At 75.1% G+C, this 56,786-nt stretch carries 51 protein-coding genes, 1 tRNA gene and 1 pseudogene (2 of these 53 running past the window's edge); 17 read left to right on the plus strand and 36 right to left on the minus strand.

Features of this window, described 5'->3' with window-relative positions; genetic code table 11:
* Positions 1–101: the 5' end (the start) of a dephospho-CoA kinase gene (gene coaE, locus CHC04_RS15850; RefSeq protein ID WP_089404906.1), read on the minus strand. The gene continues 505 nt to the left of window position 1, outside the view; the window shows 101 of its 606 coding nt (coding positions 1–101); the start codon lies at positions 99–101; its stop codon lies off the left edge, out of view.
* 158 nt (positions 102–259) lie between these two features.
* On the opposite strand from coaE, the gene CHC04_RS15855 reads away from it, so the two are divergent.
* The gene (locus CHC04_RS15855) at positions 260–523 is read left to right on the plus strand and encodes a hypothetical protein (protein ID WP_089404907.1); all 264 of its coding nucleotides are present in this window, start codon (positions 260–262) and stop codon (positions 521–523) included.
* A 146-nt stretch (positions 524–669) separates the two neighbouring features.
* Here the strand turns inward: CHC04_RS15855 and rpsA are convergent, their stop codons facing one another.
* The gene (gene rpsA, locus CHC04_RS15860; RefSeq protein ID WP_089404908.1) at positions 670–2,136 is read right to left on the minus strand and encodes a 30S ribosomal protein S1; all 1,467 of its coding nucleotides are present in this window, start codon (positions 2,134–2,136) and stop codon (positions 670–672) included.
* Positions 2,137–2,350: 214 nt separating this feature from the next.
* Between rpsA and CHC04_RS15865 the strand changes: the two genes are divergently transcribed.
* Entirely contained in the window at positions 2,351–3,190 is an 840-nt protein-coding gene (locus CHC04_RS15865) for a class I SAM-dependent methyltransferase (protein WP_089404909.1), read from the plus strand.
* On the opposite strand, the gene CHC04_RS15870 is transcribed toward CHC04_RS15865, so the two are convergent.
* Positions 3,165–3,656, minus strand: a complete 492-nt coding sequence (locus tag CHC04_RS15870; protein ID WP_089404910.1) for a winged helix-turn-helix transcriptional regulator — start codon at positions 3,654–3,656, stop codon at positions 3,165–3,167. The two genes, CHC04_RS15865 and CHC04_RS15870, sit on opposite strands and share 26 nt — an antisense overlap.
* 82 nt (positions 3,657–3,738) lie before the next feature.
* Between CHC04_RS15870 and CHC04_RS15875 the strand changes: the two genes are divergently transcribed.
* The 3 genes from CHC04_RS15875 to CHC04_RS15880 are packed head-to-tail and all read left to right on the plus strand — an operon-like array spanning position 3,739 to position 5,945.
* A complete protein-coding gene (locus CHC04_RS15875; RefSeq protein ID WP_089404911.1) occupies positions 3,739–4,233 on the plus strand; it encodes a GNAT family N-acetyltransferase in 495 nt (164 codons plus the stop codon).
* 17 nt (positions 4,234–4,250) lie between these two features.
* On the plus strand, positions 4,251–4,394 hold the full coding sequence (locus tag CHC04_RS24260; protein ID WP_176450036.1) for a hypothetical protein: 144 nt from the start codon (positions 4,251–4,253) through the stop codon (positions 4,392–4,394).
* Between the two features lie 15 nt (positions 4,395–4,409).
* Entirely contained in the window at positions 4,410–5,945 is a 1,536-nt protein-coding gene (locus CHC04_RS15880; RefSeq protein WP_089404912.1) for a SigE family RNA polymerase sigma factor, read from the plus strand.
* A gap of 117 nt (positions 5,946–6,062) precedes the next feature.
* On the opposite strand, the gene polA is transcribed toward CHC04_RS15880, so the two are convergent.
* Entirely contained in the window at positions 6,063–8,801 is a 2,739-nt protein-coding gene (polA, locus tag CHC04_RS15885; protein ID WP_089405036.1) for a DNA polymerase I, read from the minus strand.
* Between the two features lie 58 nt (positions 8,802–8,859).
* Between polA and CHC04_RS15890 the strand changes: the two genes are divergently transcribed.
* Positions 8,860–9,264, plus strand: coding sequence for a PaaI family thioesterase (locus tag CHC04_RS15890; RefSeq protein ID WP_089404913.1), 405 nt, complete (start codon positions 8,860–8,862; stop codon positions 9,262–9,264).
* A 17-nt stretch (positions 9,265–9,281) separates the two neighbouring features.
* Here CHC04_RS15890 and CHC04_RS15895 read toward each other — a convergent pair whose 3' ends face one another.
* Positions 9,282–9,911, minus strand: coding sequence for a GNAT family N-acetyltransferase (locus CHC04_RS15895; protein ID WP_176450037.1), 630 nt, complete (start codon positions 9,909–9,911; stop codon positions 9,282–9,284).
* Positions 9,912–10,243: 332 nt separating this feature from the next.
* Here CHC04_RS15895 and CHC04_RS15900 point away from each other — a divergent pair, with 332 nt between their 5' ends.
* Genes CHC04_RS15900 through CHC04_RS15915 form a run of 4 tightly spaced genes read left to right on the plus strand, consistent with a single transcriptional unit; the run spans position 10,244 to position 14,413 of the window.
* A complete protein-coding gene (locus CHC04_RS15900; RefSeq protein WP_089404915.1) occupies positions 10,244–11,494 on the plus strand; it encodes a branched-chain amino acid ABC transporter permease in 1,251 nt (416 codons plus the stop codon).
* 3 nt (positions 11,495–11,497) lie between these two features.
* Positions 11,498–12,496, plus strand: a complete 999-nt coding sequence (locus CHC04_RS15905) for a branched-chain amino acid ABC transporter permease (RefSeq protein ID WP_089404916.1) — start codon at positions 11,498–11,500, stop codon at positions 12,494–12,496.
* On the plus strand, positions 12,486–13,562 hold the full coding sequence (locus tag CHC04_RS15910) for an ABC transporter ATP-binding protein (protein WP_217897398.1): 1,077 nt from the start codon (positions 12,486–12,488) through the stop codon (positions 13,560–13,562). Before CHC04_RS15905 ends, CHC04_RS15910 begins: the two co-directional genes overlap by 11 nt.
* On the plus strand, positions 13,559–14,413 hold the full coding sequence (locus CHC04_RS15915) for an ABC transporter ATP-binding protein (protein WP_217897399.1): 855 nt from the start codon (positions 13,559–13,561) through the stop codon (positions 14,411–14,413). Before CHC04_RS15910 ends, CHC04_RS15915 begins: the two co-directional genes overlap by 4 nt.
* A 525-nt stretch (positions 14,414–14,938) precedes the next feature.
* Here the strand turns inward: CHC04_RS15915 and CHC04_RS15920 are convergent.
* Positions 14,939–16,282 (minus strand): ABC transporter substrate-binding protein, encoded by a 1,344-nt coding sequence (locus tag CHC04_RS15920; RefSeq protein WP_089404917.1) that lies wholly within the window; start codon positions 16,280–16,282, stop codon positions 14,939–14,941.
* 164 nt (positions 16,283–16,446) lie between these two features.
* Positions 16,447–17,049, minus strand: a complete 603-nt coding sequence (locus tag CHC04_RS15925; protein ID WP_089404918.1) for an ANTAR domain-containing response regulator — start codon at positions 17,047–17,049, stop codon at positions 16,447–16,449.
* Positions 17,050–17,129: 80 nt separating this feature from the next.
* Here CHC04_RS15925 and CHC04_RS15930 point away from each other — a divergent pair.
* Positions 17,130–17,206, plus strand: a tRNA-Leu gene (locus tag CHC04_RS15930).
* Positions 17,207–17,417: 211 nt separating this feature from the next.
* Positions 17,418–19,109 carry an aminotransferase class V-fold PLP-dependent enzyme gene (locus tag CHC04_RS15935; protein ID WP_245817300.1) on the plus strand — a complete coding sequence of 564 codons (1,692 nt, stop codon included), beginning with the start codon at positions 17,418–17,420 and terminating at the stop codon, positions 19,107–19,109.
* Here CHC04_RS15935 and CHC04_RS15940 read toward each other — a convergent pair.
* The 18 genes from CHC04_RS15940 to CHC04_RS16025 all read right to left on the minus strand — a co-directional run bounded on the left by CHC04_RS15940 (position 19,087) and on the right by CHC04_RS16025 (position 41,956).
* On the minus strand, positions 19,087–19,929 hold the full coding sequence (locus CHC04_RS15940; protein ID WP_089405039.1) for an acyl-CoA thioesterase: 843 nt from the start codon (positions 19,927–19,929) through the stop codon (positions 19,087–19,089). The two genes, CHC04_RS15935 and CHC04_RS15940, sit on opposite strands and share 23 nt — an antisense overlap.
* 29 nt (positions 19,930–19,958) lie before the next feature.
* Positions 19,959–21,374: a pyruvate kinase gene (pyk, locus tag CHC04_RS15945; RefSeq protein ID WP_089404919.1), complete on the minus strand. Its 1,416-nt coding sequence runs from the start codon at positions 21,372–21,374 to the stop codon at positions 19,959–19,961.
* A gap of 88 nt (positions 21,375–21,462) precedes the next feature.
* A complete protein-coding gene (locus CHC04_RS15950) occupies positions 21,463–22,950 on the minus strand; it encodes a glutamate synthase subunit beta (protein ID WP_089404920.1) in 1,488 nt (495 codons plus the stop codon).
* Positions 22,943–27,607, minus strand: a complete 4,665-nt coding sequence (gltB, locus tag CHC04_RS15955; RefSeq protein ID WP_245817302.1) for a glutamate synthase large subunit — start codon at positions 27,605–27,607, stop codon at positions 22,943–22,945. The genes CHC04_RS15950 and gltB overlap by 8 nt, the downstream gene beginning before the upstream one ends.
* Before the next feature lie 318 nt (positions 27,608–27,925).
* Positions 27,926–28,867, minus strand: a complete 942-nt coding sequence (gene lgt, locus CHC04_RS15960) for a prolipoprotein diacylglyceryl transferase (protein WP_089404921.1) — start codon at positions 28,865–28,867, stop codon at positions 27,926–27,928.
* Positions 28,864–29,667: a tryptophan synthase subunit alpha gene (trpA, locus tag CHC04_RS15965; RefSeq protein ID WP_089404922.1), complete on the minus strand. Its 804-nt coding sequence runs from the start codon at positions 29,665–29,667 to the stop codon at positions 28,864–28,866. The genes lgt and trpA overlap by 4 nt, the downstream gene beginning before the upstream one ends.
* Entirely contained in the window at positions 29,664–31,013 is a 1,350-nt protein-coding gene (trpB, locus tag CHC04_RS15970; RefSeq protein ID WP_089404923.1) for a tryptophan synthase subunit beta, read from the minus strand. Before trpB ends, trpA begins: the two co-directional genes overlap by 4 nt.
* Positions 31,014–31,068: 55 nt before the next feature.
* On the minus strand, positions 31,069–31,878 hold the full coding sequence (gene trpC, locus CHC04_RS15975; RefSeq protein ID WP_089404924.1) for an indole-3-glycerol phosphate synthase TrpC: 810 nt from the start codon (positions 31,876–31,878) through the stop codon (positions 31,069–31,071).
* Positions 31,879–31,938: 60 nt separating this feature from the next.
* On the minus strand, positions 31,939–32,571 hold the full coding sequence (locus tag CHC04_RS15980) for a Trp biosynthesis-associated membrane protein (RefSeq protein ID WP_089404925.1): 633 nt from the start codon (positions 32,569–32,571) through the stop codon (positions 31,939–31,941).
* The gene (locus CHC04_RS15985) at positions 32,568–34,079 is read right to left on the minus strand and encodes an anthranilate synthase component I (RefSeq protein WP_089404926.1); all 1,512 of its coding nucleotides are present in this window, start codon (positions 34,077–34,079) and stop codon (positions 32,568–32,570) included. The genes CHC04_RS15980 and CHC04_RS15985 overlap by 4 nt, the downstream gene beginning before the upstream one ends.
* Positions 34,066–34,431, minus strand: a complete 366-nt coding sequence (gene hisI / locus CHC04_RS15990; RefSeq protein WP_089404927.1) for a phosphoribosyl-AMP cyclohydrolase — start codon at positions 34,429–34,431, stop codon at positions 34,066–34,068. Before hisI ends, CHC04_RS15985 begins: the two co-directional genes overlap by 14 nt.
* A gap of 36 nt (positions 34,432–34,467) precedes the next feature.
* Positions 34,468–34,983, minus strand: coding sequence for a hypothetical protein (locus tag CHC04_RS15995; RefSeq protein ID WP_089404928.1), 516 nt, complete (start codon positions 34,981–34,983; stop codon positions 34,468–34,470).
* Positions 34,980–35,648: a DUF6264 family protein gene (locus CHC04_RS16000; RefSeq protein ID WP_089404929.1), complete on the minus strand. Its 669-nt coding sequence runs from the start codon at positions 35,646–35,648 to the stop codon at positions 34,980–34,982. The genes CHC04_RS15995 and CHC04_RS16000 overlap by 4 nt, the downstream gene beginning before the upstream one ends.
* On the minus strand, positions 35,645–37,297 hold the full coding sequence (locus CHC04_RS16005) for an FAD-binding dehydrogenase (RefSeq protein WP_089405042.1): 1,653 nt from the start codon (positions 37,295–37,297) through the stop codon (positions 35,645–35,647). The genes CHC04_RS16000 and CHC04_RS16005 overlap by 4 nt, the downstream gene beginning before the upstream one ends.
* Before the next feature lie 10 nt (positions 37,298–37,307).
* On the minus strand, positions 37,308–37,823 hold the full coding sequence (locus tag CHC04_RS16010) for a hypothetical protein (RefSeq protein ID WP_089404930.1): 516 nt from the start codon (positions 37,821–37,823) through the stop codon (positions 37,308–37,310).
* An 87-nt stretch (positions 37,824–37,910) separates the two neighbouring features.
* Entirely contained in the window at positions 37,911–38,330 is a 420-nt protein-coding gene (locus tag CHC04_RS16015; RefSeq protein ID WP_141233824.1) for a chromate transporter, read from the minus strand.
* A gap of 30 nt (positions 38,331–38,360) precedes the next feature.
* Positions 38,361–40,169 (minus strand): ABC transporter ATP-binding protein, encoded by a 1,809-nt coding sequence (locus CHC04_RS16020; protein ID WP_245817304.1) that lies wholly within the window; start codon positions 40,167–40,169, stop codon positions 38,361–38,363.
* Positions 40,166–41,956: an ABC transporter ATP-binding protein gene (locus CHC04_RS16025; protein ID WP_217897400.1), complete on the minus strand. Its 1,791-nt coding sequence runs from the start codon at positions 41,954–41,956 to the stop codon at positions 40,166–40,168. Before CHC04_RS16025 ends, CHC04_RS16020 begins: the two co-directional genes overlap by 4 nt.
* Before the next feature lie 116 nt (positions 41,957–42,072).
* Between CHC04_RS16025 and CHC04_RS16030 the strand changes: the two genes are divergently transcribed.
* Positions 42,073–42,714 carry a TIGR03085 family metal-binding protein gene (locus tag CHC04_RS16030; RefSeq protein ID WP_089404932.1) on the plus strand — a complete coding sequence of 214 codons (642 nt, stop codon included), beginning with the start codon at positions 42,073–42,075 and terminating at the stop codon, positions 42,712–42,714.
* Between the two features lie 109 nt (positions 42,715–42,823).
* Here the strand turns inward: CHC04_RS16030 and hisF are convergent, their stop codons facing one another.
* Genes hisF through priA form a run of 3 tightly spaced genes read right to left on the minus strand, consistent with a single transcriptional unit; the run spans position 42,824 to position 44,738 of the window.
* Positions 42,824–43,618, minus strand: coding sequence for an imidazole glycerol phosphate synthase subunit HisF (gene hisF / locus CHC04_RS16035; protein ID WP_089404933.1), 795 nt, complete (start codon positions 43,616–43,618; stop codon positions 42,824–42,826).
* Positions 43,615–44,007: a RidA family protein gene (locus CHC04_RS16040; RefSeq protein ID WP_089404934.1), complete on the minus strand. Its 393-nt coding sequence runs from the start codon at positions 44,005–44,007 to the stop codon at positions 43,615–43,617. Before CHC04_RS16040 ends, hisF begins: the two co-directional genes overlap by 4 nt.
* Positions 44,004–44,738: a bifunctional 1-(5-phosphoribosyl)-5-((5-phosphoribosylamino)methylideneamino)imidazole-4-carboxamide isomerase/phosphoribosylanthranilate isomerase PriA gene (gene priA / locus CHC04_RS16045; protein ID WP_089404935.1), complete on the minus strand. Its 735-nt coding sequence runs from the start codon at positions 44,736–44,738 to the stop codon at positions 44,004–44,006. Before priA ends, CHC04_RS16040 begins: the two co-directional genes overlap by 4 nt.
* A 59-nt stretch (positions 44,739–44,797) precedes the next feature.
* Here priA and CHC04_RS16050 point away from each other — a divergent pair, with 59 nt between their 5' ends.
* From CHC04_RS16050 to CHC04_RS16060, 3 genes are all read left to right on the plus strand, one after another.
* Positions 44,798–45,412, plus strand: coding sequence for a nitroreductase family protein (locus tag CHC04_RS16050; protein WP_089404936.1), 615 nt, complete (start codon positions 44,798–44,800; stop codon positions 45,410–45,412).
* Positions 45,409–46,164 (plus strand): SDR family NAD(P)-dependent oxidoreductase, encoded by a 756-nt coding sequence (locus CHC04_RS16055; protein ID WP_089404937.1) that lies wholly within the window; start codon positions 45,409–45,411, stop codon positions 46,162–46,164. The genes CHC04_RS16050 and CHC04_RS16055 overlap by 4 nt, the downstream gene beginning before the upstream one ends.
* An 89-nt stretch (positions 46,165–46,253) precedes the next feature.
* On the plus strand, positions 46,254–47,288 hold the full coding sequence (locus CHC04_RS16060; protein WP_089404938.1) for a molybdopterin-dependent oxidoreductase: 1,035 nt from the start codon (positions 46,254–46,256) through the stop codon (positions 47,286–47,288).
* 15 nt (positions 47,289–47,303) lie between these two features.
* On the opposite strand, the gene hisH is transcribed toward CHC04_RS16060, so the two are convergent.
* The 6 genes and pseudogenes from hisH to hisD all read right to left on the minus strand — a co-directional run bounded on the left by hisH (position 47,304) and on the right by hisD (position 51,716).
* The gene (gene hisH / locus CHC04_RS16065; protein ID WP_089404939.1) at positions 47,304–47,939 is read right to left on the minus strand and encodes an imidazole glycerol phosphate synthase subunit HisH; all 636 of its coding nucleotides are present in this window, start codon (positions 47,937–47,939) and stop codon (positions 47,304–47,306) included.
* A gap of 130 nt (positions 47,940–48,069) precedes the next feature.
* Positions 48,070–48,456: pseudogene (locus CHC04_RS25590) on the minus strand (nucleotidyltransferase family protein); the annotation flags it as partial.
* Between the two features lie 76 nt (positions 48,457–48,532).
* Entirely contained in the window at positions 48,533–48,709 is a 177-nt protein-coding gene (locus CHC04_RS24265) for a hypothetical protein (protein ID WP_176450038.1), read from the minus strand.
* Positions 48,710–49,306, minus strand: coding sequence for an imidazoleglycerol-phosphate dehydratase HisB (gene hisB / locus CHC04_RS16070; RefSeq protein ID WP_089404940.1), 597 nt, complete (start codon positions 49,304–49,306; stop codon positions 48,710–48,712). It lies immediately after the preceding gene.
* A gap of 5 nt (positions 49,307–49,311) precedes the next feature.
* A complete protein-coding gene (locus CHC04_RS16075; protein WP_089404941.1) occupies positions 49,312–50,415 on the minus strand; it encodes a histidinol-phosphate transaminase in 1,104 nt (367 codons plus the stop codon).
* The gene (gene hisD, locus CHC04_RS16080) at positions 50,412–51,716 is read right to left on the minus strand and encodes a histidinol dehydrogenase (protein ID WP_089404942.1); all 1,305 of its coding nucleotides are present in this window, start codon (positions 51,714–51,716) and stop codon (positions 50,412–50,414) included. The genes CHC04_RS16075 and hisD overlap by 4 nt, the downstream gene beginning before the upstream one ends.
* Before the next feature lie 108 nt (positions 51,717–51,824).
* Here hisD and CHC04_RS16085 point away from each other — a divergent pair, with 108 nt between their 5' ends.
* Positions 51,825–52,691, plus strand: a complete 867-nt coding sequence (locus tag CHC04_RS16085) for an LON peptidase substrate-binding domain-containing protein (RefSeq protein ID WP_089404943.1) — start codon at positions 51,825–51,827, stop codon at positions 52,689–52,691.
* A gap of 69 nt (positions 52,692–52,760) precedes the next feature.
* Here the strand turns inward: CHC04_RS16085 and CHC04_RS16090 are convergent, their stop codons facing one another.
* Both CHC04_RS16090 and dnaE read right to left on the minus strand, forming a co-directional pair.
* On the minus strand, positions 52,761–53,372 hold the full coding sequence (locus CHC04_RS16090) for a hypothetical protein (RefSeq protein WP_089404944.1): 612 nt from the start codon (positions 53,370–53,372) through the stop codon (positions 52,761–52,763).
* A 59-nt stretch (positions 53,373–53,431) separates the two neighbouring features.
* Positions 53,432–56,786, minus strand: the 3' portion of a protein-coding gene (dnaE, locus tag CHC04_RS16095; protein ID WP_245817307.1) for a DNA polymerase III subunit alpha. The gene runs 221 nt beyond the window's last position; the window shows 3,355 of its 3,576 coding nt (coding positions 222–3,576); its start codon lies beyond the right edge, outside the window; the stop codon is at positions 53,432–53,434.

Here is a 56,786-nt window from a genome sequence, read left to right on the forward strand (position 1 = left end):
ATCGCGTCGGAGTCGACCACCAGCGCTCCACGGGCGGCCAGCAGCGCCGCCACCGTGCTCTTCCCCGACCCGATCCCGCCGGTCAACCCGATGCGCAGCACGCACGGACCGTAACGAGCGCGCAGGACGCGGTCACGGACGGGTAACACCCGTCCGTCCTGCCCGGCGCGTCGCACCAGTCACACCCGTCACTCCTCATAACGTCCGCCCCGGCGGTTCCCCACGGAGGGGGACCCGGCCGAGAGAGGCAGGCACCACGATGTCGCTGACCCGCACCACTGCCGCGACCGCCGGCACCGGCTCCCGCACCCGCGGCCGGCACCGGGTGGAGCGCGCCGGCGGCATCCGGGTCGCGGACCTGCCCGCCGTGCGCGAGCGCCTCGCACGGGAGGTCGCGCCGGCACGCCGCAGTTTCTGGAGCTGGCTGCTCGACGCCGCCCCGGCCGGCCGGCACACCTGGCAGTCGCTGGCCGCCGCCGGTGGCCGGCCGCGCTCGGCGTTCGCCATCATCCTCAGCCTCTAGCCCGGGTCTGCCCGCCCGGACGGGGATGCCGGGCGGGCGCCCGCCCTCCGCAGGCCGGTCGCACGGCCCGCGGACGCGACAGAGGCCCAGGACCTGTGCGGGTCCTGGGCCTCTGTCGTCGATCAGACCGTCAGCCGGTCAGCGGGTCACTCCCCGCCGGCGAGCTTGGCCCGCAGCGCGGCGAGCGCCTCGTCGCTGGCCAGCGTGCCACCGGAGGTGTCGCCGGTGGTGGCGGTGTCACCGCCGGAGGAGTAGTTGCCCCCGGCAGCAGCCTCGGCGTCGGCCTCGCGGGCCGCGGCGATCTGCTTGCGGTGCGCCTCGAAGCGGGCCTGGGCCTCGGCGTACTGCCGCTCCCAGGTCTCGCGGGCCTCCTCGTAACCCTCGAGCCACTCGCCGGTCTCCGGGTCGAAGCCCTCGGGGTAGATGTAGTTGCCCTGCTCGTCGTAGGACGCGGCCATGCCGTAGGCGGCGGGGTCGAACTGCTCCTCGTCGCCGATGACGCCCTCGTTGGCCTGCTTGAGCGACAGCGAGATGCGGCGCCGGTCGAGGTCGATGTCGATGACCTTGACCAGGAGCTCGTCGCCGACCTGCACGACCTGCTCGGGGATCTCCACGTGGCGCTCGGCCAGCTCGGAGATGTGGACCAGACCCTCGATGCCCTCGTCGACCCGGACGAACGCGCCGAAGGGCACCAGCTTGGTGACCTTGCCCGGCACGACCTGGCCGATCTGGTGGGTGCGCGCGAACTGACGCCACGGGTCCTCCTGCGTCGCCTTCAGCGACAGGGAGACCCGCTCGCGGTCGAGGTCGACGTCGAGGACCTCGACGGTGACCTCCTGGCCGACCTCGACCACCTCGGAGGGGTGGTCGATGTGCTTCCAGGACAGCTCGGAGACGTGCACGAGGCCGTCCACGCCGCCGAGGTCGACGAACGCGCCGAAGTTGACGATCGAGGAGACGACGCCGGTGCGCACCTGGCCGCGGGCGAGCTTGTTGAGGAACTCGCTGCGGACCTCGGACTGCGTCTGCTCCAGCCACTGCCGGCGGGACAGCACGACGTTGTTGCGGTTCTTGTCGAGCTCGATGATCTTGGCCTCGAGCTCGCGGCCCACGTAGGGCTGCAGGTCGCGGACGCGGCGCATCTCGACCAGCGACGCGGGGAGGAACCCGCGCAGGCCGATGTCGAGGATGAGACCGCCCTTGACGACCTCGATGACGGTGCCGGTGACGACCTCGTCGGCTTCCTTCTTCGCCTCGATCGTGCCCCAGGCGCGCTCGTACTGGGCGCGCTTCTTGGACAGGATCAGGCGGCCTTCCTTGTCCTCCTTCTGGAGGACGAGGGCTTCCACCTCGTCGCCGACCTTGACGACCTCGTTGGGGTCGACGTCGTGCTTGATGGACAGCTCGCGCGAGGGGATGACGCCCTCGGTCTTGTAGCCGATGTCCAGCAGCACCTCGTCCCGGTCGACCTTGACGATGACGCCTTCGACGATGTCGCCGTCGTTGAAGTACTTGATCGTCTGGTCGATCGCGGCGAGGAAGTCCTCGGCGGTGCCGATGTCGTTCACCGCGATCTGGGGAGTGCTGTCAGGACGGACCTGGGTGGAGGTCATGTGGTCGAGTGCTCCGGACGGGGGATGCGTAGGGACGGGGGTACCGCGGCCGGGTGACCGCGGGAGCGGGGAGAGCCGGCGCGCGCCGATCCCTTGCGGGTACAGCACTGACAGACCTCTGGCGCATCCCCATGGTACGGACGCGAGCGCACGCGGGTCCACCTGGGTGGGCGACCTCTGCCCGGAGCCCGCGGCGTGTCACGATCGGCGTGTCATGAGCCTGCCGCCCGCGCTCCCCCTGGGCCCCGACGGCTACCCCGCGGCGGGCGGCGTCGAGCGCCGGCCGGCCGGCGCCGCCGAGTCGGCGCGGGCCAACCGCGGCTGGTGGGACGCCGCGGCCCCGGCCTACCTCGCCGAGCACGGCGCCGACCTCGGCGACGTGGACTTCCTCTGGTGCCCGGAGGGGCTGCGGGAGGCCGACGCGCACCTGCTCGGCGACGTCGCCGGGCGGCGGGTGCTCGAGATCGGCTGCGGCTCGGCGCCGTGCGCCCGGTGGCTGCGCCGCGCCGGTGCCGACGTCGTCGCGGTGGACCTGTCGGCGGGGATGCTGGCGCGGGCCGCGGAGCTCAACCGGTCCACCGGGGTCGCCGTGCCGCTGCTGCAGGCCGACGCCGGCGCGCTGCCGCTGGCGGAGGCGTCCTTCGACGTCGTCTGCTCGGCGTTCGGCGGCCTGCCGTTCGTGGCCGACGTCGAGGGGGCGCTGGCCGAGGCGGCCCGGGTGCTGCGGCCGGGCGGGCGGTTCGCCGCCTCGGTCAACCACCCCTTCCGCTGGCCGCTGCCGGACTCCCCCGACCCCGACGACCTGCGGGTCGTGTCGTCCTACTTCGACCGCCGGCCGTACGTGGAGACCGACGGCGGGGGGCGCGCCGTCTACGTCGAGCACCACCGCACGGTCGGTGACTGGGTGCGCGCGGTGGTCGGCGCCGGCCTGGTGCTCGACGACCTCGTCGAGCCGGAGTGGACGCCGGGGCGCACGCAGGAGTGGGGGCAGTGGTCACCCGCCCGGGGCGCGCTGGTCCCCGGGACGCTCATCGTGGTGGCGCACCGCCGCTGACCGCGGCGGCCGGGGGCTGCACCGCCGGGACGGGGCGGACGTCGCGGGCCCCGGACAGCTCGTGGCCGGCGTCGCAGACCAGGGCGAGGTGCACCCGCTCGCCGCAGTCGCGGTGCCGCAGCCCCAGCGGGGCCTCGCCGTCCTCGGACAGGTACCGGTCCCCCCAGGCCATGAGCGCGACCAGCGCCGGGTAGAGGTCGAGGCCCTTCTGCGTCAGCCGGTACTCGTGCCGCTGCCGCTCCCCCTCCGCCCGGTACGGGACCCGCCGCAGGAGGCCCTCCGCCACGAGGGTGTTGAGCCGGTCGGTGAGGACGGCGCGGGGTGCGCCGAGCACCCGCTGGAGGTCGGCGAACCGGCGCACGCCGAGGAACGCCTCGCGCAGCACCAGCAGGCTCCACTTCTCCCCGACGACGGCCAGCGTGCCCGCGACCGAGCAGCGCGACCGGTCCCATCCGGATTCGTCCACGAGTCCAGCATACCGCGCTGAGTTCGCTTGACGAACTCACTCGGGAGGAGCACAGTTCGCCCCACGAACCCAGGAGGTCGGGATGGACATCACCGTGGACACCAGGCCCGTCCGGCCGGACGACGCCCCGCTGTTCTGCCGGCTGTGGGACCGGCTCTCCCCCGAGACGGTCTACCGGCGCTTCCACGCCCCGCTGCGCCGGCCGCCGTTCGGCGCAGCCCGGCTCGTCCAGGTCGACCACGACCTGCGGGAGGCGCTGGTCGCCGTCGTCGGCGGCGAGGTGGTCGGGGTGGCGCGCTACGACCGCTCCCCCGAGGACCCGGCCACGGCCGACGTCGCCGTGGTGGTCGAGGACGCCTGGCAGGGCGTCGGCATCGGCCGCCAGCTGCTCGGCGAGCTCACCGGGCTGGCCGCCCGGCGCGGCGTGCACGCCCTCACCGCCGACGTCCAGGCCGACAACGACCGCATGGTCGGGCTGCTGCGCCGGCTGCTCCCGGACGCCGTCCTCACCCCCACCGCCGGCGTCTACGCCGTGCACGGCCCCCTGACCGGCGCACCGGTGCCGGCCGCCGCCTGACCCGAGAGGAGACCGTCGTGTCCCGTCTGCGCACCACCCTCGCCGAGCACCGCCTCGCCCGTGCCCGCCGGCGCGAGGACCGCGCCCTCGAGCGCCTGCTCACCCGGGCGCCGACCGTCGAGTCCGCCCACGAGCTGCGCGCCATCGCCGCCCGCCGCTGAGGGCACACTGGCCGGGTGACCGGGGACGACGAGGCGGCCTTCGGCCGCTTCGTCGCCGCCGAGCGCGACGCCCTCCTGGACGAGGCGCTGCGGCTGACGGGGGACCCGGTCCGGGCCGAGGACGCCGTCCAGTCCGCCCTCGCGTCGGCCCGACTGCGCTGGGGACGCCGGGGCGCGGACCCCGCGGTGACCGCGGCCGACGCCCTGGCCCGCACCGCCGCCCGCCGCGGCCTGCTCGGCGGCGGCGGACAGGTCCTCGAGTCGCTCGACGGCGCCGCGGCCGGCCCGCCGGCGCGCTGGCGGCTGGATGTCTCCGCCGCCGCGGCCGACGCGCTCGCCCGGGTCCGCCGGCGCCGCCGGCTGCGGGCCGGAGCCGCGGCCGCCGTCCTGGCCGCGGCGGCCGCCGTCGCCCCGCAGGTGCTCCCGCCGCGGCACGCGCCGGCGGCTCCCGGGGCCGACGACGGCGGCGTGCTGACGGGACCGGCCCGCGGCCCGCTCGCCGCCGATCCCGCGTTCGTCGCGGCCGTGCGGTCGGCGGCACCGGGCGGGGAGGGCCGCGTCGTCCTCGCCACCGACACCCCGCACGGCCGGGTGGTGCTGCTGGCGGGGAGCGCCGGCGGGGTCTGGCTGACCGGTCCGGTGGGCGCGGCACCCGGGGCCCTGACCCCCGCCGCCACCGCGTCCCCGGAGCCGGACCGGCCGGCGTCCCTGCTGCTCGGCGGTCCCGGACCGGCGACCCTGGTCGTGGTGGCCGCCCCCGGCGACGAGGTCGAGGTGTCCCGGCGGCTGGAGGTCGACCGGCGGGGCGCGACCGGCCGCACGTGGGAGCCGGTGCCGGTCGACGACGGCGTCGCGGTCACCGTCGTCCCGACGACGCCGCTCGGCGCGGGCACCGCCGTCCGCGTGCTGCGCGACGGGCGGCCGGTCCACCGTGGCGCACCGGCCACCTCCGGTCCCCCGGCCGGGGCGGCCGTCGTCCCGCCGCTGGAGCCGGTGCGGCCGGCGGCCGTGCGCCCGGCCCCCCGGCTGGTCGCCGAGGCGCTCACCGAGGTCGCCGTCCCGCTGGCCGCCGACCCGGCAGAGCTCGAGCCGCGACTGCTGTGGTCGGGGACCCTGCCGCTGGCCGACGTGCCGGGCACCGTGGCCGTCGTCGTGGCGCGCAGCCCGCAGGGCGGCCTGGTGGTCACCACCCGGGCCGGCCAGCTGGGCCGCAGCGGCGCCGGGCGGACCGTGGGGTGCGGGCTGGAGACGGCGCCGGGGTCGACCGACGTGGCCGGGCTGACCGTGGCCGGGGTCTGCGACCTGTCCTCCCCGGAGACCGAGCCCTCCGACCAGGGCCGCTGGCTGGTGGTCACCGCGCCGGCCGCGGCGATCGCCGCCGACGTCCTCGACGCGCGCGGCAGCGTGCTGACCACCGTCGCGCTGGCCGACGGCGGGGGAAGCGCGCTGCTGCCGGCCGGCGCGCGGGAGATGCGCACGATCGACGGCGCCGGGCGGACCCTCGCCGAGGTCCCGATCGGCGCCGCGACCCCCGTCCCGTTCGGCCGGTGACGTGCGGGAACGGCCCTCCTGCAGGGTCCCGCCGCGAGCCGGTGAGGTGCGGGAACGGTCCTCCTGCAGGGTCCCGCCGCGAGCCTGCGAGCGGTGGGGGGCAGGAGGGTCCTTCGCCTAGTGGGCGGCGGCGTCCCAGCTGCGGCCGATGCCGACCGAGACCTCCAGCGGCACCGACAGCTGCGCCGCGCCCGCCATCTCCCGGCGGACGATGGCCTCCAGCGCCTCCCGCTCCCCCGGCGCCACCTCGAGGACGAGCTCGTCGTGCACCTGCAGGAGCATCCGCGAGGCCAGGCCCTCGGCCTCGATGGCCCGCTCCACGCCGAGCATCGCGACCTTGATGACGTCGGCCGCCGAGCCCTGGATGGGCGCGTTGAGCGCCATCCGCTCGGCCATCTGCCGCCGCTGCCCGTTGTCGCTGGTCAGGTCCGGCAGGTAGCGCCGGCGGCCCAGGGTGGTCTCGGTGTAGCCGCTGAGCCGGGCCTCCTCGACGACGCCGTCGAGGTAGTCGCGGATCCCGCCGAAGCGCTCGAAGTAGGCGTGCATCTGCCCGCGCGCCTCCTCCGGGGTGATGCGCAGCTGCTGGGCCAGCCCGTAGGCGCTCAGTCCGTAGGCCAGGCCGTAGCTCATCGCCTTGATCCGGCGGCGCATCTCCGGGTCGACCTGCTCGATCGGGATGTCGTAGGCCCGCGAGGCGACGAAGGAGTGCAGGTCCTCCCCGGACGCGAACGCCTCGATGAGTCCCTCGTCGCCGGACAGGTGGGCCATGATCCGCATCTCGATCTGGCTGTAGTCCGCCGTCATCAGCGACTCGTGGCCGGCCCCGACCACGAACGCCTGCCGGATGCGGCGGCCCTCGGCGCTGCGGATCGGGATGTTCTGCAGGTTCGGGTCGATGGAGGACAGCCGGCCGGTGGCGGCCACGGTCTGCTGGAACGTGGTGTGGATGCGCCCGGCGTCGTCGACCATCGGGATCAGGCCGTCGATGACCGTGCGCAGCCGGGTGACGTCGCGGTGGCGCAGCAGGTGCTCGAGGAAGGGGTGCCCGGTCTGCGCCAGCAGCCAGGTGAGGGCGTCGGCGTCGGTGGTGTACCCGGACTTGATCTTCTTCGTCTTGGGCAGGCCCAGCTCGTCGAAGAGCACCGCCTGCAGCTGCTTGGGGGAGCCGAGGTTGATCTCGTGGCCGATCACCGCGTACGCCTCGGCGGCCGCCGCGGCCACGCCGTCGGCGAACTCCCGCTGCAGCTCGGCGAGCAGGTCGGTGTCGACGGCGATGCCCCGCTGCTCCATCCGCGCCAGCACCCGGGTCAGCGGCAGCTCGAGCTCGTCGAGCAGGTGGTCGCCGCCCTTCTGGCCGAGCACCTGCTCTAGGGCGTCGGAGAGGTCGTTGACCGCGACGGCCTTGAGGACGTCGGCGTGCGCGGCCTCGGCGGCGAGGTCTTCCTCGCTCGGGCCCATGCCGTCGAGGGTCAGCTGCGCCTCGGGGGCCGCGTCGTCCTTGAGCTCGCGGCGCAGGTACCGCACGGCGAGGTCGGCGAGGTCGAAGGAGCGCTGCCCGGGCGTGGCCAGGTAGGCCGCGAGTGCGGTGTCGCTGACCAGGCCCTGCAGGTCCCAGCCCCGGGCCCACACCGCCAGCAGCGGGCCCTTGACGTCGTGGGCGACCTTCTCGGCCGCCGGGTCGGCCAGCCAGCCGGCCAGCGCCTGCTCGTCGGCGGCGTCGAGGTCGGGGCCGCAGTCGACGAAGACGGCGTGGTCGTCGGCGGCGGCCAGCGCCAGGCCGGCCAGCTCACCGGTGCCCCGCCCCCACGTGCCGCGGAACACCAGGCCGGTGCGGCCGGTGCGGGCGTGCGCGTCGAGCCAGGCGCCCAGCCCGCCGGCGGGGACGTCGTCGGCGGTGACGTCGAAGCCGCCCTCGACCTCCGGCTCGGCGCTGCTCAGCGTGGCGAAGAGCCGGTCGCGCAGCACGCGGAACTGCAGGTTGTCGAAGAGGGTGTGCACCTCGTTGCGGTCCCACGCGCGCACCGCGAGGTCCTGCGGGCCCACCTCGAGGGGCACCGCCCGGTCGAGCTCGGTGAGCCGCCGGTTCTGCAGCACCGAGGACAGGTGCTCGCGCAGCTTCTCGCCGACCTTGCCCTTGACGGTGTCGACGCGGTCGACGAGCTCGTCGAGGGAGCCGTACTCGCGGACCCACTTGGCCGCGGTCTTCTCCCCCACGCTCGGGATGCTGGGCAGGTTGTCGCTCGGGTCGCCCCGCAGCGCGGCGAAGTCGGGGTACTGCTGCGGCGTCAGCCCGTACTTGGCCTCGACCTCCTCCGGGGTGAACCGGGTGAGGTCGGAGACGCCCTTGCGCGGGTAGAGCACGGTGACGTGCTCGTTGACCAGCTGCAGGGCGTCGCGGTCGCCGGTGCAGATGAGCACGTCCATGCCCTGCTCGACGGCCTGCACGGTGAGGGTGGCGATGACGTCGTCGGCCTCGAAGCCCTCGGCGGTCACGACCGGGACGTGCAGCGCCGCCAGCACCTCCTGGATGAGGCTCACCTGGCCGCGGAAGTCGGTGGGGCTCTCGGTGCGGTTGGCCTTGTACTCGGCGTAGATCTCGTTGCGGAAGGTCTTGCGCCCGACGTCGAAGGCCACGGCGAGGTGCGTGGGCTGCTCGTCGCGCAGCACGTTGATCAGCATCGACGTGAAGCCGTAGACGGCGTTGGTCGGCTGTCCGGTCGTGGTGGAGAAGTTCTCCACCGGGAGCGCGAAGAACGCCCGGTAGGCCAGCGAGTGCCCGTCGAGCAGCAGCAGCCGCGGCCGCGTCTCCGGACTGGAGGGGACGGTGGGCGCGGGGGTGGTCACCGGAGCGGACATCACCGGTGATCGTATGTCGGGCCACCGACGTCCACGGTCGATGGCTAGCGTCCCGGGGATGACCACACCTGCCCCCGACTGGCTGCCGCTGACCGAGCCGGGACCGCTCGACGACAAGCTGGGCATCCGCATCGTCGACTTCACGCCCGACCGCCTCGTCGCCACCATGCCGGTGGAGGGCAACCAGCAGCCCTTCGGCCTGCTGCACGGCGGCGCCACCTGCGCCCTGGTGGAGTCGGTCGGGTCGTGGGCGGCGGCGATCAACGCCGGGCCGGGCCGCAAGGCCGTCGGCGTCGAGCTCAACGCCAGCTACCTGCGCGCGGCCACCTCGGGCACGGTCACCGCCGTCTGCACCCCCGCCCGCATCGGGCGGACACTGTCGACGTTCCTCGTCCAGGTCACCGACGAGGCCGGCCGCACCACCGCCACCGCCCGGCTGACCTGCGCGGTCGTCCCCGCCTGACCCGGCGGGGCCTTCCCTCAGCGCTCGACGGCGACGGGCAGCGCCCGCGACGGCAGGGGACGGCGGCGGGGCAGCCGGCGCGGCACGGGCAGCCCGCTGCGCTGCCAGGTCGCCAGCGCCCGGCTCAGCGTCTCCCGCGGCACGATCCGGCGGGTGGTCAGCGGCGCGAAGCCCATCCGCGCGAAGAACCGCTGCCGCTCGGCCTCGTGCCCGCCCACCGAGGCGACCACGTGCAGCGCCCCGAGCTCCCCGGCGTAGGCGGCCGCGGCGGCCAGCAGCGCGGTGCCCGCGCCGCGGCGGCGGTGCTCGCGGTGGACGACGAGGTTGTCGACGGTGACCTGCGGGACGCCGAGCACCGTCGACAGCGGGTCGAGCCCCAGCACAGCCAGACCCACGACGGCCTCACCGGCGGAGTCGGCACCCGGCGCGTTGGCCCCCGGGAGGACGGCGAGGACGACGCAGTGGCCGGGGTCGGACAGCAGCCGGCGGAACCCCACCGCCGCGGCGGCGCCCGGGGTCTGCCCGGTGAGCACCCCCTCGGCGTGCGCCTCGGCCCGGTGCTGGCGCACCAGCGCGAGGACCGCGGGCAGGTCCTCCGGGCGAGCCGTGCGCGTGCTGACGCGGGACCACTGACCGTTTGCTGGCACGGGAGTCCTCCCCTGGGCGGTGCCGGGATCGTGCACCCGGCAGCGCCCCGGACCCCCGCCGACGCGCCGGGACGGGACGGGAGTGACACCTGCCGACGGTCCCCGCAGGTCGCGCTCAGGTCACAGCACGGCGTCGGGGGGTGGGGACCCAAGGCCCCTGGGTTACCGTCACGCCCCACCGCACGCTGTGACGGTCGGCACTGCCGTGCCCGTCACCGCTCATCAGGCACTGCCACGACCAGGGAGGTTGTGTGAGGCACCCGTCAGCCACTGCCGGGCCACCTCGGCCGCACCGGAGCGCGATCCGCCCGGGCCCGGGGACCGCCCGGAGGGTGCTGCTCCGGCTCCTGCTGGTGCTCGTCGCCACCACGGGGCTCGCCGTACTGGTCCCCGGCGTCGCCAGCGCCGAGGGCGAGCAGGTCCTCGGGACGCTGCAGACCAGCCGGTCCGGCCCCATCGAGGGCGTCGAGGTCACCGTCACCACCGCCGCCGGCGAGGAGGTCGACAGCGTCGAGAGCGACGAGGACGGCCGCTGGTCGGTCGACCTGCCCGGCCCCGGCGACTACGTCGTCACCATCGACGAGGACGGCCTGCCCGAGGGCGTGAAGCTGGCCGGCACCGACAACCGCACGGTCACCGTGGCCGAGGGCCGCCGCGAGCCGGTGATCATCGGCCTCGAGGACGGCAGCCGGGGTGGCGGCGGAGGCACCGTCCGCGCCGTCCAGCTCCTCGTCGACGGCATCCGCTTCGGCCTGCTGATCGCGATGGCCGCCGTCGGCCTGTCGCTGATCTTCGGCACCACCGGGCTGACCAACTTCGCGCACGGCGAGCTGGTCACCATCGGGGCGATCGTCGCCTGGTACGTCAACGTGCAGGGCGGCGTCCCGCTGATCCCCGCCACGCTGATCGCGATGGTGGCCGGCGCCGCCGTCGGCGCACTCAACGAGCTGGGGCTCTGGCGGCCGCTGCGCCGCCGCGGCACCGGGCTCATCGCGGCCCTGGTCGTGTCCATCGGCCTGTCGCTGCTGCTGCGCTACCTCATCCAGATCGTCTACGGCGGGCGGTCGAGCCCGTACCAGGTGGCCACCGGCCGCGCCGTCGACTACGGCCTCTTCACGCTGACCAACCGGGCGCTCATCTCGATCGTCGTGTCGGTCGTCGTCCTGGTGCTGGTGGCCGTGATGCTCCAGCGCACCAAGATCGGCAAGGCCATGCGGGCGGTCGCCGACAACCGCGACCTCGCGGCGTCGTCGGGCATCGACGTCAACCGCGTGATCCTCGTGGTCTGGATGATGGGCGGCGCGCTGGCCGCCCTGGGCGGCGTCCTGCTGGGGTTGTCCGACCAGGTGCAGTGGGACATGGGCTTCCGCCTGCTGCTGCTCATGTTCGCCGGCGTCACCCTCGGTGGCCTCGGCACCGCCTACGGCGCCCTCGTGGGCAGCCTGATCGTGGGGATCTTCGTGCAGATGTCGACCCTCGTCATCCCGAACGACGTCAAGTACGTCGGCGGGCTGCTGCTCCTGATCGTCATCCTCGTCATCCGGCCCCAGGGGATCCTGGGCAGCCGCGTCCGGATCGGCTGAGCCATGGGTGACCTCCTCGACGCGCTGGCCGTCGCCCTCAAGGCCGGCCTCGGCTTCCAGGCGATCTTCTTCGCGCTGCTGGCCATCGGCATCAACGTGCAGTTCGGCTACGCCGGGCTGCTCAACTTCGGGCAGATCGCCTTCGCCCTGGTCGGTGGCTTCGGCATCGCCATCTCGGTGAGCAAGTGGGGCCTGAACTTCTGGGTCGGCGTGGTCATCGGCCTCGCCGCCGCCGTCGTCCTCGCCCTGCTGCTGGGTCTGCCGACCCTGCGGCTGCGCGCGGACTACCTGGCCATCGCCACGATCGCCACGGCGGAGGGCCTGCGGCTGCTGTTCCGTTCGGTGTCGGCCACCCCGGTCACCAACGGCACCCGCGGCCTGTCGGCCTTCAACGGCGACTTCATCGCCCTGGCCCCGTGGGCGACCAACGAGCGGTACCGGATCCTCGGCACGAGCTGGTCCGGCGGTGAGCTGTGGGTCGCCCTGGTCGGCTGGGCCCTGGTGATCCTGTCCTGCCTGCTGGTGTGGGCGCTCATGCGCAGCCCGTGGGGCCGCGTGCTCAAGTCCATCCGCGAGGACGAGGACGCCGTCCGCTCGCTGGGCAAGAACGTCTACGTCTACAAGATGCAGGCCCTCGTGCTCGGCGGGATCCTCGGCGCCCTCGGCGGCATGGTCTACGCCGTCGGCACCGGCTCGGCCGTCCCCGACCAGTACCAGAACGCCAACACGTTCCTGGCCTACGCCGCCCTGATCCTCGGCGGTGCCGCCCGGGTGCTCGGGCCGGTCGTCGGGTCCATCGTGCTGCTGTTCATCCTGCAGTTCGCCGACACCGGCCTGCGGCTGCTCATCGACAACGGCGTCATCCCCGAGGGGCTGCTGTCCTCCACCGACGTGGCACAGATCCGCTTCGTGCTCGTGGGTATCGGGCTCATGCTGTTGCTGGTCTTCCGGCCACAGGGCATCTTCGGCGACCGACGAGAGGTGATGCTCGATGCGCGCTGACCCCAACCCCCACGGCGCCACGGCGTCCGGCTCCGGCGCCTCGGGTGCCGGAGCGGCCGGCGCCGGCGCGCCGGGGGCCCCCCTGCAGAAGCCCTCCGGCTGGCAGCGCGGGGACGCCCCCCAGCGGCTGGCGCAGACGGCGCTGCGGGACGTCCCCTGGGAGGTCGGCGTCGCCAAGCCCGACCCGGCGATCGTCGTCGACGGCGTGACCCGGACCTTCGGCGGCCTGACGGCGGTCGCCGTCGACCACCTCGAGGTGCAGCGCGGCGGCATCACCGGCCTGATCGGGCCCAACGGCGCGGGCAAGACGACGCTGTTCAACCTGCTGACCGGCTTCGACCAGCCCAACACCGGCAGCTGGGAGTTCGACGGCCGGCCGCTGGGCAAGCTCGCGCCGCACCAGGTCGCCCGCCTCGGCGTCGTCCGGACCTTCCAGCTCACCAAGGCGCTGTCCCGGCTGACCGTGCTGCAGAACATGCTGCTCGGCGCCCAGGGGCAGCGCGGGGAGAGCTTCTGGCGCGCCCTGGTGCCCGGCACCTGGAAGTCGCAGGAGCAGGCCAACACCGAGAAGGCCATGGACCTGCTGCGGCGGTTCAAGCTCGACGCCAAGAAGGACGACTTCGCCGGAACCCTCTCCGGAGGTCAGCGCAAGCTGCTGGAGATGGCGCGGGCGCTGATGAGCGACCCGAAGGTCGTCATGCTCGACGAGCCGATGGCCGGGGTGAACCCCGCCCTGACGCAGAGCCTGCTCGGCCACGTCAAGGACCTCCGCGAGGAGGGCATGACGGTGATCTTCGTCGAGCACGACATGGACGTCGTCCGGGACATCAGCGACTGGGTCGTCGTCATGGCCGCCGGCAGGGTGATCGCCGAGGGGCCGCCGGAGTCGATCAGCCAGAACCAGGCCGTCGTCGACGCCTACCTCGGGGCGCACCACGACGCGCCGCTCACCGTCGAGGAGGAGGACCAGGTCCTCGCCCAGGCCGAGCGGGAGATCGCCCGCGAGGAGCACGGGGGCGGCGACGTGCTCCGGTCCGACACCACCACCGGGAAGGGCGAGCGATGAGCGAGCCGCTGTTCGAGGTCGACGAGTCCGGCGAGGACCGCACCCGCGCCGACGAGGTCGCCACCACGACGACCCTCTCCCCCGCGGAGAAGGCCGCCACCCGCGAGGAGCACCTGCGCCTCGCCGAGGGGGCCCTGGTCCGCGCCGACGACCTCGTCGCCGGCTACGTGCCCGGCGTCAACATCCTGCGGGGCTGCGACTTCTACCTGCAGGACGGCGAGCTGGTCGGGATCATCGGCCCCAACGGCGCCGGCAAGTCCACGCTGCTCAAGACGCTGTTCGGGCTCATCCCGGTGCGCTCGGGCTCGGTGAAGCTGCGCGGGGAGGACATCACCTCCGCGCCGGCGCACCGGCTGGTGTCGATGGGCGTGGGGTACGTGCCGCAGAACAACAACGTGTTCCCCTCGCTCACCATCGAGGAGAACATGCAGATGGGCGTCTACCTGCGGCCGCGGACGTTCAAGGAGCGCTTCGACTACGTCATCGACCTGTTCCCCCTGCTCGGGGAGCGCCGCAAGGGCAAGGCCGGGGCGCTGTCGGGCGGTGAGCGGCAGATGGTCGCCATGGGCCGGGCGCTGATGATGGACCCGTCGGTGCTGCTGCTCGACGAGCCGTCGGCCGGCCTCTCCCCCGCCTACCAGGACGAGGTGTTCATCCGCTGCCGGCGGATCAACGCCACCGGCGTGTCGATCATCATGGTCGAGCAGAACGCCCGCCGCTGCCTGCAGATCTGCGACCGCGGCTACGTGCTCGACCAGGGCCGCAACGCCTATACCGACACCGGCCGGTCGCTCATGACCGACCCGAAGGTGATCGAGCTCTACCTGGGGACCCTCGCCAAGGCGCAGTGATCCCCGGAGGGTCATCCCTCCCGACCGACGACGAGGCCGGCGTCCCCCTGGGGGCGCCGGCCTCGCTCGTGCTGCCCGCCGGAGGGGCCGGCCGCCCGCGCTCTGGCCGCCCGCCGGTCGTAGGCCGGCCGGAGGCACGGTCCGGGCGTGGGCGGCGACCACCACCCCCACCGCGCGGTGCCCGACCTCGCGCCGCGGGGTGGGGTCGGGCACCGCAGGGCGAGGCCGCGGCGTCCGACGGGATCCCCGGGGCCTGGATGCCCGCGAGCGACGGCGCCCGGTCGGACCCGCCGCGCGTCCCCCGCCGCCGTCCCGGCTCACCGAAGCGCGTCCTGACTCGGCGTCGACGGTGAGCCAGGACGCGGCACGATCAGCCGACCTGATCGGGCCGCGGACGACGAGGGGTGCCCGGCCGACCGTGGCGCCCCCGGACAGCACAGCGGCCCGGCACCCCCTGAGGGGTACCGGGCCGCTGCCGGGTGGTGCGAGGTCAGCGCTGTGCTCTCACAGCGCTCCCAGGGGCGCTCAGCGCTGCGGGCCGATGCCCTGGTCGTTGAGGCCCTGCAGGATCCGGGAGGACTCCTCGAAGCCGATCACGATGATGGCGTCGGGGTTGAAGTCGACCATCTGCTGGACCTCGGCGTCGAAGTTCGCCGCCTGCGGGTCGTAGGTGATGGAGACGATGTCGTCCTCGGACAGACCGGCGCTGACCAGGTTGTTCTTGGTGTTCTCCGCGAGCCCGGTGCCGTAGGGGTCGTTGAGGGCCAGGATCCCCACGGTGTTGTTGCCGTCGGCGATGATCAGGTCGGCGAGGGCGCGGGCCTGCAGCGTGTCCGGCGGGGCGGTGCGGAAGTACAGCCCGTTGTCGTTGTAGGTGGTGAACTGGTCGGACGTGTTCGCCGGCGAGAACTGCAGGACACCGGCGCCGGTGATGGCGTCGATGACCGTGAGGCTCACGCCCGAGGACGCCGCACCGATGATCGCGTTGACGCCCGACTGCAGCAGCCGGTCGACGGTCTGGGTGGCGGTGTCGGTCGAGGCGTCACCGGAGTCACCCTCGACGAGCTGCACCGGCTGGCCCAGGACGCCGCCCGCGGCGTTGATGTCGTTGAGCGCGAGCTTGGCGCCGGCGACCTCCGGCGGGCCGAGGAAGGCCAGGTTGCCGGTGAGCGGCAGCAGCGTGCCGATGACCAGCGGGCCACCGGTCGTGCCCGCCGGGGCGTACGCCGGGCCCTCGTTGGTGGTGGCGTTGGCCTCGTCGCCGGCGATGACGAACTCGGTGGCGTCGCTGTCGAGCTGGTTGTCCTCGCCGAACTGCAGCAGGCCGAAGCTCGCCGCGGCGGGCTCACCGGCGTCGGTGAAGGCCAGCGGGCCGGAGATGCCGTCGTAGTCGACGTTGCCGCCGGCGTTGATGATGTCCAGGCAGGCCTGGAAGTCCTCGCACTTGTCGCCGCCGGCGGTGATGCCGTTGACGTACTCCTTGAAGACGTTGGCGTCGTTGGTCCCCGCCGCCTGGGCGGCCAGCGCGGTGACGATCACCGCGTCGTAGGTCTCACCCGCGTAGTTGTAGTCCTGCAGGTTCGGGTCGACCTCGAGCAGCCGGTCGGTGAAGTCCGAGCCCAGCTCGGTGAGGGGCGTGGTGCCCTTCATGCCGGCGAGCGCGCCCTGCTCGGTGAAGTCCTCACCGAGGGCGTTGCCCATGTTGCCGTCGGTGCCGTAGATGTTGACCTGCTTCTCGCCGCTCGCGGCGTCGCCGCCACCGCCGGAGCCGCCGCCGGAGTCCCCGTCGTCCCCGCCACCGCAGGCGGTGAGGGCGATCAGGGCGGCGGACGTGACGGCGATGCTGCGGGCGTAGGTACGCGTGCGCATCCAGCAACTCCCAGTTGTCGTACGTCGGGTGCGGGGGCCGGGCGCGGACGCGCCGGCCCCGTCAGTCCGCAGAACGTAACCGCTGCCACAGGGAGCGGAAGTGGGTGAGCGGAGACCGTGACGAGGTCGTGACCTGCACCGATCACCCAGGTCACCGCTGTCACTCAGGAGGGTGCACCCTCCGCGGGGGTCGCGTCGCCGGCCAGGATGCGCTCGGCCAGCGCCTTCATCGACGTCCGCTCGTTCATGGCCGTGCGCTGGATGGACCGGAACGCCTCGGCCTCGGTGATCCCCTGCTCGGCCATCAGCCGGCCCTTGGCCTTCTCGACGACCTTGCGGGCCTCGAGCCGCTCCTCGAGCGTGCGGACCTCGCCGTCGAGGGCGGAGATCTCGGTGAACCGGGCGCGCGCCACCTCGATCGCCGGCACCAGGTCGTTCTTGGAGAACGGCTTGACCAGGTAGGCCATGGCGCCGGCGTCACGGGCCCGCTCGACCAGCTCGCGCTGGCTGAAGGCGGTCAGCACGATGACCGGCGCGATCCGGTCCGAGGCGATCTGCTCGGCGGCGGCGAGGCCGTCGAGCACGGGCATCTGGATGTCGAGGATGACCAGGTCGGGGCCCAGCTCGCGGGCTCGGTCGACGGCGGTCTGCCCGTCGCCGGCCTCGGCGACGACGACGTAGCCCTCCTCCTCCAGCATCTCCTTGAGGTCGAGGCGGATGAGGGCCTCGTCCTCGGCGATGAGGACCCGGGTCGGCTCGCTGCTCACGGGCGCAGAGCCTAGCGACGACGGCTGGCAGTGGCTGCACGGTTACGCTGGCCGCGCCGTGACCCCGGTCGCGGCGGGCAGCCCCCGTACCCCAATCGGCAGAGGGAGCGGATTCAAAACCCGCGCAGTGTGCGTTCGAGTCGCACCGGGGGCACCAGGACACCGCGGTCCTCCGGACCGCACCGCGGCCAGGCGCCGTCCCCGACCTGCGCTGAGCCGCACCCGGCGCTCGACCGCGGGGGCCTCCGGCCCCCACTCCTCTCGGCGCACCCGCAGGGCGGGTCACGTCCCGGCGTCCTCGTCCTGCGTCGCCCCGCTCCTCGCGGACCCCTCCGTGGCCCACTCGTCGCGGGCAATACGGTGGGCGGGTGAGCGAGCCCGTCCCCCACATGACCCCCGAGCAGTTCCGGCAGCACGGTCACGAGGTGGTCGACTGGATCGCCGACTACTGGACGCGGGTGCAGTCCTTCCCCGTCCGCTCGCGGGTGGCGCCGGGCGACGTCCGCGCCGCGCTGCCGCCGTCGGCCCCCGAGCAGGGCGAGCCGTTCTCCGCGCTCCTGGCCGACCTCGATGCCGTCGTCCTCCCCGGGGTCACCCACTGGCAGCACCCGGGCTTCCTCGCCTACTTCCCGGCCAACACCTCCGGCCCTTCCGTCCTCGGCGACCTGCTGTCGGCCGGCCTCGGCGTGCAGGGCATGTCCTGGGTGACCAGCCCGGCGGCCACCGAGCTCGAGCAGCACGTCCTGGACTGGCTGGTCGACCTCCTCGGCCTGCCTACGTCCTTCCGCTCGACCGGCAGCGGCGGCGGCGTGGTGCAGGACTCCAGCTCCGGTGCCAACCTGGTCGCCCTCCTGGCCGCGCTGCACCGCGCGAGCGGCGGCGGCACGGTGCGCCACGGCGTCGACCCGGACCGCGCGACGGTGTACGTGAGCGCCGAGACGCACTCCTCGATGGAGAAGGCGGTGCGCATCGCGGGGCTGGGTACCGACGCCATCCGCGTCGTCGAGGTCGACGGCGACCTCGCGATGCGCCCGGCGGCGCTCAGGGCCCGGCTGGAGCGGGACACCGCCCGCGGGTACACGCCGGTGCTGGTCTGCGCGACGGTCGGGACGACGTCGACCACCGCGGTCGACCCGCTGGCCGAGCTCGGGCCGATCTGCCGCGACGCCGGCGTCTGGCTGCACGTGGACGCCGCCTACGCCGGGGTCAGCGCCGTGGCGCCCGAGCTGCGGCCGCTGCAGGCCGGGGTCGAGTGGGCCGACAGCTACACCACCGACGCGCACAAGTGGCTGCTGACCGGCTTCGACGCCACGCTGTTCTGGGTCGCCGACCGCGCCGCCCTCACCGGCGCGCTGGCGATCCTCCCCGAGTACCTCCGCAACGCCGCCACCGAGGCCGGCGCGGTGGTCGACTACCGCGACTGGCAGATCGAGCTCGGCCGCCGGTTCCGGGCGCTCAAGCTGTGGGCGGTGCTGCGCTGGTACGGCGCGGAGGGGCTGCGCGCGCACGTGCGCTCCGGCGTCGCCCTCGCGCAGGAGCTGGCCGGCTGGGCGGAGGCCGACGACCGCTTCGACGTCGTCGTCCCGCACCCGCTGTCGCTGGTGTGCCTGCGGCCCCGCTGGCCCGCCGACGTCGACGCCGACGTCGCCACCATGACCCTGCTCGAGCGGCTCAACGACGGCGGCGAGGTGTTCCTGACCCACACCACCGTGCGCGGGCAGGTGGTCCTGCGGGTGGCCATCGGCGCGCCGGCGACGACCCGCGCGCACGTGGAGCGGGCGTGGGCGCTGCTGTGCGAGGGCCACGACTGGCTGGCCGACGACTTCGCCGAGGCCGCCGCCGAGCGCGCCCGCGCCGAGGCCGAGCGCAGGGCCGAGGCCGAGCGCAGGGCCGAGGCCGAGCGCAGGGCCGAGGCCGAGCGCAGGGCCGAGGCCGAGCGCGCCGCGGAGACCGAGCGCGCCGCCGAGGCGCGCGAGCCCGCGACGACGGACACCACCGAGGACGCCGAGGAGGGCGCGCAGCCGGTGGAGGCCGCCGTCACTCCCCCAGTGACCGGATGAGCCCCTCCTGGGCGACGGTGGCCACGTGCGTGCCGTCGGCGGCCCAGATGCTGCCGAAGCACAGCGCGCGGCCGGCCGTGGCCGCGGGGCTGTCGGTCTCGTAGAGGAACCAGTCGTCGGCCTGCACCGGCGCGTGGAACCAGACGGCGTGGTCCAGGCTGGCCCCCACGTAGCGGCCGCCCCACCCGCCGCCCACCCGCGCCAGCCCGGCCGACAGCAGCGTCAGGTCGGTGACGAAGGTGAGCGCGGCCGCGTGCACCCCGGCGTCGTCGGGCAGCCGGCCGGCCACCCGGAACCAGGCGTGCGACTGGGTGTGCGGCGGGGTCTTCGGGTCGGGGGCGAACGGGTCGGCCAGCGGCCGCTGCTCCACCGCCCGGCTGATCTCCAGTGCCGGGGCGGCCAGCGCGCCGTGGCCGGCGGCGTGCTCGGCGAGGGAGCGCAGGTCGTCCGGGCCGGGCACCTCGGGCATCGGCCGGGCGTGGGTGACGACGGCGGGCTCGCCGGCGTGGAAGTCGGCGGTCAGCGCGAAGACGGCGACGTCCTCCCCCCGGCGCCGCTGGCAGGCGATGACGCGGCGGGTGGCGAAGGACCGGCCGTCGCGGATGCGCTCGACGGAGTAGCGCAGCTCCTCGTGCGGGTCACCGGGCCGCAGGAAGTAGGAGTGCAGCGAGTGCACCCCGCGCTCGGCCGGCACCGTGCGCACCGCCGCCATCAGCGCCTGCGCGGCCACCTGGCCGCCGAAGATCCGCTGCAGCCGGGTCGTCGGCGTCTGCCCGACGAAGACGTCGGGCGACCGCTCCTCGAGGTCGAGGACGCTCATGAGGGCGGCGGCCTGGGACCCGCCGCCGGTCACGAGTCGGTGCCGACTTCGTGGACGCGGATGAGGTTGGTCGAGCCGACCGTGTTCGGCGGGCTGCCGGCGACGACGACCACCCGGTCGCGCTCGCGCAGCCGCCCGATCGACAGCAGCGAGAAGTCGACCTGGCGGACCATGTCGTCGGTGTGCTGCACCGACTGCACGATGAAGGTCTCCACCCCCCAGGACAGCGCCAGCTGGCTGCGCACGCGGGCGTCGACGGTGAAGGCCAGCAGCGGCTGGCGGGGGTGCAGCGCGGCCAGCCGGCGGGCGGTCTCCCCGGTCTGGGTGAAGGTGGCCAGCGCCTTGACGTCGAGCGCCTCGCCGATGTCGCGAGCGGCCCGGACGATCGCCCCGGACCGCGACCGGGAGCGCCGGGTCAGCTCGGGCACCCACCGGTCGTCGCCCTCGACGGCGGCGATGATCCGCTCCATCGTGCGGACCGCGCCGACCGGGTAGCGCCCCACCGAGGTCTCCCCGGACAGCATCACCGCGTCGGCGCCGTCGAGGACGGCGTTGGCGACGTCGGAGGCCTCCGCGCGGGTGGGCCGGGAGTTGCCGATCATCGACTCGAGCATCTGGGTGGCCACGATGACCGGCTTGTTGCGCTCGCGGGCGGCCTGCACGGCGCGCTTCTGCACCAGCGGGACCTGCTCGAGCGCCAGCTCCACGCCGAGGTCGCCGCGGGCCACCATGATCCCGTCGAAGGCCTCGACGATCGCGTCGAGGTTCTCCACCGCCTCGGGCTTCTCCAGCTTGGCGATGACCGGGAGGGTGATGTCCTCCTGGCGCATGATGTCGCGGACGAGCTCGACGTCGGCCGGCGAGCGGACGAACGACAGCGCGACGAAGTCCACCGACAGGTGCAGGGCGAAGCGGAGGTCCTGCTCGTCCTTCTCCGACAGCGCCGGGACGCTCACCGCGACGCCGGGCAGCGACAGGCCCTTGTTGTTGGAGACCTCACCGCCCTCGACGACCAGGCACCAGACGTCCGGGCCGTCGACGGAGACCACCGACAGCGCGAGCTTGCCGTCGTCGACGAGCAGCCGGTCACCGACGCGGGCGTCGTTGGCCAGGCCCTTGTAGGTGGTCGACACCCGCTCGGCGGTGCCCTCGACGTCCTCGACGGTGATGCACACCCGGCTGCCGGTGGCCCAGTGCACCGGGCCGTCGGCGAAGGTGCCCAGCCGGATCTTGGGGCCCTGCAGGTCGGCGAGGACGGCGACGGCGTGGCCGGTGGAGTCCGAGGCCTTCCGCACGTTGAGGTAGGCCTGCTCGTGGTCGGCGTGCGACCCGTGGCTGAAGTTGAGCCGGGCCACGTCCATCCCGGCCTCGACGAGGGCGGTGATCTGCTCGAGGGAGCTGGTGGCCGGGCCCAGGGTGCAGACGATCTTCGCGCGGCGGGACATGCCCGAGACGCTAGTAGAAGGACCCTCCCGCTCCCCACCGGCTCGCGAGCTCACCGGCGGGCCCCTGCGGGAGGGCCGTTCCATCCCGTCACCGGAGTGCGACCGCCGTCGGGGTGACCGGCCGGGGCAGCATGCTGCTGCCGGTCAGCCACTGGTCGACGGCGCCCGCGGCGGCGCGGCCCTCGGCGATGGCCCACACGATCAGCGACTGGCCGCGGCCGGCGTCCCCGGCGACGAACACGCCGGGCACGGAGGAGGCGAACTCGTCGTCGCGGACGACGTTGCCGCGCCCGTCGACGTCGAGCCCCAGCGCCTCCACCAGGCCCTCGCGCTGCACGCCGGTGAAGCCCATGGCCAGCAGCACCAGCTGGGCGGGCAGCTCGCGCTCGGTGCCCTCGACCTTCCGGAACCGGCCGTCGACCTGCTCGACCTCGTGGAGCACCAGCGCGCGCACGCGGCCCTCGTCGTCGCCCAGGAACCGCTCGGTGCTGACCGAGTACAGCCGCTCGCCGCCCTCCTCGTGCGCGGAGGACACCCGCATGACCATCGGGTAGGTCGGCCACGGGTTGCCGGGCGCCCGCGTCTCCGGGGGCGCCGGCATGATCTCCAGCTGGGTCACCGAGCGGGCGCCCTGCCGGTGGGAGGTGCCCAGGCAGTCGGCGCCGGTGTCGCCGCCACCGATGATGACGACGTCCTTGCCCTTGGCGGTGATCGGCGGGTCGTCGAGCTCACCGAGCGCCTGCCGGTTGCCGAAGGGCAGGAACTCCATCGCCAGGTGGATGCCCTCGAGCTCGCGGCCGGGCACGGGCAGGTCGCGGCCGACGGTGGCCCCGGCGGCGAGGACGACGGCGTCGTGCCCGTCGCGCAGCTCCTCGACCGACAGGTCGCCCGGACCGCTGCCGCCGACCTCGACGCCGGTGACGAAGCGGGTGCCCTCGGCGCGCATCTGGTCCAGCCGCCGGTCCAGGACGGCCTTCTCCATCTTGAACTCGGGGATGCCGTAGCGGAGCAGCCCGCCGATGCGGTCGGCCCGCTCGTAGACGGTGACGTCGTGCCCGGCGCGGGTGAGCTGCTGGGCGGCGGCCAGCCCGGCCGGCCCGGACCCGACGACGGCGACCCGCTTGCCGGTGCGCTCGGCGGGGGCCTGCGGCTCGACGTACCCCCGCTCGAAGGCCTGGTCGATGATCTCCCACTCGATCTGCTTGATCGTGACCGGGGACTCCTGCAGGTTCAGCACGCAGGCGCCCTCGCAGGGCGCCGGGCACAGCTTCCCGGTGAACTCCGGGAAGTTGTTGGTCGCGTGCAGCCGCTCGATCGCGTCGCGCCAGTCGTCGCGGCGGGCGAGGTCGTTCCACTCCGGGATGAGGTTGCCCAGCGGGCAGCCGTGGTGGCAGAACGGGATGCCGCAGTCCATGCACCGGGCGGCCTGCTGGCGCAGCGCCGCGACGGGGTAGACGCCGTCCTCCCCGTTCTGGCGGGAGAGGTAGACGTCCTTCCAGTCGAGGATGCGGACGTCGACCGGCCGCCGGGGCGGCAGCGCCCGCTCGTACTTCAGGAAACCCGTCGAGTCAGCCACGTGCGGCCTCCATCACAGCTCGGTCCACGTCGGTGCCGGCGGCCTCGGCGGCGCGCCGGGCCTCGAGCGCGCGCCGGTAGTCGCGCGGCATGATCACGCTGAACTGCCCCGACCAGCGGCCCCAGTCGGCCAGCAGCGCGGCGGCCACCGGCGACTCGGTCTCGGCCTGGTAGCGCACCAGGACCTCCCGCAGCCACTGGGCGGACTCGACGTCGAGCGGCTCGACGTCGACCATCTCGGGGTTCACCCGGTGCCGGGCCAGGTCCAGCACGTACCCGACGCCACCGGACATGCCGGCCGCGACGTTGCGGCCGGTGGGCCCCAGGATCACCGCGCGGCCGCCGGTCATGTACTCCAGCGCGTGGTCGCCGACGCCCTCGACGACGGCCAGCGCCCCGGAGTTGCGCACGCAGAACCGCTCGCCGACCCGGCCGCGCAGGAACACCTCCCCGCCGGTGGCGCCGTAGCCGATGACGTTGCCGGCGATGACGTTGTCCTCGGCGGCGAAGGTCGCCTCGCGGGCCGGGCGGACGACGACCCGCCCGCCCGAGAGCCCCTTGCCGACGTAGTCGTTGGCGTCGCCGAACAGCCGCATGGTGATCCCGCGGGGCAGGAACGCGCCGAAGGACTGGCCGGCCGACCCGGTGAAGGTCAGGTCGATGGTGTCGTCGGGCAGGCCCTGCCCGCCGAAGCGGCGGGTGACCATCGAGCCGAGCATGGTGCCGACGGTGCGGTTGACGTTGCGCACCGGCAGCTCCAGGCGCACCGGCCGGGCGTCGAGCAGCGCGCCCTCGCACAGCTGGATCAGCGTCTGGTCGAGGGCGAGGTCGAGGCCGTGGTCCTGGGTGCGGACCGCGCGCCGCGGCGCACCCTCGGGCAGCTCGGGCAGCGCCAGCGCCGGCGAGAGGTCCAGCCCGCGGGCCTTCCAGTGGTCGACCGCCTGGCGGGTGTCGAGCAGCTCGACGTGGCCGACGGCCTCGTCGACCGAGCGGAAGCCCAGCTGGGCCAGGTACTGCCGCACCTGCTCGGCGAGGAACTCGAAGAAGGTGACCACGAACTCCGGCCGCCCGGTGAACCGCTTGCGCAGCTCGGGGTTCTGGGTGGCGACGCCGACCGGGCAGGTGTCGAGGTGGCAGACCCGCATCATGATGCAGCCGGAGACCACCAGCGGTGCGGTCGCGAAGCCGTACTCCTCGGCGCCGAGCAGCATCGCGACGACGACGTCGCGGCCGGTCTTCATCTGCCCGTCGACCTGCACCACGATCCGGTCGCGCAGGCCGTTGGCCAGCAGCGTCTGCTGCGTCTCGGCCAGGCCGAGCTCCCACGGCGAGCCGGCGTGCTTCAGCGAGGTCAGCGGCGCCGCGCCGGTGCCGCCGTCGTGCCCGGAGATCAGGACGACGTCGGCGTGGGCCTTGCTGACCCCGGCCGCGACCGTCCCGACGCCGACCTCGGCGACCAGCTTGACGTTCACCCGCGCCTGGTCGTTGGCGTTCTTCAGGTCGTGGATGAGCTGCTTGAGGTCCTCGATCGAGTAGATGTCGTGGTGCGGCGGCGGGCTGATCAGGCCGACGCCGGGGGTGGAGTGCCGGGTGCGGGCCACCCACGGGTAGACCTTGCCGCCGGGCAGCTGCCCGCCCTCGCCGGGCTTGGCGCCCTGCGCCATCTTGATCTGGACGTCGTCGGCGTTGACCAGGTACTCGCTGGTCACCCCGAAGCGGCCGCTGGCCACCTGCTTGATCGCCGAGCGGCGCAGGTCGCCGTTGGGGTCGGGCACGTACCGGTCGGGGTCCTCGCCGCCCTCCCCGGTGTTGGACCGCCCGCCGAGCCGGTTCATGGCGATGGCGAGGGTCTCGTGCGCCTCCTGCGAGATGGAGCCGTAGCTCATCGCGCCGGTCTGGAACCGCTTGACGATCTCGCTCGCCGGCTCGACCTCCTCGATCGGCACCGGCGGCCGCACGCCCTCCTTGACGGCGAACAGCCCGCGCAGGGTGGCGGCCTCCTCCGACAGCCGGTCGACGGTGTCGGTGTAGCGCTGGAAGACCTCGTACTGCCGCGAGCGGGTGGCGTGCTGGAGCAGGAACACCGTCTCGGGGTTGAACAGGTGCACCTCGCCCTCGCGGCGCCACTGGTACTCACCGCCGGTCTCCAGCCGGCGGTGGGCGCGCTCGGTCGGGTTCTCCGGGTAGGCGCGCCGGTGCCGCATGGCGACCTCCTCGGCGAGCACGTCCATGCCGACGCCGCCGAGGGGACAGGAGGTGCCGGTGAAGTACTCGTCGACGACGTCCTGCGACAGGCCGACCGCCTCGAAGATCTGCGCCATCGTGTACGAGCCGACGGTGCTGATGCCCATCTTGCTCATGACCTTCAGGACGCCCTTGCCCAGCGCCTTGACGACGTTGCGGACCGCCTGGGCCGGCTGCACGCCGGTGAGGACGCCGTCGCGGATGAGGTCCTCGATGGACTCGAAGGCGAGGTAGGGGTTGACCGCGGCCGCGCCGTAGCCGAGCAGCAGCGCGACGTGGTGCACCTCGCGGCAGTCGCCGGACTCCACGACCAGGCCGACCTGCATCCGGGTGCGCTCGCGCACCAGGTGGTGGTGGACGGCGGCGGTCATGAGCAGCGACGGGATCGGGGCGCGCTTCTCGTCGCAGTCGCGGTCGGAGAGCACGATGATCCGGGCCCCGGCCGAGATGGCCCGGCTGACCTTGGCCCGCAGCTGCTCGACGGCCTCGACCAGCGCCGGGCCGCCGCCGGTGACGTCGAAGTGGCCGGTGATCCGGACGGCGGCGAAGCCGGGCAGGTCGCCGTCGTCGTCGATGTGCAGGATCTTGGCCAGCTCGTCGTTGTCGATGACCGGGAAGGGCAGGTACACCTGCCGGCAGGAGGCCGCGCCGGCCGAGAGCAGGTTCTGCTCGGGGCCGAAGGTGCGGCCCAGGCTGGTCACCAGCTCCTCGCGGATGGCGTCCAGCGGCGGGTTGGTCACCTGCGCGAACAGCTGCCCGAAGTAGTCGTAGAGCTGCCGGGAGCGGTCCGACAGCGCGGCGATCGGGGTGTCGGTTCCCATCGAGCCGATCGGCTCGGCCCCGGTGGAGGCCATCGGGGTGAGCAGGACCCGCAGCTCCTCCTCGGTGTACCCGAACAGCTGCTGGCGGCGCACCACCGACTCGTGGCTGGGGCGCGCGCGCCGCCGCTCGGGCAGCGAGGGCAGGTGCACCAGGCCGGCGTGCAGCCAGTCCTCGTAGGGGTGCTCGGCGGCCAGGGCGCCCTTGACCTCCTCGTCGGAGACGATCCGCCCCGAGGAGGTGTCGACCAGGAACATCCGGCCCGGCTGCAGCCGGCCCTTGGCGACGACGTCGCCGGCGGGGATGTCGAGCACGCCGGTCTCGCTGGCCAGGACGACGAGGTCGTCCTTCGTGCGCAGCCAGCGGCCCGGGCGCAGGCCGTTGCGGTCGAGGACGGCGCCGATGAGCGTGCCGTCGGTGAAGGCCACGCAGGCCGGCCCGTCCCAGGGCTCCATGATCGAGGAGTGGAACCGGTAGAACGCCCGCCGGGCCGGGTCCATCTCGTCGTGGTTCTCCCACGCCTCCGGGATCATCATCAGCACCGCGTGCGGCAGCGAGCGGCCCGACAGGTGCAGCAGCTCGAGCACCTCGTCGAAGGTGGCCGAGTCGCTGAAGTCGCTGGCGGTGACCGGGAAGACGCGCTCCAGGCCGAGCTCGCGCGCCGGGCCGGCGGGGCCGTCGAACAGGTCGGTCTCGAGCTGGGCCTCGCGGGCCCGCATCCGGTTGCGGTTGCCCTTGATGGTGTTGATCTCGCCGTTGTGGGCGATGAACCGGAACGGGTGGGCCAGCGGCCAGCTGGGGAAGGTGTTGGTGGAGAACCGGCTGTGCACCAGCGCGATCGCCGACTCGTAGCGCTCGTCGCGCAGGTCGGGGAAGAACGCGGGCAGCTGGTCGGTGGTGAGCATGCCCTTGTAGGTCAGCGTCCGCGACGACAGCGAGACCACGTACAGCGAGCTGCCGGCGTCGCGGGCCTCCCGCTCGGCGCGCTTGCGCAGCACGAAGGAGCGCCGCTCGAGCCGGGTGACGCCGTTGACCGCGCGCGGGCCGCCGAACGCGGCGGCGTCGGCGCGGGCGCCCATGGTCTCGGCGACGAACAGCTGCGCGAAGTGCGGCATGACCGCGCGGGCGGTGGGACCGAGGTCGGCGCCGTCGGGGTCGACCGGGACGTCGCGCCAGCCGAGGACGGTCAGCCCCTCCTCGGCGGCGATCCGCGCGACGTCGGCCTGGCGGGCGGCGCGCTCGCCGGCGTCGAGGGGCAGGAAGGCGATGCCGACGGCGTACTCGCCCAGCGGCGGCAGGTCGAAGTCGACGGCGGCCCGCAGCAGCGCGTCGGGCACCTGGGTCAGGATGCCGGCGCCGTCGCCGGAGTTGGGCTCGGCGCCGGCCGCGCCGCGGTGGTCGAGGTTGTGCAGCGCGGTGAGGCCGGCGGCCACGATCGCGCGCGAGCGGCGGCCCCGGGCGTCGGCCACGAACGCGACACCGCAGGCGTCGGAGTCGTTCGCCGGGTCGTAGAGGCCGGCGGTCGGCGGCGTGGCCGAGAAGGGCACGGCCGGGCCGGTGGTGGTGCGGGTGGCGGGGGTGCGGGACCCGGACATGGTCACTCCCGTCGTCGGCTGCCGCGCCGTCCTCGCGGAGGACGGCGCGGGAGCACGGCCGGTGGTCAGGGGGGCGGTGCGACGGAGCCGCGGGGAGCGGCCCGGTCTGCGGTGAGCCGGCGTCCGGCGGACACGGTGTGCCCGGACCGGCTGAGCTCGCGGCCCCGCGGGTGGTGCCACGGGGTCGTCGTCCGCGGGGCAGCACTGGCCCGGTTCCGACACGTGCGACGACCCAGGATCGCTGGGGAGTCTGCCCAGGAGGGTACACAGCCGCAACGCGCCGTCCACGCGTCCCGACGGTGTCCGCGGCGCGTCCGCTCAGGGCGTCCCGGGTGTGTCGGAGGAGCGGTCCGCCGACCGCCGGACGTCCGGTGCGGCGGGGTCGCCGGCCACCTCGCCGTCGGGGTCCCCGGGGGTGTCCCCGGCGGTGTCGTCGGTGGGGTGCACCCGGTCGACGACCTCCCGCGGGCGGCCGCGCTGCCACACCAGGTAGGCGACGGCGAGCAGGCCGACCACGATGCAGGTGAACACGTTGAGCCGGACGCCGAGGATCCGGTTGGCGTCGTCGATGCGCAGCAGCTCGATCCACAGCCGGCCGGCGCAGTACAGCGCGACGTAGAGGGCGAACGCCCGGCCGTGGGAGAGGCGGAACCGGCGGTCGGCCCACACGACGACGGCGGCCGCGGCGAGGTTCCACAGCAGCTCGTAGAGGAACGTCGGGTGGAACGTGGCGAAGGCCTCGTAGCCGGCGGGGCGGTGCGCGGCGTCGATCTCCAGCGCCCACGGCAGCGTCGTCGGCCGGCCGAAGAGCTCCTGGTTGAACCAGTTGCCGAGGCGGCCGATGGCCTGGGCGACCAGCAGGCCGGGGGCGATGGCGTCGGCGAAGGCCGGCAGCGGGATGCCGCGGCGGCGGCAGGCGATCCACGCGCCGACGCCACCGAGGGCGATCGCACCCCAGATGCCGAGGCCGCCCTCCCAGATCGCGAAGGCCCGCAGCGGGTCGCCGCCCTCGCCGAAGTAGGGCTGCGGCGTGGTGACGACGTGGTAGAGCCGGCCGCCGAGGATGCCGAAGGGCACCGCCCAGACGGCGATGTCGAGGACCTCACCGGGCCGCCCGCCGCGGGCCACCCAGCGCCGCTCGGCGATCCAGCAGGCGGCCACGATGCCGGCGATGATGCACAGCGCGTAGGCCCGCAGCGGGAACGGCCCGAGGTACCAGGTGCCCTGCGCGGGGCTGGGGATCGCCGCGAGCGTGCTCACGAGGGCACGCCCGCACCGCGGCGCACGCCCTCGGCGAGCTCGGCCGACAGCGCCCGCACGCCCTCGGGGCCACGGCCGTCGAGCACCCGCCGGACGTAGGCGGACCCGACGATGACGCCGTCGGCGAAACCGGCCACCTCCGCGGCCTGGTCGCCGGTGGAGACGCCGAGGCCGACGCACACCGGCAGCTCGCCGGCGACGGCGCGGGTGCGGGTGACCAGCCGCTCGGCCGCGTCGCTCACCGTGGCCCGGGCGCCGGTGACGCCCATCGTCGAGGCGGCGTAGACGAAGCCGCGGCAGGCGGCGACGGTGGCGGCCAGGCGGGCGTCGGTGGACGACGGCGCGACGAGGAAGACCCGGTCGAGGCCGGTGCGCTCGGTGGCGGCCAGCCACGGGGCGGCCTCGTCGGGGATCAGGTCGGGGGTGATCGCGCCCGCGCCCCCGGCGGCGGCCAGGTCGTCGGCGAACCGGTCGACGCCGTAGTGCTCGATCGGGTTCCAGTAGCTCATCACCACCGGCACCGCCCCGGCGTCGGCGACCGCGCGGACCGCGCCGAACACGTCGCGCAGGCCCACGCCGGCCCGGACGGCGACGTCCATCGCCTCCTGGATGACCGGGCCCTCCATGCCGGGGTCGGAGTACGGGACGCCGATCTCCACCGCGTCGGCGCCGCCCTCGACCAGGGCGACCATGGCCTCGATCGAGCGGGGCACGTCGGGGTACCCGACCGGCAGGTAGCCGAGCAGCGCGGCCCGCCCCTCGGCCCGCGCCTGCGCGATCCGGTCCTGCAGCGCGCTCACGCCGACTCCCCCGCGTCCTGGCCGGCGACGGCCTCGTCGTTGACGACCGCGCCCTCGGTGGGCCGCTGGTCGGTGTCCATGCCGGCGCCGGGCTCGACGTGCTCGCGGTCGCCGAGGCCGAACCAGCGCGACGCCGTCTCCACGTCCTTGTCGCCGCGGCCGGAGAGGTTGACCAGCAGCAGCGCGTCGGGGCCCAGCTCCCGGCCGAGGACGAGCGCCCCGGCGAGGGCGTGCGCGGACTCGATCGCCGGGATGATGCCCTCGGTGCGGCACAGCAGCGCGAAGGCCTCCATGGCCTCGGCGTCGGTGACCGGGCGGTACTCGGCGCGGCCGACGTCGTGCAGGAAGCTGTGCTCCGGGCCGACGCCCGGGTAGTCCAGGCCGGCGCTGATGGAGTGGGACTCGATCGTCTGCCCGTTGTCGTCCTGCAGCAGGTAGGAGCGGGCGCCGTGCAGCACGCCCGGCGCTCCCCCGGTGATGGTCGCGGCGTGCCGGCCGGTGTCGACGCCGTCGCCGCCGGCCTCCAGGCCGACCAGGCGCACGCCCTCGTCGGGCACGAACGCGGTGAAGATCCCGATCGCGTTGGAGCCGCCGCCGACGCAGGCCAGCACCGCGTCGGGGAGCCGGCCCTCGCGCTCGAGCACCTGCGCGCGGGCCTCGTCGCCGATGACCCGCTGGAAGTCGCGGACCATCGCCGGGAACGGGTGCGGGCCGGCGACGGTGCCGAAGACGTAGTTCGTCGTCTCGACGTTGGTGACCCAGTCGCGGAAGGCCTCATTGATGGCGTCCTTGAGGGTGCGCGAGCCGGTGGTGACCGGGATGACCTCGGCGCCGAGCAGCCGCATGCGGGCGACGTTGAGCGCCTGCCGGCGGGTGTCCTCCTCGCCCATGTAGATGGTGCAGGACAGCCCCATGAGCGCCGCGGCGGTGGCGGTCGCGACGCCGTGCTGGCCGGCGCCGGTCTCGGCGATGACCCGCTGCTTGCCGATCCGCCGGGTCAGCAGGGCCTGGCCCAGCACGTTGTTGATCTTGTGCGAGCCGGTGTGGTTGAGGTCCTCGCGCTTGAGCAGCACCCGCGCGCCGCCGGCGTGCTCGGCGAAGCGGGGCACCTCGGTGACCGGGCTGGGCCGGCCGGTGTAGTCGCGCTGCAGGGCGGCGAACTCCGCCAGGAAGGCGGGGTCGACGCGCATCGCCTCGTAGGCCTCGGTGAGCTCGTCGAGCGCGGCGATCAGCGCCTCGGGGACGAAGCGGCCGCCGAAGACGCCGAAGTGGCCCGTGGCGTCCGGCCAGGACGGACGCGCCGGAGCGGGTCGGTCCTGGGGCGGGTGCACGGCGCTGCTGGTCATGCGCCCAGTGTCCCGCGCCGCGGCGCCCGTGCGGTGGAGGGGGTCCGCGGGGCCGTCAGCGGGTCGTGCGGGGCACCGCGGGGTGCGACCCGGCGGTGACCAGGTCGGCGACCGCCTGGCGGGGGTCGCCGGCGGTGACCAGGCCCTCGCCGACCAGGACGGCGTCGGCACCGGCGGCGGCGTAGGCGATGAGCTCGCGCGGGCCGCGGACGCCGGACTCGGCGACCTTGACCACCTCCGAGGGCAGGCCCGGCGCGATCCGCTCGAAGGTGCCGAGGTCGATCTCGAGGGTGGTGAGGTCGCGGGCGTTGACGCCGATGACCGAGGCACCGGCGGCCAGGGCGCGGTCGGCCTCGGCCTCGGTGTGCACCTCCACCAGCGCCGTCATGCCCAGCGACTCGACCCGCTCGAGCAGGCCCAGCAGCGCGTTCTGCTCCAGGGCGGCGACGATGAGCAGGACGACGTCGGCGCCGTGCGCCCGCGCCTCGTGCACCTGGTAGCTGCTGACGACGAAGTCCTTGCACAGCACCGGCACGTCGACGGCGGCGCGGACGGCGGCGAGGTCGGCCTGCGAGCCGCCGAACCGGCGCCGCTCGGTGAGCACGCTGATGACCCGGGCGCCGCCCGCGGCGTACTGCCGGGCGAGGACGGTGGGGTCGGGGATGTCGGCGAGGGCGCCCTTGCTGGGGCTGCGGCGCTTGACCTCGGCGATGACGCCGACACCGGGCTCGCGCAGGGCGGCGAGCGCGTCCCGCGCAGGGCGGGCGTCGCGGGCGGCGGCCTTCACCTCGGCCAGCGGGGTGGCCACCTCGCGCGCCGCGACGTCCTCACGGACGCCGGCGACGATGTCGTCGAGGACGGTCACACCGCCTCCTCGCTGCTGGTCGTCGGGTCTGCCCGGTCCCGCCGGGACGGTCGCTCCACCCTAACGGCGGCGGTCCGGGGGGCCGGGCGCCGGGTCGTCGGCGGGTTCCCCGTCGTCGGTGGGGTCGTCCCCGCGGTCGAGCGCACGCCAGGCGTCGAGCGCCCGCTCCTCCTCGGTGCGCGCCCGCGCCGGGGCGGGCGCGGCGGCCGCGGGCGTGCGCTCGTAGCGGCCGCCCATGCCGGGCCACCGCCGTCCCCGGGCGAGGACCAGCCCGCCCGCGGCGAGCGCGACGACGGCCGCGACCAGGCAGAGCGCCGGCCAGGCGGCGGCGAGCTCGGCGGTGCGCCGCTCCCCCGGCGCCGCCGTCCCGGGATCGGCGGCACCGGTCAGCACCCGCAGCCCCGACCAGCCCAGCGCCGCGCCGGAGAGCACCACCAGCGCGCCGACGACGGCGCGCCCGGCGCCGCGGACGGCGAGCACCGCCACCGCGGCGGCGAGCAGCAGCAGGCCGGCGGCGGGGACCAGCGGGGCGAGCGCCGACCCGGTCAGCGCCTCGGTGACCGGCGGCAGCGGCGGGCGGCGGGTGACGGTGACCGTGGACCAGGTCTGCCCGCCGGCCGTCAGCGCGAGCGCGCCGGCCAGCGCGCAGCCGGCCAGCGCCGTCCCGAGCTCGCGCCGCGCCGTCGGTGTCACCTCACCTCCCGCATGCCCTCCGCCGTCGCGATCGCCGAGAGCACCGCCCGCGCCTTGTGCCGGGTCTCGGCCTCCTCGGTGGCCGGGTCGCTGTCGGCGACGATGCCGGCGCCGGCCTGCACGTAGGCGCGGCCCTGGTGCAGCACGGCGGTGCGGATGGCGATGGCCATGTCCATGTCGCCGCCGGCGTCGACGTACCCGACGGTGCCGGCGTAGAGCGCCCGCCGGGTGGGCTCGAGCGACTCGATGATCTCCATGGCCCGCGGCTTCGGGGCGCCGGAGACGGTGCCGGCCGGGAAGGTGGCGTCGAAGACGTCGAGGGCGTCGCGGTCGGGGCTGACCTCGCCGGAGACGGTCGAGACCAGGTGCATGACGTGGCTGTAGTACTCGACGCGCATGAAGTCGGGCACCTCGACCGTGCCCGGCACGCAGACCCGGCCGAGGTCGTTGCGGGCGAGGTCGACGAGCATCACGTGCTCGGCGCGCTCCTTGGGGTCGGCCAGCAGGCCCTCGGCCAGCCGCAGGTCCTCCTCCTCGGTGGCCCCGCGCGGGCGGGTGCCGGCCGGCGGGTGGACGACGGCCTGGCTGCCGGTGACGGTGACCAGCGCCTCCGGGGAGGAGCCGACGACGTCGAAGGGCGTCTCCCGGCCGGCGAAGCGCAGCAGGTACATGTACGGCGAGGGGTTGGTCGCCCGCAGCACCCGGTAGAGGTCGAGCGCGTCGACGTCGGTGTCGGTCTGGAACCGCTGCGCGAGCACCACCTGGAAGGCGTCGCCGGCGCGGATGTGCTCGCGGACGGTCTCCACCCCGGCCTCGTACTCCCCCGGCGCCATGGTGCTGCGCACCGGCGGCGGCTCGGCCGGGGTGAAGGTGGCCACCCCCGGCGGCACGGCCTTGGTGAGGTCGGCGGCCATGGCGTCCAGGCGGGCGACGGCGTCGTCCCAGGCCGCGCCGGCGTCCTCGGCGGTCCGCCGGAACGCGTTGGCGATGAGCAGCACGGTGCCGTCGGTGTGGTCGAGGACGGCGAGGTCGGTGACCAGGGCCAGCGACAGCTCGGGCATGCCGAGGTCGTCGGCGGCGGTGGTGGGCAGCCGCTCCAGGCGCCGGACGACGTCGTAGCCGAGGTAGCCGACCAGCCCGCCGGTGAGCCGCGGCAGGTCGGGGGTGCGCGGCGAGCGCAGCCGCCGGGACAGCGTGCGGACCGCGGCCAGCGGGTCGTCGGGCAGGTCGTCGGTGACGCCGGGCAGCCGGTCGCCGAGCCAGAGGGTGCGCCCGTCGCGCTCGGTGAGGACGCCGGCGCTGCGCACGCCGACGAAGCTGTAGCGCGACCACCGCTTGCCCTGCTCGGCCGACTCCAGCAGCACGGTGCCCGGGCGGTTGCCGGCGAGCTTGCGGTAGACGCCGACCGCGGTCTCGCCGTCGGCCAGCAGCCGCCGGGTGACCGGCACGACCGGCTGGTCGGCGGCGAGGAAGTCCTCGCGGGACGGGGTGGTCTCACCGAGCCGCACGGGTGACCTCCAGGTCGCGGGAGAAGCAGGAGCGCGCGCCGGTGTGGCAGGCCGGGCCCTCCTGGTCGACCATCACGAGCAGCGCGTCGCCGTCGCAGTCCAGGCGCACGTCGCGGACCCACTGCCGGTTCCCGGAGGTCTCGCCCTTGACCCAGTACTCCCGCCGGCTGCGCGACCAGTAGGTGGCGCGGCCCGTGGTCAGCGTGCGGCGCAGCGCCTCGTCGTCCATCCAGGCGAGCATGAGCACCTCGCCGGTGCCGTGCTGCTGGACGACGGCGGCGACCAGCCCGGCGGGGTCGCGGCGCAGCAGCGCGGCGACGGCGGGGTCGAGAGCGGAGTCGACGGCGGGCATGCCGGCGATTCTCCCCCGCCCGCGGGGCGGGCCCGCTCAGCGGCCCCGCAGCGCCCGGCGGACGGCGAGCCAGCGCCCGCTCGGCGGGGACAGGGCCAGCGCGGCGGTGGTCACCGCGACCGCGCCGAAGGCCAGCGCGGTGCCGCCGAAGACCAGCCGGTCGGTCTCGTAGACGCCGAACGGCCCGGCTCCGACCTGGTACAGCCACCAGCCGACGACGCCGAGCTCCACCGCGCAGGTGACCACCAGGGTCCGGCGGTCGATGCCGGCGGCCAGCAGCACGACGCCGGTGACCAGGGCCCCGGCGGCGGCGAGCTCCAGGAGCGCCAGCACCAGGCCCTGCCGCGGCACGGGAGAGCCCAGCTCGCCGTAGAGGTCGCTGGCACCGGCGAACCACCAGGTGGCTCCCGCCCCGGGCACCGAGGCGGCGGCGAGCAGGCAGGCGAGCACGCACGCGGTGACCAGGGTGCCCGGCCGGCGCGGCGCGGCGGAGGGCGGCAGCGGGGGCGCCGCGGGCGGGAACGGAACGGGGTGCCCGGGCCGGCCGGTCACCGCACGCCCCCCTCGGCCGGCTCCGGTCCGTCGGCCCAGCGGCGCACGCTGCCGGCCAGCAGCAGGCCCAGGCCCACCGCCGGCGCGGCGGCGAAGAACAGGACCAGGCCGATCAGCACGGCGCCGGGCCCGATCTCGTCGGTGAACCCGTCGAGGGTGCTCAGCCGCACGACCCAGTACAGACAGAGGACGAGCTGGACGGCGAAGCCGACCAGCAGCGTCAGCCAGGTCGGACGGCTGCGCCGGTTGAGCACCAGGATGCCGCCGACGACGAGCGCCACCGCGGACAGCAGCTGCACGACGGTGACGACGACGGCCTCGGTGACCAGCGAGTCGGCCTCCGCGTCGCCGCCGAACTCCGTCGACAGCAGGCCGAGGGTGCTGGCCAGCAGGAGCAGGTAGGCCGAGGACAGGGCGACGACCCCGGCCTGGACGAAGGCGAGGACCGCGGCGGCCACGACCTGCCCGGGGCGGCGCGGGCGCGGCGGCGCGGGCGGGCCGTACGCCCAGTAGGGCACCGGCGGGGGCGCCCAGCCGTACCCGGCCGGCGGGGAGGCCGGCGCCGGCGGGGTCGCGTACGACGGGGGCCCGGCGTAGGCGACCTCCTCGGTCTGCGTGTCCGGGTCGGCCCAGGGACTGCCGGGGGTGGTCCCGGGGGTGGTCACAGCGCCGCCGCCAGCGCCCGGCCGGCCACCCGACCGGAGAACAGGCAGCCGCCGAGGAAGGTGCCCTCCAGCGACCGGTAGCCGTGCACGCCCCCGCCGCCGAAGCCGGCGACCTCCCCGGCGGCGTACAGGCCGGGGAACACCGCGCCGCCGGGCCGCAGCACCCGGGCGGACAGGTCGGTCTCCAGCCCGCCGAGGGTCTTGCGGGTCAGCAGGTTGAGCCGGACGGCGATCAGCGGGCCGGCCTCGGGGTCGAGCAGCCGGTGCGGCGGGGCGACCCGGATGAGCTTGTCGCCGAGGTAGCTGCGGGCACCGCGGATGGCGGTCAGCTGCAGGTCCTTGGTGAAGGCGTTGGCGACCGCGCGGTCGCGGGCGAGCACCTCGCGCTCGACCGTGGCGAGGTCGAGCTCGGGGGTGCCGCCGGTGACGCGGTTCATGCCGGCGACCAGCTCGGGCAGCGTGGGAGCGGTGACGAAGTCCTCGCCGCGGTCGAGGAATGCCTGCACGGGGGCGGAGACGCCGGCCCTGACCCGGTTGACCAGCAGCCGGAGGTCCTTGCCGGTCAGGTCCGGGTTCTGCTCGGAGCCGGAGAGGGCGAACTCCTTCTCGACGATCTTCTTCGTGGCGACGAACCAGGTGTGCTCGTACCCGGTCGCGCCGATGTGGGCGAGGGTGCCGAGGGTGTCGAAGCCGGGGAACAGCGGGACCGGCAGCCGGGTGCCGGTGGCGTCGAGCCACAGCGACGAGGGCCCCGGGAGGATGCGGATGCCGTGCCGGTCCCAGACGGGCGAGTGGTTGGCGATGCCCTCGGTGTAGTGCCACATCCGGTCGCCGTTGATGACGTTCGCGCCGGCGGCCTCGGTGGCCTGCAGCATCAGCCCGTCGACGTGGGCGGGCACCCCCGACAGCAGCCGCTGCGGCGCCGGGCCCAGCCGGGCCGGCCAGTTCCTGCGCACCAGCTCGTGGTTGCCGCCGATGCCGCCGGAGGTGACGACGACGGCCTGCGCGGCGATCTCGAACTCGCCGACGGCCGTGCGCGAGCTGGCCTCGCCGCGGGCGGCGCCGCTGGGCTCGAGCACCTCGCCGCGGACCCCGGTGACCGCACCGTCGGTGACCACTGGTCCGGTGACCCGGTGGCGGAAGCGCAGCTCGACCAGCCCGCGGTCGACCGCGGCGCGCACCCGGCGGGCGAACGGCTCGACGATGCCCGGGCCGGTGCCCCACACGATGTGGAACCGCGGCACCGAGTTGCCGTGGCCGGTCGCGGTGTAGCCGCCGCGCTCGGCCCAGCCGACGACCGGGAAGAAGCCGACGCCCTGCTCGCGCAGCCAGGCCCGCTTCTCCCCCGCGGCGAACTGCAGGTAGGCCTCGGCCCACTGCCGCGGCCAGTGGTCCTCCTCGCGGTCGAAGCCGGCGGTGCCGAACCAGTCCTGGCGGGCGAGCTCGAGGGAGTCGCGGACCCGCAGGCGGCGCTGCTCGGGCGAGTCGACGAGGAACAGGCCGCCGAAGGACCACCAGGCCTGGCCGCCGAAGGAGGCCTCCGGCTCCTGCTCGACGAGCACCACCCGCTTGCCGGCGTCGGCCAGCTCGGCGGTCGCCACCAGCCCGGCCAGCCCGGACCCCACCACGACGACGTCTGTGTCCACCACGGCGGGCACGCTAGCGGCCGCGCGGCCGCCCGCGGTCCGGACGGGCCGTCGCCGGCGGCGGGATCCCCCGGCGGGGTCGGGTCCACTCCCGGATCGGGCGGCGCACCGCGAGCACCAGGCACCCGACCGGGCCGGTGAGCAGCAGCAGCGCCCAGCCGACGGCGCCGCCGTCGCCGAGGACGCCGAACAGCAGCGCGACGCCGAGCAGCAGCAGCACCGACGGGACGGTGGCCAGCGTGAGGACCAGCCAGCCCCGGCCGCGCCCGAGCAGCACCAGCGCGGAGCCGGCCAGCGCGACCAGCGCCAGCGCCGCCAGGGCGGCCCCGACCCAGGTCCGGCCCGGTTCGGGCTCCTCCAGCAGCCGGGCGAGGTAGAGGTCCTCGGCGGCGACGAGCAGCCCGAAGACGGCGGCGAACGGCGCGGTGAGCGGCCGGACCGGCGCCGGGGGCAGGGCCCGGGCCGACGGCGCGGCCGCCGCTCGCGGGGAGCGCCGGGTTCCCGCCCGGCGGGGTGGGGACGACGGCATGCCGCGCAGAGTAAGGACCTCCCTGCACCCCGCCACTCGCACGCTCGCGGCGGGCCCCTGCCGGGAGGCCACCTGCCCGGGACGGGGTCAGGTCTCGCGGCCGCGCCGCTGGGCCCGCGCGTCGGCCAGCCACCGGCCCACCGGCGGGGACAGCGCCAGCCCCGCGGCCAGCACCGGGCACAGCGCCAGGACGAACGGCCCCGGGCCCACCGGGTCCCCGACCGACCGGGCGGTGGCGACCACGAGTCCGGCGACACCGCACGCGACGAGCGCGGAGACGACCAGCGGCACCCGACCGCGCCGGTACAGGAACCAGGTGAGGGCGAAGATCTGCAGGAAGGGCGGGACGATCAGCAGGACCAGGGTGAACCACTCGCGCCCGTCGTCGGCCTGCAGCCCGCCGAGCGCGTAGACCAGGAAGGCCACGAGCGCCAACGGCAGCACGCCCAGCCCCGCCAGGACGGCGGCGGCGACGGCCGGCACGGGGGTCCGGGGAGACGGGCTCACGTGGCGCAGCCTAGAAGAGCGAGGGGGTGGTCAGGCCACGCGCTCGGGCTCCCCGGCCGAGGACCGCCGCCACGAGGCGTGCAGCCCGGCGTAGGGCCCGACCGCGTCGACCAGCTCGGCGTGCGCCCCGCGCTGCACGACCCGTCCGGCGTCGACGACGAGCACCTCGTCGGCGCGCTCGGCGGTCGACAGCCGGTGGGCGATGGTCAGCGTGGTGCGGCCCTCGGTGAGCCGGTCGAGGGCGAGGGTCAGCCGCCGCTCGGTGGCCGGGTCGACGGCGCTGGTGGCCTCGTCGAGGACGAGCAGGTCGGGGGCGGCGACGTGCGCGCGGGCGATGGCGACCAGCTGCCGCTCCCCCGCCGACATCGAGTCACCGCGCTGGCCCACCGGCGTCGCCACGCCGTCGGCCAGGCCGCGCACCCAGTCGCCCAGGCCGAGCTCCTCGAAGGCCGCGGTCACCTGCGCGTCGGTGAGGCCGGGCCGGCCGTAGCGGACGTTGTCGGCGACGGTCGCGTCGAAGAGGAACCCGTCCTGCGGCACCATCCCGACCCGCCGGCGCAGGGAGGAGAAGGCGACGTCGGTCAGCGGCACCCAGCCGGCGGCGTCGGAGCCGAGCAGGACCCGGCCCTCGGTGGGGTCCATGAGCCGGGTGACCAGCTTGGCCAGCGTCGTCTTGCCCGAGCCGGTCTCGCCGACGACGGCGTAACTGCGGCGCGGCGCCAGGGTCAGGTCGACGTCCTGCAGCGCGGGCCGCGCGCCCTCCGCGTAGCGGAAGCCGACGTGCTCGAGGCGGACGCCCAGCGGCCCGGCGGGCAGGTCGCGTGCGGCGCCGGTGGCGGCCGGGTCGCGGACGTCGGGCTCGGTGTCGAGGACGTCGAGCACGCGGCGGAACCCGGCGAGGGCGTTCTGCGCCTCGTTGAGCACCTCGCTGGCGGTCTGCACCGGCGCGACGAACAGCGTGACGAGGAACAGGAAGGCGATCAGCGTGCCGGCGCTGATGTGGCCGGCCAGACCCAGCAGCACCCCGACGACGACCACCGCGGCGTTGGCGATCGCGGCGACGAACTCGCCGCTGACGAACACCGCCGCGGTCACCTTCTGCGCGTCGACCTGGGCGCGGTAGTGGCGGCCGATGGAGCGGTCGAGCCGGGCGGCGGTGCGCTCGCGGATGCCGTAGGCGCGCACGGTCGGGGCGCCCACGACGGACTCCGAGACCGCGGCGAGCACGTCGCCGACCCGCTCGCGGACCACGCCGTAGGCGACAGCCAGCCGCTTGGCGAACCAGCGCACGGCGAAGCCCAGCGGCACGAAGCAGACCAGCACCAGCAGGGTCAGCTGCCAGGAGTAGACGAACATGACCGCCGTCGCCACGACCAGCTGGCCGAGGCTGACCACGCCGAGCACGCCGCCCCACTGCATGAAGGTGGACAGCTGGTCGACGTCGCTGGTGACGCGGGAGACCAGGGAGCCGCGGCGCTGCCCCTGCTGGTGCAGCACCGACAGGTCGTGGACGTGCCGGAAGGCGCGCGTGCGCAGCCCGGCCAGCGCGGTCTCGGTGGTGCGGAACAGCCGCACGTTCATCCGGTACACGGCGACGCCGGTGAGCAGGACGACGGCGGCGCAGACGAGCACCAGCGTGCGGACCAGGCCGAGGTCGGGCCCGCCGGGGGCGAGCAGCCCGCGGTCGACCACCTGCTGGACGGCGATCGGCACGACCACCCGCCCGGCGGTGGCGACCAGCGCGAGGGCGAAGGTGGCCGGCAGCCCGCGGCGGAACTCCGGCATCGCCCGCAGCCCGCGGCGCAGGGTCGCGACCGCGCCGTCCCGTCGTCCGGTCACGCCGCCACCTCCGCCTGCGAGTAGGCGCGCACCAGCGCCGCGTAGCCGGGGACGGCGGCCAGCAGCTCCTCGTGGCTGCCGCGCGCGGTCACCCGGCCGCCCTCGAGCCACACCACCTCGTCGGCGAGGGCGATGGTGGCCTGGCGGTAGGCGACCACGACGACGGTGGAGGGCCGGTCGGCACGGTTGGCGGGGTGACTGCGCAGCGCGTCGAGGATGCGGGCCTCGACGGCGGGGTCGACGGCGCTGGTGGCGTCGTCGAGGACGAGCAGCCGGGGACGGCGGACGACGGCGCGGGCCAGCGCGATCCGCTGCCGCTGCCCGCCCGAGAGCGTGGCGCCGCGCTCGCCGACCCTCGTGTCGAGGCCCTCGGGCAGCCGGTCGACGAAGTCCTCGGCGGCGGCCACCCGCAGCGCGGCGCGGACCTCGTCGTCGGTGTAGGGGCCGCCGAGGGTGACGTTGCCGCGCACGGTGTCGTCGAAGAGGAAGGTGCCCTGCGGGACGAAGGCGGCCTGGGCGCTGACCTCGCCCTCGCGCAGGCTGCGCACGTCGACGCCGTCGAGCAGCACCTCCCCGCTGGCGGGGTCGACCAGCCGCACGAGCAGCCCGGCGAGGGTGGACTTGCCCGACCCGGTCGGCCCGACGACGGCGACGGTGCTGCCGGCGGCGACGTCGAAGGTGACGCCGGAGAGCACCGGCCGGGCGGCGCCGTCGAAGGCGTGGTCGACCGCGCGCAGGGTCAGGCCGGCGCCGCCGTCGCCGCGCACGGCCGTCCCCGCCCCGTGCGGCGTCTCGCCGGTGGCGTCGAGGACGGGGGTGACCCGGTCGAAGCCGGCCAGGGCGCGCGGCAGGTCGGCGAGCACCCAGCCGATCGCGCGGATGGGCAGCGCGAGCAGGGTGAACAGGTAGGCGACGCTGACCAGGTCGCCGGCGTCGGTGCCGCCGGAGGCGACCCGGCCGGCGCCGACCAGCAGCACGGCGAGCGTGCCGAGGCTGGGCAGCGCCTCCATCATCGGGTCGAACAGCCCGCGCACCCGGCCGACGGCGACCAGCCCGTCGCGCAGCTCGTACGCGCGCTCGCTGAACCGCTCGCCCTCGACGTCCTCGCGGCCGAGGGTCTTGACCACCAGGCCGGCGTCGAAGCTCTCGTGGGCGATCTCGCTGACCTCGGCGCGCAGCTGCTGGGCCCGCCGCATGCGCGGGCTCATCACCTGCGAGTAGACGACGTTGACGGCGAAGACCAGCGGGAAGACGACCAGGCCGACCAGCGCGAGCACCGGGTCGGTGGCCACCAGCGCGCCCACGGTGATCGCGATCATGATCAGCGCGCCGCAGGCGAAGGGCAGCGGCGAGACGAAGAACCAGGCGGCCTCGACGTCGGAGTTGGCGTTGGACAGCAGCTGGCCGGTGGGGTGGCGCTGGTGCCACGACAGCGGCAGCCGCAGGTACTGGGCGGTGACCCGGCGGCGGTAGTCGGCCTGCAGCCGGTAGGCCATGATCCCGGCGAACAGCCGCCGGCCGAGGATGCCGAGGATCTTCAGCAGCGCCACGCCGAGCACGACCGCGACGGTGAGGGTCAGGGCGGCGGCGGTGGTGTCGCCCTGGTCGAAGGCCGGCAGCACCACCCGGTCGGTGAGCTCGCCGATCACGAAGGCCGACAGCACCGTCATCGCGCCGTAGAGGCCGCTGGCCAGGACGGCGAGGGTGAACATCCCCGGCTGCTCGGCGATCGCGCGGCCGACGTGGCGCAGTCCCCGCCGGACGACGGCGTCTCGAGCGGGGGGCACGGGTCTCCTCGGGATCGGGCCGCGGCGACGCGCCGCGCGTACTTAGTCACGCTAACCGATCGGCGCCACGGGGGCCGCCGGGTTTCCGGGGAGCGCACCGTCGGTAACCCGGCGCGGTGACCGATGCTTCCCGCCCGTTCGCCGCGCGCGAGCGCGCGGCCCTCGCCGACCTGCTCGCCGGCCTGGGGCCCGACGCCCCGACCTGTTGCGAGGGGTGGACGACGGCGCACCTGGCGGCGCACCTGGTCACCCGCGACCGGCGCCCCGACGCGCTGCCGGGCTACGCGCTGGAGCGCACCCCGGTGGGCGGGCGGGCGCACGCGTACTCCGCGCGGCTGGAGGAGCGGCTGCGCACCTCGACGCCCTACCCGGAGCTGGTGGCCCGCGTCCGGCAGGGCCCGCCGCCGTGGCTGCCGGGGGGCTGGGCGCCGGTGGCGGCGCTGACCGACACCGCCGAGTTCGCGATCCACCACGAGGACGTGCGGCGCGCCCGGCCGGACTGGGAGCCGCGGACGCTGCCGCTGGCCGACGCCGACCGGCTGTGGAGCGCCGCGCAGCTGTTCGCCCGCACGGTCGCGCCGCGGTACCCCGGCGGACTGGTGCTGCAGCGCAGCGACGTCCCCGGCCCGGGCAGGCGGATCCGCGGGGGCCGCGAGGTCACCACCGTCGAGGGCGAGCCGCTGGAGGTGCTGCTGTGGGCCACCGGCCGGCGCGGCGTCGCCCGGGTCGCCGTCCGGGGCGGCGCACCCGCCGCCTGAGGGCGTGCACTTCCGCGGAAGTGCCCGGGTGGCCGGTGTGCACTTCCGCGGAAGTGCCCGGGTGGTCCGTGTGCACTTCCGCGGAAGTGCACAGGACCCGGCCTCGCCGTCAGCGCAGGGGGGTGTCCGCGGCCGTCCGCACGGGGACGCCGGCCCGCGCCAGCGCCTGCTTGACGTCGCCGATGCGCAGCGTGCCGAAGTGGAAGACGCTCGCGGCGAGCACCGCGTCGGCGCCGGCCTCGACGGCGGGCGGGAAGTGCTCGACCGCGCCGGCGCCACCGCTGGCGATGACCGGCACCGACACCTCGCGGCGGACCGCGCGGATCAGCTCGGTGTCGAAGCCGGCGCGGGTGCCGTCGGCGTCCATGGAGTTCAGCAGCACCTCCCCCACCCCCAGCTGCGCGGCCTGCACCACCCACTCGACGGCGTCGCGGCCGGTGCCGCGCCGCCCGCCGTGCGTGGTGATCTCGAAGCCGGAGTCGGTGACCGCGCCGTCGCGCACCCGGCGGGCGTCGAGGGAGAGCACGAGCACCTGGTTGCCGAAGCGGTCGGCGATCTCGCCGATGAGCTCCGGCCGGGCGACGGCGGCGGTGTTGACGGCGACCTTGTCCGCGCCGGCCCGCAGCAGCCGGTCGACGTCGTCGGCGCTGCGCACCCCGCCGCCGACGGTCAGCGGGATGAACACGCTCTCGGCGGTGCGGCGGACGGCGTCGTAGGTGGTCTCGCGGTCCCCGGAGCTGGCGGTGATGTCGAGGAAGGTGAGCTCGTCGGCGCCCTCGGCGTCGTAGACGCGGGCCATCTCGACCGGGTCGCCGGCGTCGCGCAGGTCGACGAAGTTGACGCCCTTGACCACCCGGCCGGCGTCGACGTCCAGGCACGGGATGACCCGCACGGCGAGGCTCACGACCCGGCTCCCCGGACCGCGTCGGCCTCGAACTCGACCATCATGTCGGGGTGCAGCAGCGAGGCCACGCCGATCATCGCGCTGGCCGGCCGGACGTCGCGGAAGACCTCGCCGTGCTCGCGCGCGACCTCCTCCCAGCGGGAGGTGTCGGTGACGTACACGCGGGTGCGGACGACGTCGGCGGGGGTCAGCCCGGCGCTCGCCAGCGCGTCGACGAGCACCCCGAGGGCGACCCGCGCCTGGGCGCCGATGTCGCCGGGGTGCACGACGACGCCGTCGACGGTGGCGGTGCAGCCGCTGACCCAGGCCTGGTCCCCGACGACGACGATCCGGCTGTACCCGACGAACTCCTCCCACGGCCCGCCGGAGCCGATGCGCTGCGCGGTCACGCCGCGGCCTCCCGGGTGACCGCGAGCGCCTCGGGGAGGGTGAAGGCGCCGGCGTAGAGGGCCTTGCCGACGATCGCGCCCTCGACGCCGGCACCGGTCAGCCCGGCCAGGGCCCGGACGTCGTCGAGCGAGCTGACCCCGCCGGAGGCGACCACCGGTCTCGGCGTGGCGGCGCAGACGTCGCGCAGCAGGTCGAGGTTGGGGCCGCGCAGCGTGCCGTCCTTGGTGATGTCGGTGACCACGTAGCGGGCGCAGCCCTCGGCGTCGAGGCGGGCGAGGGTCTCGAACAGCTCGCCGCCCTCGCGGGTCCAGCCGCGGGCGGCCAGCCGGGTGCCGCGCACGTCGAGGCCGACGGCGATGCGGTCGCCGTGCTCGGCGATGGCGCGGGCGCACCACTCCGGGGACTCCAGCGCGGCGGTGCCGAGGTTGACCCGGCGGCAGCCGGTGGCGAGGGCGGCGGCCAGCGACTCGTCGTCGCGGATGCCGCCGGAGAGCTCGACGTCGACGTCGAGCGCGCCGACGACGCGGGCGAGCAGCTCGCGGTTGCTGCCGCGGCCGAAGGCGGCGTCGAGGTCGACCAGGTGCACCCACTCGGCGCCGTCGCGCTGCCACTGCAGGGCGGCGTCGAGCGGGTCGCCGTAGGAGGTCTCGCTGCCGGCCTCCCCCTGCACGAGCCGGACGGCCTGGCCGTCGGCGACGTCGACGGCGGGGAGCAGCTGGAGGGTCGGCACGGCGTCCAGCCTAGGGACCGCCCGCCGGCGACCCGTCCGGCCCACGGCAGGCTGGGGAGGTGGAGTTCGCCGACGTCGTCCGCAGGCGCCGCATGGTGCGCGACTACGACCCCGACCGGCCGGTGCCGCCGGAGGTGCGCGAGCGGCTGCTCGAGCACGCGATCCGGGCGCCGTCGGCGGGGTTCACGCAGGGCTGGGCGTTCCTGGTGCTCGAGTCGGCGGCCGAGCGGGAGCTGTTCTGGTCGGTGACGGCCGCAGGCGGCGCTCCCGACGGGTGGCTGACCCGGATGCGGCGCGCGCCGCTGCTGGTCGTGCCGCTGTCGTCGAAGCAGGCCTACCTCGACCGCTACGCCGAGCCGGACAAGGGCTGGACCGACCGTGACGAGGCGCGGTGGCCGGTGCCGTACTGGGACGTCGACGCCGGGATGGCGGCGCTGCTGGTGCTGCTCACCGCCGTCGACGAGGGCCTGGGCGCCTGCCTGTTCGGCGTCCCGGCCGAGCGGGTGGACGCCTTCCGGGCGGCGTTCGGCGTCCCGGCGACCCACCGGCCGGTCGGCGTCGTCTCGGTCGGCTACCCCGGCGGGGAGGACCGGCGCTCGCCGTCCCTGCGGCGCGGCCGGCGGGGCCTCGACGAGGTGGTCCACCGCGGGCGCTGGTTGACTCCCGGCCCGTGACCTCCTCGCGCGCGGTGCTGGTGACCGGTGGCTCCCGCGGCATCGGCCGGGCGATCGCCCGGGCCTTCGCCGCCCGCGGCGACCGGGTGGCCGTGCACTGGGGCGCCTCGCGCGAGCGGGCCGAGGCCGTGCTGGCCGAGCTGCCCGGGTCCGGTCACGTGCTGGTGCAGGCCGACATGGCCGACGCCGGGTCGGTGGGGGCCATGGTCGACGCCGCCGCCGACGCCCTCGGCGGGCTCGACGTGCTGGTCAACAACGCCGGGGTGTTCGTGGCCTCCCCGCCGCTGCGCTCCTCCTACGAGGAGTGGCAGCGGGTGTGGGAGCAGACGCTGGCGGTGAACCTGGTCGGGGCGGCCCACGCCACCTTCCGCGCGGTGCCGCACCTGCGGGCGGCCGGCGGCGGCGCGGTGGTCAACGTGTCCAGCCGCGGGGCGTTCCGCGGGGAGCCGGACAACCCGGCCTACGGCGCCTCGAAGGCGGGCCTGAACGCCTTCGCGCAGTCGATGGCGCTGGCGCTGGCGCCGCTGGGCATCTCGGTGACCGCCGTGGCGCCGGGCTTCGTGCAGACCGAGATGGCGCGGGAGGTGCTCGACGGCCCCGGCGGGGACGCCGTGCGCGCGCAGTCGCCGTTCGGGCGGGTGGCGCGGCCGGAGGAGGTGGCCTCGGCGGTGGTCTGGCTGGCCTCGCCGGAGGCGCGGTTCAGCACCGGCACGATCGTCGACGTCAACGGGGCGTCGTACCTGCGCAGCTGACCGGCGGGCACGTCCGCCGAAGTGCCCGGGTCCACCCGGCGGGCACGTCCGCGGAAGTGCCCGGGTCCGTCCGGGGGGACACTCCGGGCATGCCGACCGGTGCGCTCCCCCGCCGCGCCGGGCGCCGCACCAACCTCGGCCTGCTGGCGCTGCTGACCGTCACGGGGGCCACCGGGCTGCTGGCCTTCGGCGTCGGCACGCCGCTGCCGGCCCGCGTGGTCGCCGCCGCGCACGGGGCCGCGGGCCTGGGCCTGCTGCTCCTGGTGCCGTGGAAGTCCGTCGTCGTCCGCCGCTCGTGGCACCGGACCCGCGGCCGCCGCGACCCCGCCGTCGCCTGGGCGCTCGCCGCGCTGACCGGGCTGACCGTCCTGACCGGCGTGGTGCACAGCGTCGCCGGCACGACGGTGGGCGGCGTCGGGGTGCTGCAGGTGCACGTGGCCGCGGGCATCGGCACCGGGCTGCTGGTGGTGCTGCACGCCGTCGGCAGCCGGCAGCGGCCGCGGCGCGGCGACGTCTCCCGGCGGGCGCTGCTGCAGGCCGGCGGCCTGGCGGCCGGCGCGCTGGCCCTGTGGGCCGGTGTGGAGGGCGGCCTGCGGCTGACCGGGGCGCCCGGCGGTCGGCGGCGGGCCACCGGCTCGCACGAGCGCGGCAGCGGCGACCCGGCGGCGATGCCGGTCACGCAGTGGTTCACCGACACCGTGCCGGACGACGACGGCAGCGCGCTCGCGCTGGTCGCCGGTGGCCGCACGGCGCGGCTGCACGCCGGCGACCTCGACCGCGGCGACACCCTCACCGCCGTCCTCGACTGCACCGGCGGCTGGTACGCCGAGCAGGAGTGGCGCGGGGTGCGGCTGGACCGGCTGCTCGCCGGACCGGACCTGCCCGACGGTGGCAGCGTCGACGTCGTCAGCGTGACCGGCTACCGGCGGCGGCTGCCCCTGGCCGACGCCGGCTCGCTGCTGCTGGCCACGCACTGCGCCGGCCGGCCGCTCTCGGCGGGGCACGGCGCGCCCGTGCGGCTGGTCGCCCCGGGCCGGCGCGGCTACTGGTGGGTCAAGTGGGTGGCGCGGGTGGAGGTCGTCGACGCGCCGTGGTGGGCGCAGCCGCCGGTCCCCCTCCAGTAGCCGCGCGCCGTCGGCTCAGAGGGTCGCCAGCCAGTTGGTGAGCAGCTGGGCGCCGGCGTCGCCGCTCTTCTCGGGGTGGAACTGGGTGGCCGACAGCGCGCCGTTCTCCACCCCGGCGACGAAGCGGTCGCCGTGCTCGGCCCAGGTGACCTTCGGGAGGGCGAGCGGCCCGGGGCGGCCCTCCTGACCGAGGGTGAACTCGCGGACGCCGTAGGAGTGCACGAAGTAGAAGCGCTCGTCGGCGAGCCCGTCGAACAGCACGGTGTCGCGGGGCACCTCGACGGTGTTCCAGCCCATGTGCGGCAGCACCGGCGCCTTCAGCTGCTCCACGGTGCCCGGCCACTCGCCGCAGCCCTCGGCGTCGTGGCCGTGCTCGACGCCGTGCTCGAAGAGGACCTGCATGCCCACGCAGATGCCCAGCACCGGGCGCCCGCCGGCCAGCCTGCGGCCGATGGTGCGCGGCCCGTCGACGGCGCGCAGCTCCTGCATGCAGTGCGCGAAGGCGCCGACCCCGGGGACGACGAGGCCGTCGGCGTCGAGCGCGGCCCGCTGGTCGGCGGTCACCGTGACGTCGGCGCCGACGCGGGACAGCGCCCGCTCGGCCGACCGCAGGTTGCCCGAGCCGTAGTCGAGGACGACCACCTTCTTCACGCCTGCCACGGTACCGAGCAGCGCGGGGAGGGCCGGCCGTGTTCCCACGGCAGCACGGGAAGCTCGGGCCACACCGCCTGCAGGGGGCGGCCTCGGCCTCGTGGACGTCGCGGGGCGCGGGACCGGCCGGGTTCGGCCGCACCACCGGGCCGAGCAGGTCGTCGAGGCCGTACGGGGAGTACACCCGCAGCCGACCGGCGGTGACGGTCACGCCCACCGCGCAGCAGACGCCGGCGAACGCGTCGACCGCCTCGGTGCACGTCCGGGAGGGCGCCGGCGCGGCGGTGCCGAACCGGTCGGCGTACCACAGCGGAAGGACCCTGCTGCCCCCACCGCTCGCGAGCTCGCAGCGGGCCCCTGCAGGAGGGCCGGGTCCGCGGCGGATGACGGCGTCCTCGGCATCCCGGGAGGTGCCGGCGTCCCGGAAGAGGTCGGCGTCGCGGATGCCGGCACGGCGCCCGTGCAGGGGCCCGGCCCGAGCCTGCGAGGGCTGGGTGGCACGGGGGTCCTTCGTCAGTCGGCGACCCCGAGGGACGGCGCCCGATCGAGCACCGTCGGGTCGCCGAGCACCAGGTCGAGCAGCCGGTCCTCGGTCAGATCAGCCGCAGGACGCCCGCGGCCGTCGCCAGGACCGCCGCGAGCAGCAGGATGACGGCGAAGACCACCTGCGGGCCGGTGCGGCCCTTGGTGTCGTGGTCGGCCTTCCAGATGCTCCACGCCCCGCCCAGCAGGAACCCGCCGAACACGACGAGGACGACGCCCGAGGTCACCTACAGCGCGCCCTTGGTCGAGGGCACGTCGGACACCCGCGGGTCGATCGCGATCGCGGTGCGCAGCGCGCGGGCCAGCGCCTTGAACTGGCCCTCGACGATGTGGTGGGCGTCGCGGCCGGCGTAGAGCACCCGCACGTGCAGCGTGATCCGGGCGTTGAAGGCGAAGGACTCCAGGACGTGCTTCGTCAGCGACGTCGGGTAGTCCGGACCGATCACCGGCGTCATGGTCTCGGGCTCGGCGTGCACGAAGTACGGCCGGCCGGAGAGGTCGACGGCGGCCTGCACGAGCACCTCGTCCATGGGCACCGTGGCGTCGCCGTAGCGGGTGATGCCCCTCTTGTCGCCGAGCGCCTCGCCGAAGGCCTGCCCGAGCGCGATGGCGACGTCCTCGACGGTGTGGTGGGCGTCGATGTGCAGGTCGCCGTCGGCCTGCACCGTCAGGTCGATGCCGCTGTGCTTGGACAGCGCGGTGAGCATGTGGTCGTAGAAGCCGACGCCGGTGCTGACCGAGCTCTTCCCGGTGCCGTCGAGGTCGAGCTCGACGACGAGCTTGGTCTCGCTGGTCGCGCGCTCGACGCGTGCGGTGCGGGTCATGGCGCTCAGTCTCCCAGGCGGTGGTCGGCGGCGACCTCACCGAGGGCGGTGAGGAAGGCGTCGGTCTCGGCGGGCGTGCCGGCGGTGACCCGCAGCCAGCCGGGGATGCCGACGTCGCGGACGAGGACGTCGTGCTCGAGCAGCGCCTTCCAGGCGGCCGGGGCGTCGGCGAAGCGGCCGAACAGCACGAAGTTGGCGTCGCTGGGCACGCTGGTCAGGCCGAGCGCCGGCAGCGCCGCGACGATGCGGTCCCGCTGCTCCTTGACGGCGTCGACGGTGGCCAGCAGGGCATCGGTGTGCGCCAGCGCCGCGCGCGCGGCGGCCTGCGTCAGCGACGACAGGTGGTAGGGCAGCCGGACCAGCTGGACGGCGTCGACGACGGCGGGGTCGGCGGCCAGGTAGCCCAGCCGCAGGCCGGCCATGCCGAAGGCCTTGCTCATCGTGCGGCTGACCACCAGCCGCGGCCGGCCGGGCAGCAGGCGCAGCGCCGACGGCGTGCCGGTGCGGGCGAACTCGGCGTAAGCCTCGTCGACGACGACCACGCCGTCGGTGGCCTCGTACAGCTCGGCGATCGTCTCCAGTGCCACCGCCGTGCCGGTGGGGTTGTTCGGGCTGGTCACGAACACGACGTCGGGGCGGACCTCGCGCACCTGGGCGGCGGCGGCCGCGGCGTCGATCGTGAAGTCCTCGCGGCGGTGCCCGTCGACCCACGCCGTCCCGGTGCCCGCCGAGATGATCGGGTGCATCGAGTACGACGGCGTGAAACCCAGCGCCGTCCGCCCGGCACCGCCGAAGGCCTGCAGCAGCTGCTGGAGCACCTCGTTGCTGCCGTTGGCCGCCCACACCTGCGCCGGGGCCACGCGCTCGCCGCCACGGCTGAGGTAGGCGGCGAGGTCGGCGCGCAGTGCGACGGCGTCGCGGTCGGGGTAGCGGTTGAGCTGCAGCGCCGCGTGTCCGAGGGCCGCCCCGAGGTCGGCGAGCAGCTCGGCCGGCAGCGGGTGCGGGTTCTCGTTGGTGTTGAGCCGGTGGGCGACCTGCAGCTGCGGGGCGCCGTAGGGCGTGCGGCCGCGCAGCTCCGGCCGCAGCGGGAGCTGGTCGATCGAGGTCACGGCTTCTGCCGCACCCGGACGGCGGCCGCGTGGGCGGGCAGGTCCTCGGCGTGCGCGAGCGCGTCGACGTGCCCGGCCACCTCGGCGAGGGCCCGCTCGTCGTACTCGACGACGTGGACGCCGCGCAGGAACGACTGCACCGACAGGCCGCTGCTGTGCCGGGCGCAGCCGCCGGTGGGCAGCACGTGGTTGGAGCCGGCGATGTAGTCGCCCAGCGACACCGGCGACCAGGCACCGACGAACACCGCGCCGGCGTTGCGCACCCGCATCGCCACCGACCGCGCCTCGCGGGTCTGGATCTCCAGGTGCTCGGCCGCGTAGGCGTCGACCACCGCGAGGCCGGCGTCGAGGTCGTCGACCAGGACGACGCCCGACTGGCTGCCCTCGAGCGCGGTGAGGATCCGGTCGGAGTGCTTGGTGGCCGCGACCTGGCCGGGCACCAGGTCGAGGACGGCGTCGGCGAGCTCCTCGCTGGTGGTGACCAGCACCGCGCCGGCCAGCGGGTCGTGCTCGGCCTGGCTGATCAGGTCGGCGGCGACGTGCACCGGGTCGGCGGTGTCGTCGGCGAGGATCGCGACCTCGGTGGGGCCGGCCTCGGAGTCGATGCCGACCAGGCCGCGCAGCAGCCGCTTGGCCGCGGTGACGTAGACGTTGCCGGGGCCGGTGACCATGTCGACCGGCTCGCAGGAGCCCGCGCCGTACCCGAAGACGGCGATGGCCTGCGCGCCGCCGACGGCGTGCACCTCGGTGACGCCGAGCAGCGCGCACGCGGCGAGGACCCCGGGGTCGGGCAGGCCGCCGTGGTCGCGCTGCGGCGGGGAGGCGACGGCGATCGACTCGACGCCGGCGATCTGCGCCGGGACGACGTTCATCACCACGCTCGACAGCAGCGGCGCGAGGCCGCCGGGGACGTAGAGGCCGACGCGGCGCACCGGCAGCCACCGCTCGGTCACGGTGCCGCCGCGGACGACCTGGGTGGTGACGTCGGTGCGCGCCTGGTCGGCGTGCACCCGCCGCACCCGGGCGATCGACTCCTCCAGCGCCGCCCGCACGTCGGGGGCCAGGCCGTCGAGCGCCGCCCGGATGGCCTCCGGCGGCACGGTGAAGTCCTCGGCGTCGACGCCGTCGAGGCGGGCGGTGATCTCGCGGACCGCCTGGGCGCCGCGGAGGCGGACGTCCTCGCACAGCGGGCGGACGGTGGCCAGGACCGAGTCGATGTCGGTGGCCGCGCGCGGCAGCAGGCCGGCCAGGTCGCGGACCCCGGGGAGCGCGGATCCGCGGAGGTCGATGCGGGAGAGCACGGGAGGGCCTCCGGGTGTGCGGCGCGGGGAGGGACGACCCCCCAGGGTAGTGACCGCGGCGGACCGCGCCGGGAGCGCCCGGGGTCGCCGCCGCCGTAGGCTCGCGGCGTGGGTGATCTCATCCCGCTCTTCCCGCTCGGGACCCCGCTGTTCCCCGGCATCGTGCTCCCCCTGCAGGTGTTCGAGCCGCGGTACCGGGCGCTGGTGCGCGACCTGCTGGCCCTGCCCGAGGGCCGCGCGCGGCGCTTCGGGGTGGTGGCGATCCGCCAGGGCTGGGAGGTCGAGCGGGTGGCGCCGGCCGAGGCGCTGTTCGACGTGGGCTGCACCGCGCTGGTGCAGGCGGTGCGGCCCCGGCCCGACGGCACCTTCGCGGTCGTCACCGTCGGCGGCGAGCGGTTCCGGCTGCTCGACGTCGTCGTGGGGGCCCGTCCCGGTGAGGACGACCGGGAGGCCCCGCCCTACCTGCGTGCGGAGGTGGAGTGGCTCGCCGAGGAGGAGGCCGCCGAGGAGGCCGCCGGCGACCGGCAGGAGGTCGTCGACGCCCCGGACACCGGCGGGCGGGTGCCGGACGAGGGCCTGGTGGCGGAGGTGGCGCGCGGGTCGCTGGGCGTGCTCGAGCGCGGCGTGGGCGGGCTGTTCACCCGGTACGTCACCGCGGTCGCCGGCTTGCAGGCCGGGCTGGACGCCGACGAGGTCGAGCAGGCGGGGGGCATGGCCGGTGCCGGGGAGGACCCGACCGGCGCCGCGGCGCTGCTGGAGGCGGTGGCCGGCGACCCGCGGGCGCTGTCCTACCTGGTGGCCTCGGCGGCGCTGCTGACCACCGAGGACCGGCAGGCGCTGCTGGCGGAGTCGGCCACCCGTCGGCGGCTGGCCACCGAGAGCCGGATGCTGCGCCGGGAGCTCACCCTGCTCGAGACGGTGGGGGCGGTGCCGGCGCCGCTGACCCGGTTCAGCGGCCCGGTGAGCCTGAACTGAGGAAGGACCCCCCGCCCCCCACCGCTCGCAGGCCCGCGGCGGGACCCTGCAGGGGGCCGTTCCAGCACCTCACCGGCGGCCGAGGTCGTCGTGGGCGGAGAACAGCGCGGCGACGACGTAGACGGCCAGTGCCGCGAACGGGCCGACCGCCAGCGCCGGCGGGGAGGACAGGTGCAGGCCCGAGGTGACCCGGGCGCCGACGTCGGACAGCTCGGCGGCCGTGGGGCCGGGCGCGAGCAGCTCCCCCAGCTGCCAGGCCAGCAGTCCCGCGACCCCGGTGCCGAGCCCGGTGGCCGCCAGGACCGCCACGCCGCGCCGCCGGCGCATCGCCCACGCTCCCCCGCCGGCCAGCAGGCCCAGGCCGGCGAGCACCAGGACCAGCACCGAGTCGACGGCCACCAGCAGCTCCGGCGAGGGCCGACCGAGCGGGACGGCGCCGCCCTCCACCACCTCGAACCGCGCGCGCGGGGCCAGCCACACCCACAGCAGCCCGGCGGGCAGGCCGCAGAGCGCCAGCAGGCACCCCCAGGCGGTGGCCGCGCGCAGGTCGCCGCGCACCTCGGCCAGGACCTGCCCCGCGAGCGACCGGGCCGGGCGACCGACCACGGTCGCCGGCACGGTCGCCGGTACCGCCGCCGGGCCGGGGATCGGGCCGTCGGGGACCGGGGCGGGGGTGCTCACGGCTCCCAGTGAACCCCGCGCGCCGGGCTGCCCGCCGCCGGGGGCGGCGCCCGCCGGGCTCACAGCAGGGCGACGCTGGTGGGTCCGAGCAGGGCCTTGATGTCGCCCATCAGCGCGGTGCTGGGCCGCACCCGCAGCCCCTGGTCGAGGCGCAGCACGGTCTCCCGGCCGCCGTTGACGAGCTTGAGGTGGACCTCGGTGGTGCCCGGGTGGCTGCCCAGCACCTCGCGCAGCCGCTCGACCACCGGCGGGGTGCAGCGGGCCGCCGCCATGGACACCAGCACCGGCCCGCGCGGGCCCTCGGTGAGCTCCGGGACGGTCACCTCGGAGCCGAACAGCGAGGGCTGGTCGTCGCGCCGGCTGATGCGGCCCTTGACCACGACGATCTGGTCGCGGACGACCTTCTCCGAGACCTCCGCCCACGTCTTCGGGAAGAACAGCACCTCGATGCCGGACTCGAGGTCCTCCAGCGTGGCGATGGCCCAGGGTGCGCCCTGCTTGTTGGTCCGCGGGGCGACCGAGGTGAGGATGCCGGCGATGGTGACGTTCGCGCCGTCCTCCACGCCGCCGGCGTTGATCTCGGCGATCGGGGTGTCGGCGTTGGCCGCCAGCACGTGCTCGACGCCGTGCAGCGGGTGGTCGGAGACGTAGAGGCCGAGCATGTCGCGCTCGAACACCAGCCGCTCGGACTTCGACCAGTCCGCCGTCGGGACGGCGATGTCCAGCGCCCCGCCGAACGGGTCGTCGGCGCCGCCGTCGGCCCCGCCGAAGCTGCCGAACAGGTCGAACTGGCCCTCCGCCTCCTTGCGCTTGAGCGACATGGCGGCGTCGACGGCCTGCGCGTGGATCGCGGCGATGCCCTGGCGCGAGTGGCCCAGGGAGTCGAAGGCACCGGCCTTGGCCAGCGACTCGATGACCTTCTTGTTGCAGGCGACCGTGTCGATCTTGCGCATGAAGTCGGCGAAGTCCTTGAACGCGCCCTTCTCCTCGCGCGCCCGGACGATCGACTCGACGACGTTGTGGCCGACGTTGCGCACCGAGGCCAGGCCGAAGCGGATGTCGGTGCCGACGGCGGTGAAGTCCCAGGAGGACTCGTTGACGTCGGGCGGGAGCACCTTGATGCCCATCCGCCGGCACTCGGCCAGGTAGACCGGCCGGCGGTCCTTGTCGTCGCCGACGCTGGTGAGCAGGCCGGCCATGTACTCGGCCGGGTAGTTGGCCTTGAGGTACGCCGTCCAGTAGCTGACCAGGCCGTAGGCGGCGGAGTGGGCCTTGTTGAAGGCGTAGTCGGCGAACGGGACGAGGATGTCCCACAGCGTCTTGATCGCCGCGTCGGAGTAGCCGCGCTCCTTCATGCCGGCCTCGAACCCGACGAACTCCGCGTCGAGGACCGACTTCTTCTTCTTGCCCATCGCGCGGCGCAGCAGGTCGGCCTTGCCGAGGGAGTACCCGGCGACCTTCTGCGCGATCGCCATGACCTGCTCCTGGTAGACGATCAGGCCGTAGGTCGTGCCGAGGATGTCCTCCAGCGGCTCGGCCAGCTCCGGGTGGATCGGCGTGATCTCCTGCTGGCCGTTCTTGCGCAGCGCGTAGTTGGTGTGCGAGTTGGCCCCCATCGGGCCGGGGCGGTACAGCGCGCCGACGGCGGAGATGTCCTCGAAGTTGTCCGGCCGCATGAGCCGCAGCAGCGAGCGCATCGGGCCGCCGTCGAACTGGAAGACGCCGAGGGTGTCACCGCGGGCCAGCAGGTCGTAGGTGGCCTTGTCGGTGAGGTCCTTGCTGATCTCGTCGAGGTCGATCGGCTCCTTGCCGTTCGCGACGATGTTGCGCAGCGCGTCGTCGATGACCGTGAGGTTGCGCAGGCCCAGGAAGTCCATCTTCAGCAGGCCGAGCGTCTCGCAGGTCGGGTAGTCGAACTGCGTGATGATCGCGCCGTCGTTCTCCCGGCGCATGATCGGGATCGAGTCGATCAGCGGGTAGCGGCCGATGATGACGCCGGCGGCGTGCACGCCCCACTGGCGCTTCAGGCCCTCGAGCTTGCGCGCCTGGTCGACCACCTCGGCCGCGCCCGGGTCGGACTCGTAGCGGGCGCGGAACTCCGCGGCCTCCTTGTAGCGCGGGTGGGCCGGGTCGAAGACGCCCGACAGCGGGATGCCCTTGCCCATGACGTCCGGCGGCATGAGCTTGGTCAGCTCGTCGCCCACCGAGTAGGGGCGGTCGAGCACGCGGGCGGCGTCCTTGATCGCGGCCTTGGCCTTGATGGTGCCGTAGGTGACGATCTGGCTGACCCGCTCCTCGCCGTACTTCTGCGAGACGTACTGGATGACCTCGCCGCGCCGGCGGTCGTCGAAGTCGATGTCGACGTCGGGCATGGAGACGCGCTCGGGGTTGAGGAACCGCTCGAAGATCAGCCCGTGCGCCAGCGGGTCGAGGTCGGTGATGCCCATGGCGTAGGCGGCCAGCGAGCCGGCCGCCGAGCCGCGGCCGGGGCCGACGCGGATGCCGTTGTCCTTGGCCCAGTTGATGAAGTCGGCGACCACGAGGAAGTACCCCGGGAAGCCCATCTGCGTGATGATCCCGACCTCGTAGTCGGCCTGCTTGCGCACGTGGTCGGGGATGCCGTTCGGCCAGCGCTTGTGCAGGCCGCGCTCGACCTCCTTGACGAACCAGGAGGTCTCGTCCTCCCCCGGCGGCAGCGGGAAGCGCGGCATGAGGTCGGCGCCCTCGGTGAAGCCGACCTCGCACTGCTCGGCGATCAGCAGCGTGTTGTCGCAGGCCTCGCGCAGGTCACCGGTGAACAGCGCGCGCATCTCCGCGGCGCTCTTGAGGTAGTAGCCGTCGCCGTTGAACTTGAAGCGGTTGGGCTCGTTGAGCCGGGACCCGGTCTGGATGCACAGCAGGGCGTCGTGGGCCTCGGCGTCCTCCTTGTGCGTGTAGTGGAGGTCGTTGGTGGCCAGCAGCGGGATGCCGAGGTCCCGGGCGATGTCCAGCAGTGCCGGGCGGGTCTTCTGCTCGATGGACAGGCCGTGGTCCATCAGCTCGGCGTAGAAGTTCTCCTTGCCGAAGATGTCCTGGAAGTCGGCGGCGGCCTGGCGGGCGCGGTCGTGCTTGCCCGCGCGCAGCCACATGTTGACCTCGCCCGACGGGCAGCCGGTGGTGGCGATGAGGCCCTTGCCGTACCGCTCGAGCAGGTCGCGGTCGAAGCGCGGCTTGCGGTACTGCCCCTCGAGGCTGGCCAGCGAGGAGATGCGGAAGAGGTTGTGCATCCCCTCGGTGGTGCGGGCCAGCAGCGTCATGTGGGTGTACGCCGCCTTGCCGCGGTTGGACCCGCCGTCGCCCTCCTCGTCGATCAGCTTGTCGCCGAAGTCGAACGGCGCGCGGTCGAAGCGCGAGCCGGGCGTGTAGTAGCCCTCC

It is taken from the genome of Geodermatophilus saharensis (genome assembly GCF_900188205.1).
Classification (GTDB): Bacteria; Actinomycetota; Actinomycetes; order Mycobacteriales; family Geodermatophilaceae; genus Geodermatophilus; species Geodermatophilus saharensis.

Excerpts from the sequence above, each read along its gene's own strand:
- CHC04_RS15855 (WP_089404907.1), top strand. The coding sequence starts at position 260 with ATGTCGCTGACCCGCACCACTGCCGCGACCGCCGGCACCGGCTCCCGC.
- rpsA (WP_089404908.1), bottom strand. The coding sequence starts at position 2,136 with ATGACCTCCACCCAGGTCCGTCCTGACAGCACTCCCCAGATCGCGGTG.
- CHC04_RS15865 (WP_089404909.1), top strand. The coding sequence starts at position 2,351 with ATGAGCCTGCCGCCCGCGCTCCCCCTGGGCCCCGACGGCTACCCCGCG.
- CHC04_RS15875 (WP_089404911.1), top strand. The coding sequence starts at position 3,739 with ATGGACATCACCGTGGACACCAGGCCCGTCCGGCCGGACGACGCCCCG.
- polA (WP_089405036.1), bottom strand. The coding sequence starts at position 8,801 with ATGTCCGCTCCGGTGACCACCCCCGCGCCCACCGTCCCCTCCAGTCCG.
- CHC04_RS15890 (WP_089404913.1), top strand. The coding sequence starts at position 8,860 with ATGACCACACCTGCCCCCGACTGGCTGCCGCTGACCGAGCCGGGACCG.
- CHC04_RS15905 (WP_089404916.1), top strand. The coding sequence starts at position 11,498 with ATGGGTGACCTCCTCGACGCGCTGGCCGTCGCCCTCAAGGCCGGCCTC.
- CHC04_RS15910 (WP_217897398.1), top strand. The coding sequence starts at position 12,486 with ATGCGCGCTGACCCCAACCCCCACGGCGCCACGGCGTCCGGCTCCGGC.
- CHC04_RS15915 (WP_217897399.1), top strand. The coding sequence starts at position 13,559 with ATGAGCGAGCCGCTGTTCGAGGTCGACGAGTCCGGCGAGGACCGCACC.
- CHC04_RS15920 (WP_089404917.1), bottom strand. The coding sequence starts at position 16,282 with ATGCGCACGCGTACCTACGCCCGCAGCATCGCCGTCACGTCCGCCGCC.
- CHC04_RS15940 (WP_089405039.1), bottom strand. The coding sequence starts at position 19,929 with ATGAGCGTCCTCGACCTCGAGGAGCGGTCGCCCGACGTCTTCGTCGGG.
- pyk (WP_089404919.1), bottom strand. The coding sequence starts at position 21,374 with ATGTCCCGCCGCGCGAAGATCGTCTGCACCCTGGGCCCGGCCACCAGC.
- gltB (WP_245817302.1), bottom strand. The coding sequence starts at position 27,607 with ATGTCCGGGTCCCGCACCCCCGCCACCCGCACCACCACCGGCCCGGCC.
- trpB (WP_089404923.1), bottom strand. The coding sequence starts at position 31,013 with ATGACCAGCAGCGCCGTGCACCCGCCCCAGGACCGACCCGCTCCGGCG.
- hisI (WP_089404927.1), bottom strand. The coding sequence starts at position 34,431 with ATGCCCGCCGTCGACTCCGCTCTCGACCCCGCCGTCGCCGCGCTGCTG.
- CHC04_RS16010 (WP_089404930.1), bottom strand. The coding sequence starts at position 37,823 with ATGCCGTCGTCCCCACCCCGCCGGGCGGGAACCCGGCGCTCCCCGCGA.
- CHC04_RS16060 (WP_089404938.1), top strand. The coding sequence starts at position 46,254 with ATGCCGACCGGTGCGCTCCCCCGCCGCGCCGGGCGCCGCACCAACCTC.
- hisB (WP_089404940.1), bottom strand. The coding sequence starts at position 49,306 with ATGACCCGCACCGCACGCGTCGAGCGCGCGACCAGCGAGACCAAGCTC.